Annotated in this window: 62 protein-coding genes and 1 tRNA gene (1 of these 63 only partly in view); 37 read left to right on the top strand and 26 right to left on the bottom strand. The window is 67.9% G+C overall.

The annotated features are described in order from the left end of the window. Window positions 1-853: 853 nt before the first annotated feature. Window positions 854-2,095, bottom strand: coding sequence for a ferritin-like domain-containing protein (locus AC2YHA_RS13015; RefSeq protein WP_233784488.1), 1,242 nt, complete (start codon window positions 2,093-2,095; stop codon window positions 854-856). A 41-nt stretch (window positions 2,096-2,136) separates the two neighbouring features. Then, on the bottom strand, window positions 2,137-2,988 hold the full coding sequence (locus AC2YHA_RS13010) for an SDR family oxidoreductase (protein ID WP_487401917.1): 852 nt from the start codon (window positions 2,986-2,988) through the stop codon (window positions 2,137-2,139). Window positions 2,989-3,280: 292 nt separating this feature from the next. Between AC2YHA_RS13010 and AC2YHA_RS13005 the strand changes: the two genes are divergently transcribed. From AC2YHA_RS13005 to AC2YHA_RS12995, 3 genes are all read left to right on the top strand, one after another. Further along, entirely contained in the window at window positions 3,281-3,664 is a 384-nt protein-coding gene (locus tag AC2YHA_RS13005) for a VOC family protein (RefSeq protein WP_487401916.1), read from the top strand. A 197-nt stretch (window positions 3,665-3,861) separates the two neighbouring features. Next, window positions 3,862-4,800 carry an alpha/beta fold hydrolase gene (locus AC2YHA_RS13000; protein WP_487401915.1) on the top strand — a complete coding sequence of 313 codons (939 nt, stop codon included), beginning with the start codon at window positions 3,862-3,864 and terminating at the stop codon, window positions 4,798-4,800. 365 nt (window positions 4,801-5,165) lie between these two features. Continuing rightward, the gene (locus AC2YHA_RS12995) at window positions 5,166-5,993 is read left to right on the top strand and encodes an MBL fold metallo-hydrolase (protein ID WP_487401914.1); all 828 of its coding nucleotides are present in this window, start codon (window positions 5,166-5,168) and stop codon (window positions 5,991-5,993) included. Window positions 5,994-6,057: 64 nt separating this feature from the next. On the opposite strand, the gene AC2YHA_RS12990 is transcribed toward AC2YHA_RS12995, so the two are convergent. Further along, window positions 6,058-7,029 carry a hypothetical protein gene (locus AC2YHA_RS12990; protein ID WP_487401913.1) on the bottom strand — a complete coding sequence of 324 codons (972 nt, stop codon included), beginning with the start codon at window positions 7,027-7,029 and terminating at the stop codon, window positions 6,058-6,060. 473 nt (window positions 7,030-7,502) lie between these two features. Here AC2YHA_RS12990 and AC2YHA_RS12985 point away from each other — a divergent pair, with 473 nt between their 5' ends. Next, on the top strand, window positions 7,503-8,246 hold the full coding sequence (locus tag AC2YHA_RS12985; protein WP_487401912.1) for an SDR family NAD(P)-dependent oxidoreductase: 744 nt from the start codon (window positions 7,503-7,505) through the stop codon (window positions 8,244-8,246). A gap of 7 nt (window positions 8,247-8,253) precedes the next feature. Here AC2YHA_RS12985 and AC2YHA_RS12980 read toward each other — a convergent pair whose 3' ends face one another. After that, window positions 8,254-8,889 carry a response regulator transcription factor gene (locus AC2YHA_RS12980; protein WP_487401911.1) on the bottom strand — a complete coding sequence of 212 codons (636 nt, stop codon included), beginning with the start codon at window positions 8,887-8,889 and terminating at the stop codon, window positions 8,254-8,256. Continuing rightward, complete coding sequence (locus AC2YHA_RS12975; RefSeq protein WP_487401910.1) at window positions 8,882-11,938, bottom strand: sensor histidine kinase; 3,057 nt, start codon at window positions 11,936-11,938, stop codon at window positions 8,882-8,884. The genes AC2YHA_RS12980 and AC2YHA_RS12975 overlap by 8 nt, the downstream gene beginning before the upstream one ends. Window positions 11,939-12,091: 153 nt before the next feature. On the opposite strand from AC2YHA_RS12975, the gene AC2YHA_RS12970 reads away from it, so the two are divergent. The 4 genes from AC2YHA_RS12970 (at window position 12,092) to AC2YHA_RS12955 (ending at window position 15,359) form a co-directional block, all read left to right on the top strand. After that, the gene (locus AC2YHA_RS12970; RefSeq protein WP_487401909.1) at window positions 12,092-12,466 is read left to right on the top strand and encodes a hypothetical protein; all 375 of its coding nucleotides are present in this window, start codon (window positions 12,092-12,094) and stop codon (window positions 12,464-12,466) included. A 68-nt stretch (window positions 12,467-12,534) separates the two neighbouring features. Further along, window positions 12,535-13,224 carry a response regulator transcription factor gene (locus AC2YHA_RS12965; RefSeq protein ID WP_233784498.1) on the top strand — a complete coding sequence of 230 codons (690 nt, stop codon included), beginning with the start codon at window positions 12,535-12,537 and terminating at the stop codon, window positions 13,222-13,224. A gap of 97 nt (window positions 13,225-13,321) precedes the next feature. After that, window positions 13,322-13,681 (top strand): response regulator transcription factor, encoded by a 360-nt coding sequence (locus AC2YHA_RS12960; RefSeq protein ID WP_233784499.1) that lies wholly within the window; start codon window positions 13,322-13,324, stop codon window positions 13,679-13,681. 1 nt (window position 13,682) lies between these two features. After that, a complete protein-coding gene (locus AC2YHA_RS12955) occupies window positions 13,683-15,359 on the top strand; it encodes a PAS domain-containing sensor histidine kinase (RefSeq protein ID WP_487401908.1) in 1,677 nt (558 codons plus the stop codon). Between the two features lie 37 nt (window positions 15,360-15,396). Here AC2YHA_RS12955 and AC2YHA_RS12950 read toward each other — a convergent pair whose 3' ends face one another. Further along, window positions 15,397-16,218 (bottom strand): alpha/beta fold hydrolase, encoded by an 822-nt coding sequence (locus AC2YHA_RS12950; protein WP_487401907.1) that lies wholly within the window; start codon window positions 16,216-16,218, stop codon window positions 15,397-15,399. Between the two features lie 350 nt (window positions 16,219-16,568). Here AC2YHA_RS12950 and AC2YHA_RS12945 point away from each other — a divergent pair, with 350 nt between their 5' ends. From AC2YHA_RS12945 to AC2YHA_RS12910, 8 genes are all read left to right on the top strand, one after another. Further along, entirely contained in the window at window positions 16,569-17,321 is a 753-nt protein-coding gene (locus AC2YHA_RS12945) for an SDR family oxidoreductase (protein WP_487401906.1), read from the top strand. A gap of 29 nt (window positions 17,322-17,350) precedes the next feature. After that, on the top strand, window positions 17,351-18,112 hold the full coding sequence (locus tag AC2YHA_RS12940) for an SDR family oxidoreductase (protein ID WP_233784503.1): 762 nt from the start codon (window positions 17,351-17,353) through the stop codon (window positions 18,110-18,112). An 8-nt stretch (window positions 18,113-18,120) separates the two neighbouring features. Then, the gene (locus AC2YHA_RS12935) at window positions 18,121-18,564 is read left to right on the top strand and encodes a hypothetical protein (RefSeq protein WP_487401905.1); all 444 of its coding nucleotides are present in this window, start codon (window positions 18,121-18,123) and stop codon (window positions 18,562-18,564) included. A 23-nt stretch (window positions 18,565-18,587) separates the two neighbouring features. Next, the gene (locus tag AC2YHA_RS12930) at window positions 18,588-19,052 is read left to right on the top strand and encodes a carboxymuconolactone decarboxylase family protein (protein ID WP_487401904.1); all 465 of its coding nucleotides are present in this window, start codon (window positions 18,588-18,590) and stop codon (window positions 19,050-19,052) included. 74 nt (window positions 19,053-19,126) lie between these two features. Continuing rightward, a complete protein-coding gene (locus tag AC2YHA_RS12925) occupies window positions 19,127-19,882 on the top strand; it encodes a sensor histidine kinase (RefSeq protein WP_487401903.1) in 756 nt (251 codons plus the stop codon). Then, a complete protein-coding gene (locus tag AC2YHA_RS12920; protein ID WP_487401902.1) occupies window positions 19,879-20,508 on the top strand; it encodes a glutathione binding-like protein in 630 nt (209 codons plus the stop codon). Before AC2YHA_RS12925 ends, AC2YHA_RS12920 begins: the two co-directional genes overlap by 4 nt. Beyond that, window positions 20,505-21,278, top strand: coding sequence for an SDR family oxidoreductase (locus AC2YHA_RS12915; RefSeq protein WP_233784508.1), 774 nt, complete (start codon window positions 20,505-20,507; stop codon window positions 21,276-21,278). Before AC2YHA_RS12920 ends, AC2YHA_RS12915 begins: the two co-directional genes overlap by 4 nt. Window positions 21,279-21,312: 34 nt before the next feature. Then, window positions 21,313-22,095 (top strand): alpha/beta fold hydrolase, encoded by a 783-nt coding sequence (locus tag AC2YHA_RS12910; protein WP_487401901.1) that lies wholly within the window; start codon window positions 21,313-21,315, stop codon window positions 22,093-22,095. A 66-nt stretch (window positions 22,096-22,161) separates the two neighbouring features. Here the strand turns inward: AC2YHA_RS12910 and AC2YHA_RS12905 are convergent. From AC2YHA_RS12905 to dapB, 4 genes are all read right to left on the bottom strand, one after another. Then, window positions 22,162-22,238: transfer RNA gene (locus AC2YHA_RS12905), tRNA-Arg, on the bottom strand. Between the two features lie 51 nt (window positions 22,239-22,289). Next, window positions 22,290-22,664: a hypothetical protein gene (locus AC2YHA_RS12900; protein ID WP_487401900.1), complete on the bottom strand. Its 375-nt coding sequence runs from the start codon at window positions 22,662-22,664 to the stop codon at window positions 22,290-22,292. Next, window positions 22,664-23,344 carry an endonuclease III gene (gene nth / locus AC2YHA_RS12895; protein WP_487401899.1) on the bottom strand — a complete coding sequence of 227 codons (681 nt, stop codon included), beginning with the start codon at window positions 23,342-23,344 and terminating at the stop codon, window positions 22,664-22,666. Before nth ends, AC2YHA_RS12900 begins: the two co-directional genes overlap by 1 nt. Then, window positions 23,341-24,072, bottom strand: a complete 732-nt coding sequence (gene dapB / locus AC2YHA_RS12890) for a 4-hydroxy-tetrahydrodipicolinate reductase (protein ID WP_487401898.1) — start codon at window positions 24,070-24,072, stop codon at window positions 23,341-23,343. The genes nth and dapB overlap by 4 nt, the downstream gene beginning before the upstream one ends. Window positions 24,073-24,267: 195 nt before the next feature. On the opposite strand from dapB, the gene AC2YHA_RS12885 reads away from it, so the two are divergent. From AC2YHA_RS12885 to AC2YHA_RS12875, 3 genes are read left to right on the top strand one after another with little or no spacing between them, the layout of a single operon-like run. Next, a complete protein-coding gene (locus AC2YHA_RS12885) occupies window positions 24,268-24,618 on the top strand; it encodes an ArsR/SmtB family transcription factor (RefSeq protein WP_487401897.1) in 351 nt (116 codons plus the stop codon). Then, a complete protein-coding gene (locus tag AC2YHA_RS12880; RefSeq protein WP_487401896.1) occupies window positions 24,602-25,114 on the top strand; it encodes an SRPBCC family protein in 513 nt (170 codons plus the stop codon). Before AC2YHA_RS12885 ends, AC2YHA_RS12880 begins: the two co-directional genes overlap by 17 nt. A 42-nt stretch (window positions 25,115-25,156) precedes the next feature. Then, window positions 25,157-25,858 carry an NAD-dependent deacylase gene (locus tag AC2YHA_RS12875; RefSeq protein ID WP_487401895.1) on the top strand — a complete coding sequence of 234 codons (702 nt, stop codon included), beginning with the start codon at window positions 25,157-25,159 and terminating at the stop codon, window positions 25,856-25,858. A gap of 132 nt (window positions 25,859-25,990) precedes the next feature. Here the strand turns inward: AC2YHA_RS12875 and AC2YHA_RS12870 are convergent, their stop codons facing one another. From AC2YHA_RS12870 to AC2YHA_RS12860, 3 genes are read right to left on the bottom strand one after another with little or no spacing between them, the layout of a single operon-like run. Continuing rightward, window positions 25,991-26,476 carry a GNAT family N-acetyltransferase gene (locus tag AC2YHA_RS12870; protein ID WP_233784517.1) on the bottom strand — a complete coding sequence of 162 codons (486 nt, stop codon included), beginning with the start codon at window positions 26,474-26,476 and terminating at the stop codon, window positions 25,991-25,993. Next, window positions 26,473-27,339, bottom strand: a complete 867-nt coding sequence (locus tag AC2YHA_RS12865; protein ID WP_487401894.1) for an HpcH/HpaI aldolase/citrate lyase family protein — start codon at window positions 27,337-27,339, stop codon at window positions 26,473-26,475. Before AC2YHA_RS12865 ends, AC2YHA_RS12870 begins: the two co-directional genes overlap by 4 nt. A gap of 44 nt (window positions 27,340-27,383) precedes the next feature. Next, window positions 27,384-28,289, bottom strand: coding sequence for a glycoside hydrolase (locus tag AC2YHA_RS12860; protein WP_487401893.1), 906 nt, complete (start codon window positions 28,287-28,289; stop codon window positions 27,384-27,386). A 113-nt stretch (window positions 28,290-28,402) separates the two neighbouring features. On the opposite strand from AC2YHA_RS12860, the gene gyrB reads away from it, so the two are divergent. The 7 genes from gyrB (at window position 28,403) to AC2YHA_RS12825 (ending at window position 34,779) form a co-directional block, all read left to right on the top strand. After that, complete coding sequence (gene gyrB / locus AC2YHA_RS12855) at window positions 28,403-30,898, top strand: DNA topoisomerase (ATP-hydrolyzing) subunit B (RefSeq protein WP_487401892.1); 2,496 nt, start codon at window positions 28,403-28,405, stop codon at window positions 30,896-30,898. After that, window positions 30,891-31,979: an alpha/beta hydrolase gene (locus AC2YHA_RS12850; protein WP_487401891.1), complete on the top strand. Its 1,089-nt coding sequence runs from the start codon at window positions 30,891-30,893 to the stop codon at window positions 31,977-31,979. The genes gyrB and AC2YHA_RS12850 overlap by 8 nt, the downstream gene beginning before the upstream one ends. Then, a complete protein-coding gene (locus AC2YHA_RS12845) occupies window positions 31,960-32,232 on the top strand; it encodes a GNAT family N-acetyltransferase (RefSeq protein WP_487401890.1) in 273 nt (90 codons plus the stop codon). The genes AC2YHA_RS12850 and AC2YHA_RS12845 overlap by 20 nt, the downstream gene beginning before the upstream one ends. A gap of 49 nt (window positions 32,233-32,281) precedes the next feature. Then, a complete protein-coding gene (locus tag AC2YHA_RS12840; RefSeq protein ID WP_487401889.1) occupies window positions 32,282-33,505 on the top strand; it encodes a multidrug effflux MFS transporter in 1,224 nt (407 codons plus the stop codon). A 64-nt stretch (window positions 33,506-33,569) separates the two neighbouring features. Continuing rightward, complete coding sequence (locus AC2YHA_RS12835; protein ID WP_487401888.1) at window positions 33,570-33,914, top strand: DNA primase; 345 nt, start codon at window positions 33,570-33,572, stop codon at window positions 33,912-33,914. A 143-nt stretch (window positions 33,915-34,057) separates the two neighbouring features. Beyond that, on the top strand, window positions 34,058-34,480 hold the full coding sequence (locus AC2YHA_RS12830; protein WP_487402306.1) for a VOC family protein: 423 nt from the start codon (window positions 34,058-34,060) through the stop codon (window positions 34,478-34,480). Beyond that, window positions 34,477-34,779 (top strand): polyhydroxyalkanoic acid system family protein, encoded by a 303-nt coding sequence (locus AC2YHA_RS12825; RefSeq protein WP_487401887.1) that lies wholly within the window; start codon window positions 34,477-34,479, stop codon window positions 34,777-34,779. Before AC2YHA_RS12830 ends, AC2YHA_RS12825 begins: the two co-directional genes overlap by 4 nt. Before the next feature lie 21 nt (window positions 34,780-34,800). On the opposite strand, the gene AC2YHA_RS12820 is transcribed toward AC2YHA_RS12825, so the two are convergent. Beyond that, window positions 34,801-35,754, bottom strand: coding sequence for an isopenicillin N synthase family dioxygenase (locus tag AC2YHA_RS12820; protein ID WP_487401886.1), 954 nt, complete (start codon window positions 35,752-35,754; stop codon window positions 34,801-34,803). A gap of 60 nt (window positions 35,755-35,814) precedes the next feature. After that, window positions 35,815-36,294: a hypothetical protein gene (locus AC2YHA_RS12815; RefSeq protein ID WP_487401885.1), complete on the bottom strand. Its 480-nt coding sequence runs from the start codon at window positions 36,292-36,294 to the stop codon at window positions 35,815-35,817. A gap of 102 nt (window positions 36,295-36,396) precedes the next feature. Between AC2YHA_RS12815 and ppc the strand changes: the two genes are divergently transcribed. Then, the gene (gene ppc, locus AC2YHA_RS12810; RefSeq protein WP_487401884.1) at window positions 36,397-39,063 is read left to right on the top strand and encodes a phosphoenolpyruvate carboxylase; all 2,667 of its coding nucleotides are present in this window, start codon (window positions 36,397-36,399) and stop codon (window positions 39,061-39,063) included. Here the strand turns inward: ppc and AC2YHA_RS12805 are convergent, their stop codons facing one another. The 3 genes from AC2YHA_RS12805 to AC2YHA_RS12795 are packed head-to-tail and all read right to left on the bottom strand — an operon-like array spanning window position 39,064 to window position 40,624. Further along, complete coding sequence (locus AC2YHA_RS12805; protein ID WP_487401883.1) at window positions 39,064-39,465, bottom strand: acyl-CoA thioesterase; 402 nt, start codon at window positions 39,463-39,465, stop codon at window positions 39,064-39,066. A 39-nt stretch (window positions 39,466-39,504) separates the two neighbouring features. Further along, window positions 39,505-40,158 (bottom strand): hypothetical protein, encoded by a 654-nt coding sequence (locus tag AC2YHA_RS12800; RefSeq protein ID WP_487401882.1) that lies wholly within the window; start codon window positions 40,156-40,158, stop codon window positions 39,505-39,507. 55 nt (window positions 40,159-40,213) lie between these two features. Next, window positions 40,214-40,624, bottom strand: coding sequence for an ExbD/TolR family protein (locus tag AC2YHA_RS12795; protein ID WP_487401881.1), 411 nt, complete (start codon window positions 40,622-40,624; stop codon window positions 40,214-40,216). A 258-nt stretch (window positions 40,625-40,882) separates the two neighbouring features. Here AC2YHA_RS12795 and AC2YHA_RS12790 point away from each other — a divergent pair, with 258 nt between their 5' ends. From AC2YHA_RS12790 to AC2YHA_RS12765, 6 genes are all read left to right on the top strand, one after another. Further along, on the top strand, window positions 40,883-41,218 hold the full coding sequence (locus tag AC2YHA_RS12790; protein ID WP_233784534.1) for an ArsR/SmtB family transcription factor: 336 nt from the start codon (window positions 40,883-40,885) through the stop codon (window positions 41,216-41,218). Beyond that, on the top strand, window positions 41,215-41,583 hold the full coding sequence (locus AC2YHA_RS12785) for a DUF1428 domain-containing protein (RefSeq protein WP_487401880.1): 369 nt from the start codon (window positions 41,215-41,217) through the stop codon (window positions 41,581-41,583). The genes AC2YHA_RS12790 and AC2YHA_RS12785 overlap by 4 nt, the downstream gene beginning before the upstream one ends. A gap of 28 nt (window positions 41,584-41,611) precedes the next feature. Then, a complete protein-coding gene (locus tag AC2YHA_RS12780) occupies window positions 41,612-42,058 on the top strand; it encodes an SRPBCC family protein (RefSeq protein ID WP_487401879.1) in 447 nt (148 codons plus the stop codon). Then, window positions 42,051-42,584 carry an SRPBCC family protein gene (locus AC2YHA_RS12775; RefSeq protein WP_487401878.1) on the top strand — a complete coding sequence of 178 codons (534 nt, stop codon included), beginning with the start codon at window positions 42,051-42,053 and terminating at the stop codon, window positions 42,582-42,584. Before AC2YHA_RS12780 ends, AC2YHA_RS12775 begins: the two co-directional genes overlap by 8 nt. After that, entirely contained in the window at window positions 42,581-42,967 is a 387-nt protein-coding gene (locus AC2YHA_RS12770; protein ID WP_487401877.1) for a VOC family protein, read from the top strand. The genes AC2YHA_RS12775 and AC2YHA_RS12770 overlap by 4 nt, the downstream gene beginning before the upstream one ends. Window positions 42,968-43,040: 73 nt before the next feature. Further along, window positions 43,041-43,670: a LysE family translocator gene (locus tag AC2YHA_RS12765; RefSeq protein WP_487401876.1), complete on the top strand. Its 630-nt coding sequence runs from the start codon at window positions 43,041-43,043 to the stop codon at window positions 43,668-43,670. A 12-nt stretch (window positions 43,671-43,682) separates the two neighbouring features. Here the strand turns inward: AC2YHA_RS12765 and AC2YHA_RS12760 are convergent, their stop codons facing one another. Next, the gene (locus AC2YHA_RS12760) at window positions 43,683-44,879 is read right to left on the bottom strand and encodes an acetyl-CoA C-acyltransferase (protein ID WP_487401875.1); all 1,197 of its coding nucleotides are present in this window, start codon (window positions 44,877-44,879) and stop codon (window positions 43,683-43,685) included. A 97-nt stretch (window positions 44,880-44,976) separates the two neighbouring features. Between AC2YHA_RS12760 and AC2YHA_RS12755 the strand changes: the two genes are divergently transcribed. Then, window positions 44,977-45,339 carry a DUF427 domain-containing protein gene (locus AC2YHA_RS12755; protein WP_487401874.1) on the top strand — a complete coding sequence of 121 codons (363 nt, stop codon included), beginning with the start codon at window positions 44,977-44,979 and terminating at the stop codon, window positions 45,337-45,339. A gap of 357 nt (window positions 45,340-45,696) precedes the next feature. Here the strand turns inward: AC2YHA_RS12755 and AC2YHA_RS12750 are convergent, their stop codons facing one another. Genes AC2YHA_RS12750 through AC2YHA_RS12730 form a run of 5 tightly spaced genes read right to left on the bottom strand, consistent with a single transcriptional unit; the run spans window position 45,697 to window position 49,149 of the window. Continuing rightward, complete coding sequence (locus tag AC2YHA_RS12750; RefSeq protein WP_487401873.1) at window positions 45,697-46,494, bottom strand: crotonase/enoyl-CoA hydratase family protein; 798 nt, start codon at window positions 46,492-46,494, stop codon at window positions 45,697-45,699. A gap of 22 nt (window positions 46,495-46,516) precedes the next feature. Continuing rightward, the gene (locus tag AC2YHA_RS12745; RefSeq protein WP_487401872.1) at window positions 46,517-47,092 is read right to left on the bottom strand and encodes a winged helix-turn-helix domain-containing protein; all 576 of its coding nucleotides are present in this window, start codon (window positions 47,090-47,092) and stop codon (window positions 46,517-46,519) included. 41 nt (window positions 47,093-47,133) lie between these two features. Next, the gene (locus AC2YHA_RS12740; protein ID WP_487402305.1) at window positions 47,134-48,039 is read right to left on the bottom strand and encodes a transposase; all 906 of its coding nucleotides are present in this window, start codon (window positions 48,037-48,039) and stop codon (window positions 47,134-47,136) included. Continuing rightward, on the bottom strand, window positions 48,036-48,977 hold the full coding sequence (locus AC2YHA_RS12735; protein ID WP_487401871.1) for a hypothetical protein: 942 nt from the start codon (window positions 48,975-48,977) through the stop codon (window positions 48,036-48,038). Before AC2YHA_RS12735 ends, AC2YHA_RS12740 begins: the two co-directional genes overlap by 4 nt. 16 nt (window positions 48,978-48,993) lie before the next feature. Next, complete coding sequence (locus AC2YHA_RS12730) at window positions 48,994-49,149, bottom strand: hypothetical protein (RefSeq protein ID WP_233784544.1); 156 nt, start codon at window positions 49,147-49,149, stop codon at window positions 48,994-48,996. Between the two features lie 117 nt (window positions 49,150-49,266). On the opposite strand from AC2YHA_RS12730, the gene AC2YHA_RS12725 reads away from it, so the two are divergent. Continuing rightward, window positions 49,267-49,689 (top strand): PaaI family thioesterase, encoded by a 423-nt coding sequence (locus AC2YHA_RS12725; protein WP_487401870.1) that lies wholly within the window; start codon window positions 49,267-49,269, stop codon window positions 49,687-49,689. Further along, window positions 49,689-50,087 (top strand): PaaI family thioesterase, encoded by a 399-nt coding sequence (locus AC2YHA_RS12720; RefSeq protein WP_487401869.1) that lies wholly within the window; start codon window positions 49,689-49,691, stop codon window positions 50,085-50,087. Before AC2YHA_RS12725 ends, AC2YHA_RS12720 begins: the two co-directional genes overlap by 1 nt. Here the strand turns inward: AC2YHA_RS12720 and AC2YHA_RS12715 are convergent. Both AC2YHA_RS12715 and AC2YHA_RS12710 read right to left on the bottom strand, forming a co-directional pair. After that, window positions 50,065-51,255 (bottom strand): PQQ-dependent sugar dehydrogenase, encoded by a 1,191-nt coding sequence (locus AC2YHA_RS12715; protein ID WP_487401868.1) that lies wholly within the window; start codon window positions 51,253-51,255, stop codon window positions 50,065-50,067. The genes AC2YHA_RS12720 and AC2YHA_RS12715 overlap by 23 nt on opposite strands. Window positions 51,256-51,319: 64 nt before the next feature. Beyond that, entirely contained in the window at window positions 51,320-52,534 is a 1,215-nt protein-coding gene (locus tag AC2YHA_RS12710) for a PQQ-dependent sugar dehydrogenase (protein WP_487401867.1), read from the bottom strand. Between the two features lie 223 nt (window positions 52,535-52,757). Between AC2YHA_RS12710 and rimP the strand changes: the two genes are divergently transcribed. Then, a protein-coding gene (gene rimP / locus AC2YHA_RS12705) for a ribosome maturation protein RimP (RefSeq protein ID WP_487401866.1) crosses the window boundary here: on the top strand, window positions 52,758-52,944 show its beginning. 341 nt of this gene lie beyond the right edge of the window; 187 of the gene's 528 nt are visible here — the first part of the coding sequence; the start codon lies at window positions 52,758-52,760; its stop codon lies beyond the right edge, outside the window.

Here is a 52,944-nt window from a genome sequence, read left to right as displayed (position 1 = left end):
TCTCGACCTGCTAGACGGTCTCGAAATTCAAAGAGCTTCTGCTTGTTGCGGTCTATGCCGACGCTCACTGGCAGCTCGGTTGCAACGCGATTTGGGTCGTTACGATTACATAACTGCCACAGGGCCGAACGGGCAATCTTCAAAAACCGCAGAAAACTGGCGCGCCCGGCGTGAATTTGGTGGGCACTCAAATCATTGGGGAATCTCTGTACCGGTGAACCGCTGACGACCGCTTTGCGCCCTCATTTCGGTCATTCCGCCGGGTCGCCCGCGATCCCGAAACCTGCCGTTCGTTCAGGTGACGATCGACCGTCCGTTATTGGGTGGATTGCCGACGTGCGGCATTTGCGTCTTAGCGAAGTAAGCGGACGCTGCTCCGACTAACCGCTACGCACGATCCTGAAAGCTAAATAGCCCGCCACTGCTAGAACCGCACAGATCAGAGCGATGGCGCCGGGGGTCAAATACATATTCGAAACAGCGGACGATAAGGTCCACCGCGTCGGTGGTGGCGGGTTGGCCGGATCGAACAAAACGGCGTGGGTGCGGATTGGGATGATGAAAAAGATCAGTCCGGCCGTCACGATTACGAGAATCCCGAGCTTCCACCACATACGATCAACCAACTCCGTCCGCTTTCGGGAAGGCTGCACGAAGACGAAAGCGTCCGCAACTGGGGCGTGAGCGAACGCTCGACCGTGGACACCCGGATCTGACGGCCACGCGCCTCATAGCGGTCATTCCGCATCCTCGTGGCTCTGCCCGAAAGCTGACGCTGTTCGCCAGTTGGTCTGTGATCGAGATTGGCCGAAAGCTTGGGTCGCGACACACGCCGTTATCGCTGCTCGATCCTTCATAAGGCACGAAGGCGATCGGCTTGGCTCTGCAGGATCTGCGCAACCCGAACACAATTTGGATCGGCCGGGTCCATCGCCTCGACAGCAGTCAGCAATTGATCGAGGCGCTCGGTATATATCTCGTGCGCGCTAGTCCCTTGGGGAAGCGAGGCAGCCTCGCGCGGTGCCGTGAACGAGATCCCCGCCTTGCATTCGGGATGCGAGGAACCGGCAGGCAAGCGAGCAGCACGCTCGCCCATTGCGCCGATGGCGTGCATCAGCCCGACCGCGCAGGCGACGTAGGTCGCTTTACGGGGATCCGGTCGAGGAACGGCATAAGCTCCGGCAAGAAGGCGGAGTGCCAACGCATAAATAGCGTTCGCTGCGTCGACGGTGGCGACGGCTTCGGCATTCTCCAGCCAGACTTTTCCATCGGGATGGGGAGGCTTGCGCAGAACAGGATTGACCGCGGCAGGATGTGCCGGCGCGAAATCGGGGTTCGCAGCCCTGAGCTGCCGCAGCTCCGATCGTACCGCCAGGAAGCGCGCGAAGTGCGAATTCTCCCGGTGGTCCGGAGCGCCTTCGCCTTCCACCACGATCTCGGTGAGCGCCGCCAGCGCGCTGTCGAGATCGGTGACCGCCCTGGCGCCCTTGAGACGGTTCTCCGCTTCGGTGAGTTGGAGCGCAGGATCCCCGCAGAAGACGGTCTTCTCTCCCAATGCGGCGACAAGCGCCCGCAAGTCCGATTCCACGCGTTGGTAGAAGTCGCCGATCGTGGCGTAGTCGAAACCAGTGGGCGTCAGGCGCAGCGCGGCCGGCGTGCGGGGGCCGGTCACCGGTGCCGCAAATCCTTCACCGTCCGGCTCATCGGACGTGTCGGGCCGCTCAAGATAGATGAAGTGCTGGATTACGTCTTCGCTGAAGGGAGCGAGCTTTACGACGATGTTCGCCGGCAGATAGCCGGCCTCGAGCGGGAAGTTGGTGCGGCCGAACCGCGGCGCTCCGCCCAGTGCCGAGGTGAGATTCCAGACCGCCGCCAAATGGCTCATCTCGTCGACCGCGACACCGAGAATCGTATGACGCCAGCGCGCCACGGCTTCCGCCTCGGACGCGCTCAATCCTTCCGCCTCGCCGGCCTTCAGGCTGAAGGCGGCGTAGAGATAGGTGCACATCAGGTTCTGCTCGAGCTCCGCCGCTTCGTACAGCGCGTGCAGCAATGCCTCCCGTGTGACCGGGAAACTGTCTTTCGGGATCACCATGATTACGCTCTCCGGGGTTTCAGTATGTCCGTCAGGCTTGGCTACTCGCCTGCCGCCGCCTCGATCGGCGCAGCGACCTCATCAGGACGCGAGACCATCAGCGCGTGCGAGGCGCGGCCCACCTCGACGGGGGCACGCCCGTCCCGAGAGGGTAGGTTGGCGATCCACCGGTCGAAATCTATGGCGCCAAGGCGCGCGCCCGCCCCGGGGAGGAGCGTGTCATCGGCAAGCCTGACGCCGAAATAGGGCGCTTCGGGATCGGCAACCACGCGCCGCGGATCGCCATCATGCCTGAGTAAGCGCGCGACCAGCTCGTTGATGCGGAAAACCTCGGGTCCGGCCACTTCGACTATGTCGTCGATCGGTCTTGCGAGCGCCGTCTCGACTACCGTAGCCGCGACCTCTTGTGCCGCGATCGGCTGGAAGTGCGCCAGAGGGAGACGGACCAAATCCCCTTCGGTGGCGGACTGCGCGATACTGCGGAGGAATTCGAAGGACTGCGTAGCGTACAGGAGCGTCCAGGGGATGCCCGAATCCTTGATCAGCCATTCCTGGACCTGCTTCGCGCGGAAATAGCCGCTGTCCTGCAGGCGATCGGTCCCCACCACCGACAGCGCGACATGGTGGCGGACGCCGGCGGTCTTCTCCGCCGCGGCGATGTTCCGCCCTGCGGTCAGGAAGAAGTCCATTGCCGGCTTGTCGTCGAACGAGGGCGAGTTCGAGACGTCGACGACCACGTCCGATCCGTCCAGCGCGCGGTCGAGACCTTCGCCGGTCAGCGTGTTCACACCGGTGTTCGGCGCCGCGGCAAGCGCGTCGTGACCTTGCCCGACGAGCGAGGCGACGATCTTCGATCCGATCAGGCCGGTTCCACCAATGACGACGATCTTCATGCGGGCTGCCCCTTCCTGTCGGCGACAACGAGAAAAATGGCGCGGTTGGGTGGATCGCGGCCATCATCCCGAGGATTGCATGGCGCTCGCCAATCGGCAGGCGGACCACACCCTTGGGCGAGGTCGGGTGCTGCCATTTGGCAGATGCGATCGGAGCATTCGCGCCGCAAAGACGCCACGGCTCGGCGCGAGCGCCGGATCAGCTTGAGGAGCCGGTGTCGAACGGCCGAGTTTAATTTGAAGTGCGCGAGCGATCGTCGCTGGAACTGCCCATCACCTGAAGGATACGGACATGCTCAAGGATCATGCATCGTCGGCGATCGTGCCGTGCGCCGATCTCGCTCGGGCCAAGGACTTCTATGGCAGGATACTTGGCTTGCCGCTGGTCGCCGACCACGGCAACGGCTTCGTCTTCGGAACCGGTGCGACAAAGCTCAACGTCTATTTCAGCGACTATGCAGGCACCAATCAGGCAAATGCCGTCGTCTGGGCGGTCGGCGACGAACTTGAGACAATCGCCGCGGACCTGCGTGCTAAAGGGGTGACGCTGGACGAATATCCCGACGGCTTCGACAGGGTCGTTGACGGAGTTCATGTCAGCGGCGCGTTCAGCGTGATCTGGTTCAAGGATCCCGACGGCAACATCCTGCACCTTACCAGCGGTAACGCCAATTGACGCCGATCGTGTTTTTCTCGTGCAGCCGTTCCGGCAAAGGGACGTGATCCGCACCTCCTTGGCCAGGCGCTGCATCGGGTCCCCAGCGCGTTCCGCCAGGTGGCGACATGCCATTGTGGGGGGCGAGGCACTGCCTTGGAATAGATGCCTTGAGGGCGTCGGCACCGTACGAAACCGGCCTGCCGGAGGAGACGAGCTTGCCCGACCGCCTTTTGATCAAGTTCCCATTCGCTTGCATGGCGGCTGCTTTGCTGGCGGTATCCGCACCCGCTCAGGCACAGGAGCTGCCCTATCCGGCCGAATTCCGCACGGAGGAGATCGACGCGAATGGCGTGACGATCCACGTGCGCGTTGGCGGCAGCGGGCCGGCGATTGTCCTGCTCCACGGCTTTGGCGAAAGTGGCGATATGTGGGCTCCGCTGGCTGCAGGCCTGGCCCGGAATCACACCGTCATCGTGCCTGATCTTCGCGGCATGGGTCGGTCGTCGAAGCCGGCGGGCGGCTTCTCGAAGATGAACCAGGCTACCGACATCGCGGAGGTAATGGACGCGCTGAAAGTCGTGCAATCCGACATCGTTGCACATGATGTTGGCAACATGGTCGCCTTTGCCTTTGCGGAAAAATACCCGGACCGTGTTACCAAGCTCGTAGTGATCGATGCGCCGATCCCCGGGATCGGCTCGTGGGAAGAGATCGTAAAGAGCCCGGCGACCTGGCATTTCCGTTTTGGCGGCCCCGACATGGAGCGGCTCGTGAAGGGGCGCGAGCGCATCTATCTCGATCGCTTCTGGAACGAATTTTCGGCGAACCCAGAGCGTTTTACGGAACGGTCGCGACGCCATTATGCCGCGCTTTATGCGCTCCCCGGTGCGATGCATTCCGTGTTCGAGCAATATCGTGCCTTCGATCAGGATGCGGGCGACAACCGGGCATGGGTGGCCGCTCACGGAAAGCTGGCGATGCCCGTGCTGGCGTTGGGCGCGGAAAAGGGTCTCGGCATGCAAATGGCGGACATCATGCGTGCCGCTGCTTCCGATGTGACCGCCGGACTGATCCCGAACTCCGGTCACTGGGTCATGCAGGAGAACCCTGCCGCAACGGTTCGACTCGTCCAGGCCTTCATCGAGAAGCGCTGAGAAGTTCAAGAACGAGAGCTTCCCCAATAGGCAGCGCCGACATGCCCTGGTTCATGGATTGTCTCCACGATGGAGGTCATGTCCACGATGGCAAACTCGCGCTCAAGCATAGCTTCGATGCGATCTCTTCGTCCGGCTAGTCGACACCCGGCAACGGCGACAGAACCTATACCGGGGCGTGGCCGGCCCTCTCCCTTGGCCCGATCGACCGCATGCGTGCCCAAATATTATCGCCGCGGATGCCGTGTGTAGACGGCAATCAGCAGGAGACGAACATGAGCCTAGACATCGCCTCACGCCCCATGAGGCCCGGCCCCGAAGAACTGGTTCCGTCACGCTACGCGGTGCGGATCGGGGAGATCGACGTGCTGGTGGTCAGCGATGGAGTGCTGCCGCTCCCGACCGAGATGTTGGGATACAATGCCGATCCGGGCGACCGGGCGGCCTGGCTGAACGGCATGTTCCTGCCGCCGGACGCTTTCGACTGGTCGCTGAACGCGGTCGTGGTCCGCAGCGGCGACCAGATCATCCTCGTCGATGCCGGGCTGGGCCTGGATCCGGACCTGAACCTGCCGCGGGCGGGGCAGCTGATCAAGCGACTGGAGGCTGCAGGCATCGATCTCGCGTCCGTGACGGATGTGGTGCTCACCCACATGCATATGGATCATGTTGGCGGACTCCTCGTCGACGGGGTGAAGGATCGGCTGCGTCCGGACCTGCGGATCCATGTGGCGGCCGCCGAGGTCAAGTTCTGGGAGGCGCCCGACTTCACCCATGTCAACATGCCGGCGGGGTTTCCGGATGCGCTGCGGGCGACCGCCAAGCGGTTCGCGCAGGAGTACCGCAGCCAGCTGCGGCTGTTCGATGACGAGCATGAGGTGGCGCCGGGCGTGGTCGTCCATCGCACCGGCGGCCACACGCCCGGACACAGCGTGGTCCGCGTGACGTCCGGCGGCGATCGGTTGACCTTCGCCGGTGACGCCGTGTTCGCGGTCGGGTTCGAGCATCCCGACTGGTACAACGGCTTCGAACACGATCCGGCGGAGGCAGCTCGCGTCCGGATCGATCTTTTGAAGGAGCTGGCAGCGACCGGCGAACAACTGGTGGCCACCCACCTGCCGTTCCCGTCCGTCGGCCGGGTGGCGGTCGACGGCGACGCCTTCCGCTGGGTGCCGGCCTTCTGGGATTATTGATCGCTCGTCTGATCAGGGTCGAACCGGAGGGTGTAGCCCTCCGGTTCGGCCGACAACGCCCGCGTCAAAGGATCGCCGGCGGATCGCTGGCCGGAAAGCTCTCTTCGAGCGCTTCGTCCAGCTCACCGTCGCGATCAGCTTCCAAGTCGCCGTCGATCGTGGATCGGCCGGCGAGCCACAAGGTGAGATTCCTGACATAGCGGCGGATCGAGCGCTGCGCCTCGGGCGATCGCGCCAGGCCGTCGCCCGGCGCCTCGCTGACGAAGCTGGGACAGCCCATCGCCGGGTCCCAGTTGTAGTCGGCAAAGTGGTGGAAGGTCGATTCCGCCACGGCCGGCCCTGCTCCGGCATCAGGCTCGAATGCGACGGCGATGTTGAAGCGCCTGCCGGTCACCTTGCTGACGCCGGTCGCGATCACGCGCGCGGAAGGATCGTCGGACGGGGCTCCGACCGCTCCCTCATGGGGATGGGCGGGAAGATATCGGATCGACCCGCCGGGCGCGGCGGGATCGAGCAGCACCGGGTGCAGCGGGCCGACGGGCGTGATCTCCTGAAAGTCGCCATTCGCGCCGGAATGATAGTTGGGCCAGAGGATGTAGCTGGTCTCGCTGTCGTCGATGACGTGGCGCGCCTCGTCCGGCTCGATGTTCTTGCTGTGGAAGAAATGCGCGTTGCCGACGCCGCCGAGCGTGCAGACCGAGCTTCCCAGGTCCATGTGGTCGCGCGTCACCAGCAGACCGCCGCCGTTCCGGCGGAACCGGCTGATCGCCGCACAATCCTCCGCGTCCAGACCGTCGCCGGTGTCGACCGCGAACAGCCAGAGCTGGTCGAAGTCCGACCGGTCGATCGTCGACAGGACCGGATCGGGGCCGCCCGGAGCCGTGCGATCGCGCGCCGTCACCTCGCACAACGGCGCACCGGATTCATCCGTAAGCCCCGCGAGATAGTCGCGGAGCATCGAGAAGCGGCCGATGTGCCAATCGTCCGCGATCGGCGGAATGGTCGTCTGCAGCAGGATGCGGATCGGGGAAGCCATCGTCTGTTCCTTCTGATCGTGGGCGGCCGTCATCTCTCGAGGAGCCGGACAGGTTGGATGCTCGACTGCCGCTTCGTCGGCCGCAGGGTGAAATCGGAAAAACTCCTGCGTTCATCATCCCTGTCGCGTCCGATTAACACGGCTCCCCAAGCTCCTCCATGACCGAGCCGGAGGTCGGGACACGGAGCAAGCACGCGTCGTCGCGGTTCTTTTGCCCACCGAAGGTCGGCGGCGACCACCTGCGCCCTGGAAGGGCGGAGCCGCTACGAAAGGGACGGAGGGTATCACCGGATCGGCAAGACGGCACTGTGCGATCGATGTGCCTGTCCTGCTCGGCGAGCATAGCGGCCTGAGGCTTCGGTCGCCCGTACCCTGGACCTTCGGTGATGGCGGCCTCGACCGAGGCCCAGGTTATCGAAGCGGTCGGCGACCATAGCTTCCGGGCGGACAGACCTGAAAGGACGACAATGGGAATGCTGGCCGGCAAGACCGCGATGATCACCGGGGGAACGAGCGGGATCGGCCTCGCCATCGCCAAGGCCTTTGCCGTCGAAGGCGCTCAGGTCGTCATCTCGAGCCGCCGCCGCCAGGCGGTGGATGATGCGGTGCAGCTGATCGGGGCCGGCTCGATCGGCTTCGATGGCGACGTCGCGGATCCGAGACATCATGACCGGCTCGCCGATGAGATTGTGCGACGGTTCGGCGGGCTGGACATCTATGTCGCCAATGCCGGGATCAACACGATCCGCCACTCCGCCGAGGTGCCCGAAGCCGAATATGACGCGCAGTTCGCGGTCAACACGCGCGGCGTCTTCGTCGGTGTGCAGAAGATGGTGCCGATCATGCGCGACGGCGGTGCGATCGTGCTGACCGGATCGCTGGCGAGCGAGAAGGTGCTCGACGGTCATGCCGTCTATGCCGGCTCAAAGGCGGCGATCGGCGCCTTTGCCCGCAGCTGGGCACTCGAGCTCAAGGATCGCGGCATCCGGGTCAACGTGCTGAGTCCGGGACCCACCGACACCGAAATCCTCGCCAAGCTCGGGGTCGCTCCCGAACAGCGCGCCGACTTCGAGGCGGGAATGGCCGCCGCGATCCCGCTCGGTCGTCTCGGCCGACCCGAGGAGCTGGCGCAGGCGGCGCTCTTTCTCGCTTCCGATGCCAGCAGCTTCATCACCGGGATCAATCTCCGCGTGGACGGCGGCATGGCCCTGCTGTGATCGCCCATCAAAGCTGGATGATTCCCCGTCGCGCCGCCACCGTCACCGCATGGGTGCGATCGGTGACGTCGAGCTTGGCGAAGATGTTCTTGAGATGCGCCTTCACCGTCTCCTCCGAGAGCGACATGGCGTGCGCGATCTCCTTGTTGGCCTTGCCGATCGCGACCAGGCGCAGCACCGCGATCTCGCGTTCGCTCAGGCTGTCGTCGGCGACATGGAGCGCGATCTCGGCGGCGACCTCGCCATGGACGTGGCGGCGGCCGCGGTGGACGTTGTGGATGGCGTCGAGCATCTCGGTCCTGAGGCTGCTCTTGAGCAGATAGCCGGTCGCCCCCGCCTTGAGCGCGCGCACCGCCTGCACGTCGCCGGCATAGGTGGTGAGGACGAGGATGTGCGCGTCGGGGTAGTCGGACCGGATCGCGACGATCGCATCGACGCCGTTCATGACCGGCATCTGGAGGTCCATCAATGTCACGTCCGGCCGGAGCTCGCGGAAGCGTGCGACGGCCTCGGCGCCGTCGCGCGCCTCGCCGACCACGACCATGTCGGTGCGGTCCTCCAGGATCGACGCGACGCCTTCGCGCAGCACCGGGTGATCGTCGACGACGAGGATGCGGATGGGCGAGGGACCCTTGTCAGCCACGGCTCGGTTCCTTCCTTCTCGGGAAAAGCCGGGAAAACAGCCGGCTCGGCGCATGATCGGCATAGGCGAGGCGGCCGGGCAGCGCGATCGTCACCGCCGATCCCATGCGCCGATAGCTGTGGATCGAGAAGCCGCCGCCGATCCGCTCCGCGCGCTCGCGCATTCCGATCAGGCCGAAATGGCCGGGCTTGTGCCCGTTCTCGAGCACCTCCTCGGCGATCCCGATCCCGTCGTCGCGGATCTCGACGCCGAGCTGATGGGCGCCGAAGCGCACGGTGATGTCGACGCAGCCTGCCCTGGCGTGGCGCGCGACGTTGAACAGCGCCTCGTCCGCGATCCGGCCGAGCTCGATCGAGACGAGCGGGTCGACCCGGCGCGGCTTGCCTTCCACGACGATGCGGATCGTCGGGACGGGGTCGAAATCCACCGCGGCCGCGCGTTGCTTGAGCAGATCGGGCAGGTCTGCCGGCTCGTCGGCACCTCTCAGATCCTGCACGCGGTTGCGCCCGTCGGCGATGACCTCGTCGGCGCGCTTGAGCGCAGCTTCCAGCTGGGCTCTGGAAGCCGTCTCCGCCGGCATCCTGTTGGCCACGGACTGGAACCGCAGGACCAGCCCCTGGATGCCTTGCAGTAGGGTGTCGTGCAGTTCCCGCGCGATGCGCTCGCGTTCGCCCATCCGCTCCTCGAGCCGTGTCCGGATCCGGCTGGCGAGCTGGGCCGTGCGCAGCCGGTAGATCAGCCAAAGCGCCGCCAGGATCAGGAGGCCGCACAACAGGGCGAACCAGCGGGATTGCACGAAGGTCGGCGGAATGACGAACTCGACCGCCGCTCCCTGCTCGGTCCAGGCGCCGTCCTCGTTCGCGGCGATCAGCCGGAAGCGATAGGTGCCCGGCGCGAGATTGGTGTAGAAGGCCTGCCGCCTGCTTCCGGCCTCGATCCAGTCGGCGTCCTGCCCCTCGATCCGATAGCGGACCCGCACCGCGTGCGGGTTCGAGAAGCTCAGCACGGAGAAGTCGATCTGGATGCTCGACCTGCCTGCGGGCAGCGTGACGGCGGTCGGGTCGCGATAGAGCTTGTCGGCGACGAGGGCGCTCACCGCCACCTTGGGCGGTGTGCGGCTGCGGCTGACGTCGTTCGGATCGAGCCACAGCGTTCCGGCCTGGGTGGCGATCCACAGCCGCCCGTCGCCGCCACGCACGATCGAATGGCGGCTGTGCGAATGGGGCCGGCTGCGCAGCCCATCGTCGGGGCCGAAGACCTGCATCGGCGGCGTCCGGTCCGGATTGGAGAAGGTCCGCTCGAGGTCGGCTGACGCGATGCGCACAATCCCTCCCGGACCGGCAAGCCAGAAATGATCGTCCGGCGTCCGGACCATACCGCTCAGGCCGCTGAACAGAGGCAGGCGGCGGGCGGAAATGCTCTGGAATCGACCATCGCGGAGACGGGCGAGCCCGAACCGGCCGGCGACGTACACGGTATCGGGCGGCAACGGGTAGAGTGCCACGTCGTAGGGCTGGTAGCTGCCGAACGGGATCGGCACCGCGCTGCGCATCGATCCGTCGAGGCGGTTCAGGGTGCGATCGTTCCACTGGACGAGGATCCCGCCATGCTCGTCGGCCGTCATCGACTTGGGCAGGAACGCATCGCCGGTCGGTCCGAACATTCGCTCCCAGCGGCCCGCGCCGAACCGGGCCATTCCGCCGAGCGCCGCGGTCACCCAGTAGTTGCCGGCGGCATCGAACGCGCAGTCGTAGATGGTGTCCGACACCGGCACCTTCTGCCCCAGGCGCCGCGTCCGGCCGTCCTGCCAGATCACGACCTCCCTGTCGTCGGTCCCGATCCAGATCGCACCGTCAGGCGCCTCGCACAATGTGCGGGGTTCGACCTTAGTCCTGAAGATCGCCTCGGGACGTTCGCCGGGGCGGACTCGGTACACGGCCGACGCCTCTCCGATATAGACGCTGCCGTCCCTCGCCTGCAGCAGCAGGTCGCCGAACGCCGCGGGCTGACGCAGCTCGGGCTCGGACCGCAGCGTCGCGGGAAAGAACCGGTCCAGGCCGTCCTCGCTGGCGACCCAGACATTGCCTTCCGCGTCCTGGAAGACCTGGGCCGTCGCGTTCGAGGACAGGCCCTCGCGCACCGTGAAACGCTCGACCCGGGAAACGGCCTCGGCCGCCGAGGCGGCGCCGCGGGGATCGGGTGCCGCCACGCGTTGCAGCCCGTCATAATAGGTGGCGATCCACAGGTTGCCCTCGCGGTCGAAGATGGGCCAGCCGCGGATCTTGGCGCTGTCGGTCGCATAGGGATGGCGCAGCGGCGGCGGGCTGCCGCGCCCTCCCGGCCCGGTGATGGGATAGGTGCCGCGGCGCTCGGTCAGCCAGATCCGCTCCTGCGGGTCCAGCGACAGCCGGCCGGTGGCACCCCTCTCGCGCCGCACGAACTCGAAGCGGCGACCGCCCGGCGGCAGCCGCGCCACCGAGCCGGTGAACGAAACCCAGACAGTGCCGTCGTTCGTCACCACCATGCTGAAGGGATTGTCGAGCGGCGCCCCGGCTTCGATCCCGAACGAGGTCCAACGTCCCCCTTGGAAACGCATGAGCGGAAGCCCGATGCGTTCGGTGAGCACCCAGATTGTGCCGTCCCGCGTCTCCTTCATCGCGATGACGCGATGCGGCGCCCGTGGCGCGTCGAGGAATTTCAGCTGACCATTCCGATAGACCGCGAACCGCCCCGAGCGCTCGAAATTGGTCCAGACCTCGCCATTGCGCCGGACCAGTATCGCCGACGGCGGGCCATGCTCGACGAGGTCGATGCCGGTGCTGACCGGCTCGAAGCGGATGCCGTCTAAGCGGAACAGGCCGAGCGCGGTCGCGACCCAAAGATAGCCGCGCCCGTCCTGCGCCAGGGCGAAGACCGGCCGCGGCGCGTCGCTCTCTTCGCTCCAGCGCTGATGGGTATAGTCGGCGATACTGCGTCCCCGAACGCCGGCCGACGCGACGAGCGGCTGCAGCAGCATCGTCGCGACGAGAAGCGCCCTGATCAGCTGCATCGCCGTTCCCGTAATTTCGGTGGGTCCTCCGCCACGCCCTAGCCAATGCGGCCCTTCGCCGGGAGCCCTCAAGGATGCTACCCCCGAATGGGGGATCGGAACATCCCCGGACCGAAGGCTGACCCGACCTGGCGGCGAGACTATCGCGGGGCAGTGCCCAAGCTGATCTTAAGTTATCCGGACGGCGTCACCGGCGCCGCCCTGTTGTTGATGCGGTTGTCCTATGCGCTGATCGCGTTTTCCTGGCTTGCCTGTCCGTGGCCGGTCGCGGCGCTTTGCGTCGTCGTGATCCTGGCCCTTACGACGGGGTTCGGCACACGCGTGGCGGCGGCGCTGCTCGTGCTGGCGCTCATCTCCAGCCTGCTCGGTGCCCGGGGAGAGGCGTTCCTGTTCCTTGCGGCATCGGCCGGCGGCGCCGGTGCGCTCGTCCTGCTGGGTCCCGGCGCCTATTCGATCGACGCGCACCGCTTCGGCCGCCGCGTCATCCGGGTCGACCCGCGCTCCCCGGATCGGGGAGGCTCGGGCTAACCGTTCCGGGGATTCCGCCGCGACGTTCACCATGAGACAGTCAATCGTCTCCAGTCGGAGCACGCCCGATGAACCACGGATCGCAGCTGAATCACATGGAGCGGGAGGCCGCGCCGGATGCCGCGGCAGCGGAGGACCGCCCGCTGGTGCTGATCGTCGACGACGATGCGGCCGTCCGCACCTCGATCGAGGAGCTGATGCTGTCGGTGGGGATCGACGCGGTCGGCTTCGGCTCGACGCGCGAGCTGCTCGCGGCGGACGTGCCGGAGCGGCCGGGCTGCCTGGTGCTCGACGTCCGCATGCCCGGGTCCAGCGGCCTCGATCTCCAGCAGCATCTCGCCGCCAGCGGCAACGCGAAGCCGATCGTCTTCCTCACCGGCTACGGCGACATCCCGATGACGGTGCAGGCGATGAAGGCCGGCGCGATCGATTTCCTGACCAAGCCGGTCCGCGACCAGTCGCTGCTCGACGCCGTGGCCGCTGGGATCGAGCGTGATCTCGCGCAGCGCATCGGCGCGCGGAGGATCGGGCAGTATGCGGACCGCTATGCCACACTGACGCAGCGCGAGCGCCAGGTGTTCCGGCAGGTGGCGCAGGGGCGCCTCAACAAGCAGATCGCCTTCGATCTCGGCATCACCGAGGTCACGGTCAAGCTCCATCGCAGCGGCGTGATGAAGAAGATGGCGGCGACGACGGTCGGCGAGCTCATCCGCGCCTGGGACACGCTGCCCGCCGAGCTGCGCGGGGAGGCGACCTAGACCATGGTATGGTTACAATCCGCTGGATATTCAGCGACATCCGGAGGAGGCCGCGCCGGCCGCGTCGAGAAGGGCCCTCTGCTTGTCCAAAACGTCGGTGATCGCGATCGTGGATGACGACGAAGCCGTGCGCGAGGCGCTGTTCGACTTCCTTCAGGTGGAGGGCCTGGCGGCGTGCACCTTCGATTGCGCGGCCGCCTTTTTCACTGACATGGCCGTCTGGGGCTTCGACTGCGTGATCACCGACGTGCGGATGCCTGAGATCGACGGACCCGAGCTGCAGCGGCGCCTGCGCGCCTATGGCTCGTCGATGCCGGTGATCTTCATCACCTCCTCCACCGAGGAAGCGACGCGCGCGCGTGCGCTGCGAGAGGGCGCGACCGCCTGGTTCACCAAGCCGGTCGACAACGAGGCTCTGCTGCACACGCTGCGGACGGTGCTGCCCCTGGCCCATTGACATGAGGTCCCTGTCCTCCGCCGCGGTATCCGACCCGGACGCGACCGTCATGCCGATGGGCGTGGCCGCGGAGTCCGCGGCGTGCTGGCGGATCGACCTGTCGCAGGTCCGCACGCTCATCGACACGGTCGCCGATGGCGGTGCGTGGATCGACTGGGTGGCAGCGCTGCTGCACGGGGCGCGCATCATAGAGGTCAACGCACGCGCCCTGGAGCTCGTCGGCTCGCCGATCGCGCGCGACATCATCGTCGGACAGCCGGTCGCGAGCTTCTGCCCGCCCGAAAGCTGGCCCATCCTCGCCGAGCTGATCGTCGCGGTCGCGTCGGATCGGCCGGATCATGCCGTCAGGACCAGCCGGGTCAATTCGTTCCTGCTGCGCGATGCGGTGCTGACGGTGTGGGGTGCGGCGGGGGACGCGGCGCCGGACACGCTGTGGATCGCGGTCGACGGCGAGATCGCCGACGACCGCTCCTTCTGGGCGGTGCGGGCGAGCGAGCAGCGCTACCGCAGGCTGATCCACCATCTCCCCGGCGCGCTCCTGCAGGTCGACGCGCGGCCGATGGGCGCGGTCTTCTACCGGCTGCGGTCGGAGGGCGTGACCGACATCGCGTCCTATCTGGACGAGCATCCCGAGCTGGTCGCCACCGCATGCGAGGTCGTGCGGGTGACCGATGGCAACGGCGGCGCCGCGCTGCTGTTCGGCGTCGCCGGCGTCGGGGATCTCGTCGGTTCGGTCGCCTATCTGTTCGCCAACGCCCCCGAGGCCGCGCGAAGGATCGTCGTCGCCCATTTCGAAGGGCGCCGCAGCCATGTCGAGCGGATGAAGCTCAGGACGTTCGATGGCCGCCTGATCGACGTCGAGCTTTCCGTCACCTTTCCGACTCCGCCGGAAAGCCTGGACGTGACCCTGCTCACCCTCGAGGATATCACCGAGCGGCTGCGCACCGAAGCGCAGCTCCGGCAGCTGCAGGCGGACTATAGCCGGACGGCGCGGATTGCGACGCTCGGCGAGATGGCCAGCTCGATCGCGCATGAGGTCAACCAACCGCTGTCCGCCATCGCGATGAACGCGGAAACCTGTCTGCGATGGCTGTCGCGCGACGATCCCAACCTCGCCAAGGTCTCGCAGCTCACCACCCGCATCGCCGACAGCGCGCGCCATGCGAGCGAGATCGTGCAGCGCATCCGGGGGATGGTGGCGCGGCATGTGCCAGAGAGCGTCCCCATCGACCTGAACGGCGTGGTCGAGGAGGCGCTGCTCTTCGTCTGTCACGATATCGAGGCGCGCGCGATCGTCCTTTCGGTGCGCTTCGACATCACCCTGCCGCGCGTGCTGGGGGACCGTGTCCAGCTCCAGCAGGTGATCGTCAACCTGCTCGTCAACAGCCTCCAGGCGCTGGCGCAGAAGAGCGCGGGGGAGGGGCGCATCGCGCTGACCACCGCAACTGGTGCCGACGGCACGATCCGCTTCTCGATCCGCGACAACGGCGCCGGCATCGCCGAGGAGAATCTCGATCGCATCTTCGACGGCTTCTTCACCACCAAGGCGGACGGGATGGGGATCGGCCTTGCCGTCTGCCAGTCGATCATCGCGGCGCATGGCGGCTCGATCTCCGCCTCCAATCATCATGAAGGCGGCGCGCGCTTCGAGTTCACGCTTCCCGCGCTCGAGGCGTGACGCCCGGCGGCCTCGAGAGCGCCGCCGGGCTCGGTGTTCAGCTGCGCAGGAAGGCGAGCAGGTCGGCATTGAACCGGTCCGCGTGCGTCGCGGTCAGGCCATGCGGCAGGCCGGGGTAGAAAATCGTCTGCGCCCCCATGATGAGCTTGGCGGATTTGTGGGCGGAGTCCTTGATCGGCACGATCTGGTCGTCGTCGCCATGGACCACGAGCGTCGGCACGTCGAACTTCCTGAGGTCCTCGGTGAAGTCGGTCTCCGAGAAGGCCTTGATGCAGTCATGGGCATTCTTGAGGCCGACCTGCATGCTGATCAGCCAGAACTCGTCGAGAAGGCTCTGCGGCACGTCGGCGCCCGGCCGGTTGGCGCCGTAGAAGGGGATCGCGAAGTCCTTGTAGAACTGCGAGCGGTTGCGGAGGATGTCGCGGCGCAGACCATCGAACACCTCGATCGGCAGGCCCTCGGGATTGGCGTCGCCGCGCACCATGATCGGCGGCACCGCGCCGAGCAGCACGGCCTTGGCGACGCGGCCGGTGCCGTGACGGCCGATGTAGCGGGCGACCTCGCCGCCGCCGGTCGAATGACCGACCATCGTGATATCGCGCAGGTCGAGCGCCTCGATCAGCGCGGCGAGATCGTCGGCATAGCCGTCCATGTCGTTGCGCGTGGCGGTCTGCGCCGAACGCCCATGCCCGCGCCGGTCGTGCGCGATGGTGCGGAAGCCGTTCTCGGCCAGGAACTGCATCTGGATGCCCCAGGCGTCGGAGTTCAGCGGCCAGCCATGCGAGAAGGTCACGACCGGGCCCTCGCCCCAGTCCTTGTAATAGATCTCGTGTCCGTCCTTGGTGGTGATCGTCGGCATGGAAAACCTCCTTTGATGAGCGCCGCGCGACCTGCCGCGTCCGGCGCCCGTTCGGGGTAGGGTGAGGTATCCTCGCGATCGATCGGACCCAGGGGAGGGGAGTCCTCTCCCTGGGGTGTGGTCATGACCGCCGGAGGATGGGGCGGTCGGCGCATCCGGCACGAGTCCGGTGCCTATGCGCGGTCCCGCGGGCGGCGCGGCGTATCGGACCTGCACCTTGGGCGAGGGTCTCCTGCCGAATGGCGAGCCCCATGCATTCCTCGGCACGATAGAGGCGAGGGACCCGATCCGCGATCTTCCTCCCGTTCCTGAAGGCGCCATGCCGGCGCCGCTCACGGGGAGGTGAGGTCATGAGGATCGTGGTGGTCGGCGGCACCGGCCTGGTCGGATCGAAGCTCGTCGAGCAACTGAAGCAAGCGGGCCACGAGGCGGTCGTCGCTGCGCGCTCGACAGGTGTCGACACGGTCACCGGAGAAGGGCTGGCCAGGGCTCTCGACGGCGCCGAGGTGGTCGTGGACGTCTCCAATCCCGGCTATGCCGATCCCGCGGCGATGCTGCGGTTCTTCGAGGCGTCGGGCGCCCATCTGCTCGCCGCCGAACGCCAGGCGCGGGTCCGGCATCACGTCATCTTCTCCGCGATCGGCTCCGACCGGGTGAGCAGCGGCTATTTCGTCGCGAAGAACGCGCAGGAGGCGTTGGTCGCCGACGCGGGCATCCCGTTCACCATCGTCCGGTCGGCGCCGCTCTTCGAGTATGTCTTCAACATCGTCGACGCTGGCCGCGAGGACGATGCCGTCCGGCTGCCGCCGGTGCGGATTCAGCCGATCGCCGCGGACGATGCGGTCGCGGCACTGATGCGCGTCGCGCTGGGGCCTCCGGAGAATGCCATCGTCGAGGTTGCCGGCCCGGACAGCTACCTGCTCTCGACCCTCGCGGAGCAGATCCTGACCGCCGACGAGGACTATCGCCCGGTGCTGGTGGACGAGGGTGCGCCCTTCTTCGGCGCGCGGCTGGACGACGCATCTCTCACAGCGGGCGCCGGTGCGCGGATCGCCGGGACCGGATTCGAGGATTGGCTTCGGCGATCGCTGGCGCCGGCCTGACGCCCTTCAACGACAGAAAGGAATAACGCATGAAGATCGTGGTGATTGGCGGCACCGGCCTGATCGGGTCGAAGGTGGTCGCGTCACTGGCCCGAGACGGCCACGACGCGTTCGCCGCCGCGCCGAACACGGGGGTGGACACCCTCACCGGCCAAGGCCTCGACCGTGCGCTGGACGGTGCCGAGGTGGTGGTCGACGTCTCGAACTCGCCCTCGTTCGACGACCAGCCGGCGATGGACTTCTTCCAGACGACGGGCCGCAACATCGCCAATGCGGAGAAGGCGGCGGGCGTCCGTCATCACGTCGCGCTGTCGGTCGTCGGCACCGAGCGGCTGCAGGACAGCGGCTATTTCCGCGCCAAGCTCGCGCAGGAGCAGCTGATCAAAGGATCGTCGATCCCCTACACGCTCCTCCACGCCACCCAGTTCTTCGAGTTCCTGCGCGGGATCGCCGCGTCCGCGACCGAGGGTGACACCGTCCGTCTGTCTCCCGCGCGCTTCCAGCCGATGGCGGCGCAGGATGTCGCCGCGGCGGTCGCCGAGGCAGCGCTCGCGTCACCCGCGAACGGCACGATCGAGGTGGCGGGCCCGGAGGCCTTCCGCATCGACGAGTTGGTTGCCCGCGTGCTCGACCACGACAAGGACCCGCGGCGCGTGATCGCCGATCCGGAGGCGCCCTATTTCGGCGTCCGGCTGGACGACGCCTCGCTGATGCCGGGACCGGGCGCGCGCCTCGGCGCCACCAGCTTCGACTGGTGGATCGCCAACGTGCCTCCGCCGGCGAAGAAGTGAGGCGCGCGATGCTGAAACAGATCTGCATCTCGCTGGCCGCGATCATGGGCCTCGCCGCCGTCGCGAACGGCAGCTTCATGCTGCTGTCGCCCGACGGCTGGTATTTCGCGGTGCCGGGCGTCACCACCACCGGCCCGTTCAACCAGCACTTCATCCGCGACATCGGCATCATCTTCCTGTTCCTGGGCGCGGCGTTCCTGATCGGAGCCTTCCGACCCGGCTACCGGATCGTCCTGTGGAGCGCGGCGACGCTGTGGCTGGCCTGCCACGCGCTGTTCCATTTCTGGGAGGTCGCGGCGGGCATCTGCGGGCCATCGGCGCTGGCGCGCGACTTTCCCGCCGTAACGCTCCCCGCGCTCATCGGGGCGGCGCTGGTCCTCTGGACTCTGGGCGACCGCCGCGCCGGACGGGCGACCCCCTCGACCTCACCCTTCCACCCCGCGGAGCGCTGACGCTCCCGTTCAAGGAGAAGACCATGACCCCCCGCTTGAACATCTTCCAGGCCGCTCCCGAAGGGGCGAAGGCGATGATGGCCGTCGAGGCGGCGATCGGAAAGAGCGGCATCGAGCACGGCCTGCTCGAGCTGGTGCGGCTGCGCGCCTCGCAGATCAACGGCTGCGCCTTCTGCATCCACATGCACGTCAAGGACGCGCTCGAGAACGGCGAGAGCGAGATCCGCCTCCACATGCTCGACGGCTGGCGCGAGTCCCCGCTGTACACCGACCGTGAGCGCGCCGCGCTCAACTGGACCGAGGTGCTGACCCGGGTCGGCAAGACCCATGCGCCGGACGCCGACTATGCATTGCTGCAGAGCCAGTTCGACGAGACCGAGATCGCCAATCTCACGCTGCTGATCGGCGCGATCAACCTGTGGAACCGGGTGCAGATCGGCCTGCGCGCCGTGCATCCGGTCGAGGCGTCGGCGGCCGCGGCCGCCTGACCGATGGTGGCTGCGAGGTGTGGCGACCAGCTCCCTCCGCGCGCCTCGCAGCCCCTTTTGAAGGGAAGATGCCCGTGAAGCTCTTTCAGGCCTCCGGCCCCGTCGATGCCGAGATTCTTCCCCCGATCGACGAACGGGGCGAGCTTTCGACCATCGCGGCGGCCAGCGTTGTCCACGATCTGGGCAACCTGATCCAGATCGCGTCTTCGGCGATCAACATCATCGCCCGGACGCCGGACATGCCCGCCGTCCACGCCGGGCCGATGCTCGATCGGGCGAGGTCCTGCCTGGAGCATGCGGGGTCCCTCGTCCGCCAGAATCTCGGCCGTCTCCGCGACCGCGAAGCGGGCGACGAACGCACCGGGCTCGCCGCCTGCCTCTCCGACGTCGCGGCGCTGGTCGAGGCCATGGGCGAGCCGGGCCTGATCCTCGACATCGGCGCCGAGCCGGGCGTGCCCGACGCGCGATGCGACTCCCTCGGATTGCGCAGGGCGCTGCTGAACCTGGTCCTCAACGCGCGCGATGCGATGGGCGGCAAAGGGGTCGTCCTCGTCCGCGCGCAGGTGATCGCACCGGGCGGCGTCGAGCTTCGCGTCACCGACCATGGCATCGGCATGTCGCGCGACACCATCGCGCGCGTCTTCGATCCCCGCTTCACAACCAAGAAGGACGGGCTTGGCGGCATCGGCCTGCCGATGGTCGAGCGCTTCGTCCGCGCCGCCGGCGGCAGCGTTTCGATCGACAGCACGCCGGGGATCGGCACCACGGTCACGCTGCGGTTGCCGGCCATCGCCCAACCCAAACCCCATGTCGAGGAGTCACGTCGATGAAGCTCTATTACGCGCCGGGCGCTTGCAGCCTGTCCGGCAGGATATCGCTCCACGAAGCCGGGCTCGACGCCGATTTCGAGCGGGTCGACATCAAGACCAAGATCACCGAGCGAGGCTATGACTACACCGCGATCAATCCCAAAGGCTATGTACCCATGCTGGTGCTCGACGACGGCAATGCCGTGACCGAGAACATCGCCGTCCTGACGCTCATCGCCGATCGCGCGCCCGACCTGGAGCCCGGCGGCCCGCTCGGGCGGACTCGGCTGATCGAGATGCTGTCGTGGATCTCGACCGAGCTGCATGTGGCGTTCACGCCGCTTTGGAGCAGCGACGACGAGGCCGAGAAGGCGCGGGCGGCCGAGGTGATCGCGAAACGTCTGGACCTCATCTCCGACCACATCAACGAGCTCTATCTGTTCGGCCCGCGCTTCACCGTGGCGGATGCCTATCTGTTCGTGATGCTGCGCTGGGCGCAGGCGTTCGGCGTGCGCATGTCGCCCGATCTGGTCGGCTATTTCGAGCGGGTCGCGGAGCGCGAGACCGTCCGCCGCGCCCTCGCCGAGGAAGGGCTGCCCGATGCCCGCCCCGCCAGCCAGATCGCGTCTCCGGAGCTGTCGTCATGAAGATCGTGGTGATCGGCGGCAGCGGCCGCATCGGCGAGCGGCTGGTCCGCAACCTGCGCCAGGAGGATTTCCGCGTGTTCGAGGCGTCGCCGACCTTCGGCGTCGACACCGTGACCCGCGTCGGGCTGGCCGAGGCGCTGGCCGATGCCGAGGTCGTCGTCGACGTCTCGAACTCGCCGTCGCTCGACGGCGAGGCAGCTCTGCGGTTCTTCGAGACTTCGGGGCGCAACCTTCTGGCGGCGGGACGGGCGGCGGGCGTGCGGCATCACGTCGTGCTCTCGATCGTGGGCGTCGACGGCCTGCTCTCCAGCGACTACTTCCGCGCGAAGAAGATCCAGGAAGAGCTGGTCCGCGACTCCGGGATCCCGTTCACGATCGTCCGCTCGACCCAGTTCTTCGAGTTCATCGCCGACGTCGTACAGGACGGCACCGCCCGCGAGATTCCGATTTCGCCGGCACTGGTGCAGCCGATCGCGGGCGAGGACGTCGCCGATACGCTGGCGGACGCCGTGTTCAGCGATCCGTTCAATGCCGCCGTCGAGGTCGCCGGGCCGGAACGGTTCCGCATGGACGAAGTCGCGACCGAGATCGCGACCGCATATGAGGACGGCCGCCGGATCGTGGCCGACGTTCACGCCCGCTACTTCGGCGCCGAGCTTGCGGAACGATCGCTGCTTCCCGGGGCGGGTGCCCATATCGCCTCGCTGAGGTTCGACGACTGGCTGCGCGACAGCCTGCAGCCGGCTTGGGCCGCAAAGGCGGCGAACTGAGAAGGATCATTCCCTACAGGAAATGGAGGACATAATGCGCATTCCCATCGCTGCCCTGCTGACCGCCGCGCTCGTCTTGTCCGGGAGCGCAGCCGCGCAGGACGGAACTCGCACGGCCAAGCCGACGATCGTGCTGGTGCACGGCGCGTTCGCGGAATCGTCGAGCTGGGGTCCGGTCATCACCAGACTTGAGAAGGACGGTTATCGCGTCATCGCGGCCGCCAATCCGCTGCGTAGCGTCGCCAGCGACGCCGTCGCCGTCTCGGCCGTCGTCAAGTCGGTGGCCGGACCGGTCGTGCTGGTCGGCCATTCCTACGGCGGGCCGGTCATCACCGAAGCCGCCAACGGCAACGCCAACGTCAAGGCGCTGGTCTATGTCGCCGGTTTCGCGCCCGAAGTCGGCGAATCGAGCGCGACGCTCTCCGCGAAATTCCCCGGAAGCACGCTGGGAAGCGCCCTAATGCCCGTTCCGCTGCCCGATGGAGGACAGGACCTCTACATCCGGACCGACAAGTTCCGCGCGCAATTCGCTGCCGACGTGCCGGCCGCACAGGCCGCGGTCATGGCAGCGACCCAGCGCCCGATAACCCAATCCGCGCTCGCGGAACCCTCCCGCACCGCCTCATGGAAGTCTTTGCCGTCCTACATGATCTACGGCTCCGCCGATTTTAACATCCCTCCCGCGGTGATGAAGTTCATGGCCGAGCGTGCACACGCGCGGAAGACCATCGTCGTGGAGGGCGCTTCGCACGCACTGATGATCTCGCGTCCTGACGAGGTCACCTCATTGATCAAGGAGGCGGCAGGGGAAGATTGAGGCGCAATGTCCGCATTTTCGCTGACGCGTGCTCGCAGCGGACGTACCGCTAAAACCGCAAAAAACTGGCGCACCCGACAGGATTCGAACCTGTGGCCTCTGCCTTCGGAGGGCAGCGCTCTATCCAGCTGAGCTACGGGTGCCGGCGGAGGCTCACCTAGCAGGCGCCCGCGGGGTACGCCAGCCCCTCGCGTTCAGCGGGTCGCCTTGACCAGCTCGACGGGCTGAAACTGGCCGAGCCCGCAGCTTGCTCCGCGCGTGATGCCGGGGCCGGTGAGGACGGTGATGATGTCCGTCGAGCAGAGCTGTGAGGTCGACACCCGGTAGCTGAAGCGCCGCTCGAAGCCGAGCTGCGGGCAAGCGCCGTCGAGCGTGGTGCGGTAGATCTTGTTGCTCCGGGTCACGAAGTCGATCACCTCGTCGCTCTGGACGCGGCTCTCGCGGATGTCGTTCACCCGAATGCAGTCGACCGGCTTACCGATGGGCTTGGCCGCGGGGACCGGCTTGTCGCGGCCGAGCGCGGGGCCGGCGATGGCAAGGATGGCGAGCGCGAACACGGCGCTTCTCATCACGGCTCTCCTTTAGCCGCGGCGGATGATGTCTTGCGGGCCGCCGGCGGCGGGGTCTTGGGCTGGTAGGGGCAGAGGTCGGCGACGATGCAGCGCCAGCACTCGGGCACCCTAGCCTTGCACGTGTATCGGCCGTGCAGGATTAACCAGTGATGAGCGTGGATGCGGAAGGGCTGCGGCACGGTCTTCTCGAGCTTGTGCTCGACCGCGAGCGGGTCCTTGCCGGGCGCGAGGCGGGTGCGGTTGCAGACGCGGAAGATGTGGGTATCGACCGCGAACGTCTCCTGTCCGAACGCCGAGTTCAGCACCACGTTGGCGGTCTTGCGCCCGACGCCGGGCAGCTTCTCGAGCGCCTCACGATCGGCGGGAACCTTACCGTCATGATCGCGGATCAGCGCCTCGCTGAGCGCGATCACGTTCTTCGCCTTGGTGTTGTAGAAGTTGATCGTGCGAATGCGCTCGCGCAGCGTGTCGACGCCGAGTGCGGCCATCTTCTCCGGCGTGTCGGCCTCGGCGAACAGCCGCCGCGTCGCTTTATTGACGCCGGCGTCGGTCATCTGTGCCGACAGCACCACTGCCACCAGCAAGGTGAAGGGATTGGTGTATTCGAGTTCGGTCTCCGGGTGCGGATTGTCGGCGGCAAGGCGCGCGAAGAACTCGACGACGTCCGCCTTGTTCAAAGCCCGAGCACCTCGGCCATGGTGTAGCGGCCCGCAGGCTGCCTCGCGAGCCACAGCGCGGCGGCGATCGCGCCGCGAGCGAAGATCGCCCGGCTGTCGGCACGGTGGACGAGCTCGATCCGCTCGCCCTCCCCGGCGAAGACGACGCTGTGGTCGCCGATCACCGAACCGCCGCGAAGGGAGGCGAAGCCGATCGTACCCTCGCTTCGTGCGCCCGTGATGCCGGAGCGGTCGTAGACCGCCGCCTCGGCGAGCGTAGTGCCACGTCCTTCCGCCGCCGCGGCGCCGAGCAGCAGCCCGGTGCCGGACGGCGCATCGACCTTGTGGCGGTGATGCATCTCGGCGATCTCGATGTCCCAGTCGGCCGCACCGAGCCGTGCCGCCGCGTCGCGCACCAGCCGGGCGAGCAGGGTGACGCCGAGCGAGGTGTTGCCGGTCTGCAGCACCGCGATCTCCCGCGCCGCCTCGTCGATCGCGGCGTGGTGCGTCTCGGTGAGGCCGGTGGTGCCGATCACGATCGGCTTGCCGGCGGCGCGGGCGGCGGCGAGATGCGCCTCCACCGCGCGGGCACTGGAGAAGTCGACCAGCACGTCCGCCGCCTCGGCGACCAGCGCCGGATCGTCGGTGGCGTCGGCGCCGCCGGCATGGCGCGCACCCATCCCGGCGAGCTCCGCAGCGATCGCCTGGCCCATGCGGCCGAGGCTGCCGTAGATGCCGATCGCGGTCACTGTACGCCTCTCCCTCTCGGTGAAAGTTGACCAGAAAAATTGACTAGATTGACTCACCCGATGATCGCGCCCGGCCCGGCGGGACGCGACCCGCATGGCCTGCGCATAGCCCCGCCTCTGGCACAGCTCGACCCGTGTAGGACAGCGGAATTTGTGATTGACGGTCCGATAACCTGTTAGTTATATAACCTATCTATGATAGAAACAGACGCGCTCGACCGTCGTTTCGCCGCGCTCGCCGATCCCACCCGACGCGCGATCCTGTCGCGGCTGGCGTTGGGCGAGGCGACCGTGGCGGAGCTCAGCCGCCCCTTCGTGATCAGCCAGCCGGCGATCTCGAAGCATCTCAAGGTGCTCGAGGAGGCGGGGCTGATCGCGACCGGTCAGGCGGCGCAGGCGCGCCCCCGCCGGCTCAACGCCGAGGCGCTGGCCGAGACCGTCGCCTGGGCCGATGGCGTGCGCCGGATGTGGGAGGAACGGCTCGACCGGCTCGACGCGCTCCTCAGGAGCCAGATGAAGGGAGACGACCATGCTGACCGTGACTAGCCCGGCGCCCGAAGCCGATAGCGACTTCGTCCTCGTCCGGCGGTTCGCCGCGCCGCGCGAGCTGGTATGGCGCGCCTGGACCGACCCGGCGATGCTCGCCCGGTGGATGGGTCCGGCGGGCTGCGCGGCGACGGTCGAGCATCACGACCTCCGCACCGGCGGCCATACGCTGATCCGGATGGAGATGGGCGAGATGACCCTGCGCGCGCGGCTCGGCTGGCGCGACGTCGAGCCGCCGGCGCTGCTCGCCTACGAGCATTCGGCGGGCGATGCCGACGGCAATGTAGTGCGGATGCCGTTCGACGGCGATTGGCCGCTCAGGCTGATGACGGTGGTCGAGTTCCACGACGAGGACGAGGCGACCCGGCTCGAGCTGCGCTGGTGGCCGATCGACGCCAGCGACGCGGAGACGGCCTATTTCGCCGGCCAGCATGATTCGATGCAGCAGGGCTGGGGCGGCAGCTTCGACAAGCTCGACGGCGTGCTCGCCCGCTGAAGCCGGTGGCGGGCGCAGCAGCGAGGCGCTAAGCCCGTCGTCGTGTCCGAGCTTCGCAACATCGTCGTGCTCACCGGCGCCGGCATCTCGGCGGAGAGCGGCATCGCCACCTTCCGGGGGCCGGGCGGGCTGTGGGAAGGGCATCGCGTCGAGGACGTGTGCACGCCGGAGGCACTGGCGCGCGATCCGGCGCTGGTACATCGTTTCTATGACCTGAGGCGTGAGGCGCTGGAGCGGGTCCAGCCCAATGCTGCGCACGAGGCTTTGGCACGGCTCGATGCCGAGTGGCCGGGCGAGCTGCTGATCGTCACGCAGAACGTCGACGACCTCCACGAGCGCGCCGGCGCCAGGCGGCTGCTCCACATGCACGGCGAGCTCAATTCGGCGCTGTGCGCGGCCTGCGGCGAGCGGCAGGCCTGGCGCGGATCGCTGCCGCCGGGCACGGATTGCGACGCCTGCGGGCGGCCGGCGCTGCGGCCCGACATCGTCTTCTTTGGCGAGATGCCCTATGAGATGGAGGCGATCGACCGCGCGCTCGCCCGCGCCGACCTGTTCGTGTCGATCGGCACCTCCGGCGCCGTCTACCCCGCGGCCGGTTTTGTCCGGACGGCGCGCTATCACGGTGCCGACACGCTGGAGCTCAACCTCGAGCCGTCCGAAGGCAGCGTCTACTTCGCGGAGAGCCGGATGGGACCGGCGGGCGTGCTGGTGCCGACGTGGGTGGATGAGGTGCTGGCGGATTAGCGTTCCGCCCGGTTCGGGCCGAAAACAATATCGGTGCTCCTGCGAAGGCAGGAGCCTTGGCCGCAAGCGCCTACCCATGATCCAGGGCTCCTGCCTTCGCAGGAGCACGGTCTCCCAACAAGGAGGGCGGTGCTAGGCGGCCGCGTCCAGCGTCAGCGCCATGAACAGCGAGCACGGCGTCGGCTCGTAATAGGCGGGGATCCGGCGGAAGCCCATCGCCTCGTACATGGCGATCGCCGCGGTCATCGACGGCAGAGTGTCCAGCCGGAGCTCACGATAGCCGCGCTCGCGCGCTGCGCCGATCGCCGCCTCCGCCAGCGCGCGGCCGAGCCCGAGGCCGCGCGCGGCGGGGACGAGATAGAGGCGCTTCATCTCGCAGACGCCCTCCTCCGCCAGCGGCCGGACGCCGACGCAGCCGAGCGGTTCACCCCCGGCGTTGCGGGCGAGCAGCAGCGCTCCGCGCGGCGGCGCATAGCTGCCCGGCAGGCCGGTGAGCTCGGCGGCGAAGTTCTGGTAACCCAAGTCGACCGGCAAGGATGCCGCATAATCCTCGAACAGCCTTGCGACCGTTCGCAAGTCGTTGTCGCCGACCGCCGGTTCGATGCGGAAGCCGGTCACGACCGCGCCACCGCCTCCTCACCTGCCCGCGCCAGCACGCGCTCGGCCTGGAGCAGATGCGGCCGGTCGATCATCCTGCCGTCAAGGCTGAGCACGCCGGCGCCGGGATGCTCGGCGAACGCCTCCACCACGACGCGGGCGTGGGCGACCGCCTCGGCCGAGGGAGTGAAGGCAGCGTTGATCACCGGCACCTGCATCGGATGCAGCGCCATCATGCCGATGAAGCCGTCGCGCGCACCGCGGGCGGCATAGGCGGCGAGACCGTCGAGGTCACGAAACGCCGGATAGACCGTCTCGATCGGCGCCACCCCGGCGGCCGCGGCACCGAACAGGGTGAAGGCACGCGCCACCTCATAAGGCGGCGTGTAGCGGCCGTCCGCCTCGCGGCTGGTCTCGGCGCCGATCGCGGCGGGCAGGTCCTCCGCGCCCCAGGTGAGCCCGGCGAGCCGCGCCGCCTGTGCGCCATAGGTGCCGAGCTGGAAGATCGCATTGGCGGTCTCGGTCGCGATCGGCAGGATCAGCGCGGTCTCGTTGCCGCGCCGCTCGAGCCGCGCGGCGAGATCGGCGACCGAGATCGCGCCCTCCGCCTTGGGCAGCACGATGCCGTCGGGGCTGAGCCGCGCCACCGCATCGAGGTCGAGGTCCGCCATCAGCGTGTCGAGCGGGTTGATGCGGACATAGGCCGGCACCGCGCGCGGTTCGCCGAGATAGGCCGCCACCGCCTCGCGCGCGGCGGTTTTGGATTCGAGCGCGACCGAATCCTCCAGGTCGAGGATCAGCGCATCGGCACCCGACGCGGCAGCCTTGGCGAAGCGCTCGGGCCGGTCGCCCGGCACGAACAGAAGCGAGCGGAGGCGGGTCATGGCGACCGGATTAGGAGCCTTGGCCGGCCGGGTCCACCCGCCCGTCAGCACACCTCCGCCGTGTTCATCGGCAGCGGCCCCGGCGGCACGCGGGCGGCGCTTTCGTAGAAGGGATCGGCGCCGAGGCGATGGCGGTCGCCATAGGCGACGCGCAGCGCCTCGGCGAGCGGCGGATCATAGGCGGCGAGGTCGGCGTCGGACAGGATACGGCGGCCGTCGAAGATCGCGATCTTGTTGGAATTGAACCAGAACTGGCTGCCCTCCGCCCAATATTCGTCGAGGCTGGTCGAGGCATATTCGTCCTTCCAGCGCCCGGCCTTCAGCGCCGCGGCATAGGCGGTCTGGACACGGCCATAGAGCGCCGGATCGCGCTCGCGGATCGCCATCAGCACGTCGTGGGCGAATTCGTGGACGAAGATCGTCTCGCCGTAATAGCGCGAGCTCCGGAGGCCGAGCAGATCCTCGGTCGCGGCGCTGGTGAAGCGGCCGGCCATGCCGCGGGCGCGGGCATTCCAATATTGCGCGTCGGTGAGCCGGCCGATGCGCTCGTCGTAATGCTTGCGTTCGCAGCGGGTGAGGCGCGGATCGTTGCGTGCGGGTCGGGTCCAGTGGCGCTGCTCGGGCAGGTCGAGCGTGCCCTCGTCCTCCGCCATCACCGCGACGCGGAAGCCGTCGGCGGCGAGCTGCGCGGCGAGGTCGGGGCGGTGCGCGAGCATCTCGGCGATGATGTCGCGCGCGATCGCCAGCGCACGATCGGGGACCTTGGCGGAAGCGATCACCGGAATGCCGCCGGCGTCGAGATATTTGGCGTAGAAAGGATCGGCGCGAAGCGTTGCCGGGGGTGCCCCGACGCTCGGTGCGATTCCGTCGTTCCCATGCGCCGACACACCCATGGTCCAGGCGGCGGCAAGCAGGAACGCGGCGTGGAGCGATGCCTTCCGGAAGGCCATTGCTTTCGGCTGCCTTTCGCCCGGAACCGAGTCAAGCATCGCTCGTGGCGCGACGGGTTTCGCGCCCTTCCATTTTGCTTCCGTTTCGCGGGGGCGATGCCTATATCCTAGGCATGGCAGATACCCCCCCGCAGAACGAATACGGCGCCGAATCCATCAAGGTGCTGAAGGGCCTCGACGCCGTGCGCAAGCGTCCCGGCATGTACATCGGCGACACCGACGACGGTTCGGGCCTCCACCACATGGTGTTCGAGGTCAGCGACAATGCGATCGACGAGGCGCTCGCCGGCCATTGCGACCGCATCTCGATCACGCTCAATCCCGACGGCTCGGTCTCGGTCGAGGACAACGGCCGCGGCATCCCGACCGGCATCCATCCGGAGGAGGGCGTCTCCGCCGCCGAGGTCATCATGACCCAGCTCCACGCGGGCGGGAAGTTCGAGAACACGTCCGATTCCAACGCCTACAAGGTATCGGGCGGCCTGCACGGCGTCGGCGTGTCGGTGGTCAACGCGCTGTCGGAATGGCTCGATCTCACCATCTGGCGCGACGGCGAGGAGCATTACATGCGCTTCGCCCATGGCGATGCGGTGGCGCCGCTCAAGGTGATCGGTCCGGCGAATGGCAAGAAAGGGACGCGCGTCACTTTCCTCGCCAGCCCGGCGACCTTCAAGATCACCGAATACGACTTCGAGAAGCTGGAGCACCGCTATCGCGAGCTCGCGTTCCTGAACTCCGGCGTGCGCCTGTTCCTCAAGGACGCGCGGCACGAGGAGCCGAAGGAGGTCGAGCTCTATTACGAGGGCGGCATCGCCGCGTTCGTGAAGTGGCTCGACCGCAACAAGCAGCCGCTGATGCCTGATCCGGTGGCGATCTCGGGTACGCGCGACGACGTCACCATCGACGTCGCGCTGGAATGGAACGACAGCTATTACGAGAACGTCCTCTGCTTCACCAACAACATCCCGCAGCGGGACGGCGGCACCCATCTGGCGGCGTTCCGCGCGGCGCTGACGCGCACGCTCAACGCCTATGCCGACAAGTCGGGGGCGCTCAAGAAGGAGAAAGTCTCCCTCACCGGCGACGACATGCGCGAGGGGCTGACCGCGATCGTCTCGGTCAAGCTGCCCGATCCCAAGTTCAGCTCGCAGACCAAGGACAAGCTGGTGTCGTCCGAGGTACGCCAGCCGCTCGAGAGCCTGATGGCCGACAAGCTCGCCGAATGGCTGGAGGAGAATCCGCAGCACGCGCGGATGATCGTGCAGAAGGTGATCGACGCGGCGGCGGCGCGTGAGGCGGCCCGCAAGGCGCGCGAGCTCACCCGGCGCAAGGGTGTGATGGACATCGCCTCGCTGCCCGGCAAGCTCGCCGACTGCCAGGAGCGCGATCCCGCCAAGTCCGAGCTGTTCCTGGTCGAGGGCGATTCGGCCGGCGGCTCAGCCAAGCAGGGCCGCGACCGGCATTTCCAGGCGATCCTGCCCTTGCGCGGCAAGATCCTGAACGTCGAGCGCGCGCGGTTCGACCGGATGCTGTCGTCGAAGGAGATCGGCACGCTGATCCAGGCGATGGGCACCGGCATCGGCCGCGACGACTTCAACCTGGAGAAGCTCAGGTATCACAAGATCGTGATCATGACGGACGCCGATGTCGACGGCGCCCATATCCGCACGCTGCTGCTGACCTTCTTCTATCGGCAGATGCCGGAGATCATCCAGGCCGGGCACCTCTACATCGCCCAGCCGCCGCTCTACAAAGCGACGCGCGGGCGGTCGGAGGTGTACCTCAAGGACGATGCCGCGCTCGACGACTATCTGGTCGAGGCGGGCGTCGGCGCGAGCATCCTGCAGACGCCGGGCGGCGACCGCACCGGGGCGGACCTGCGCGACCTCGTCGACCATGCGCGGCGGATGCGGACGCTGATGCGCTTCGTGCCGCGCCGCTACGATGCCGGCATCATCGAGGCGCTGGCGATGGGGGGGGCGCTCGATCCCGAGGCGTCGCGCGAAGTGCGGGCCGAGCGGCTCGCGGCGGTAGCCCAGCGGCTGGACCTCACCGACGAGGACGCGCGCTGGACCGCGCGGCTGACCGAGGACGGCGGCTTCCACTTCGAGCGGCTGTGGCGCGGCGTCACCGATCATCACATCATTGAGGCGGCGTTCCTCGCCTCCGCCGAGGGCCGCAAGCTCCATACGCTCGCGGCGGAAGCGATCGAGAGCTACGCCGGCCTGTCCAAGCTGGCCCCGCTCAAGGGCGCGCAGCAGGCGGCCGTCGAGGAAGCGCCGGCGACGGGTGAGGACGGCGAGGAGGAACCCGTCACCGCGGGCAAGGGCGAGAGCCTGATCGCGCGGCCGTCGCAGCTGCTGGAGGCGATCCTGGCGGCGGGCCGCAAGGGGCTGTCGATCCAGCGCTACAAGGGCCTCGGCGAGATGAACGCCGAGCAGCTGTGGGAAACGACGCTCGATCCGCAGAACCGCTCGATGCTGCTGGTCGCGGTCGACCAGGCCGATGTCGCCGACGAGATCTTCACCCGATTGATGGGCGACGTGGTCGAGCCGCGGCGCGACTTCATCCAGGAGAATGCGCTGTCCGTCGCCAATCTCGATGTCTAATGCTGGGCGGCGGGTCTGGCCGGCGGTAGCGGCGCTGCTGCTGCCGCTAGCCGGGCCCGCGGCGGCGCAGACCAACACGCTGCTGCCGCCGGCCGTGCAGGTCCCCTCGTTCGTGCTGCCGCCGTCGAACCAGCTCTCGCCCGAGGCACGGGCCGTGCTGCTGCGGATGAAGGCCGCGACCGCGCCCAAGGCGCTCGAGGGCGACATCGCCAAGCAACGTGCCTTCTACCAGAAGTACAATGACGACCGGCTCGCCGAGATGCGCCGCCGTTTCCAGACGCGCGAAACCCGCGCGACGATGGGCGGGATCGGCGTCGACGTGGTCGAGCCGGCGGCGGGGATCGCGCCGAAGAACGCGCGGCGGGTGCTGATCAACGTCCATGGCGGCGCCTTCATGTGGGGCGCGGGCAGCGGCGCGCTGGTCGAGGCGATCCCGATCGCCGCGACGATGCGGGTGAAGGTGGTCACCGTCGACTACCGCCTCGCGCCCGAACACCGCTATCCGGCAGCGTCGGAGGACGTGACGGCAGTCTATCGCGAGCTGTTGAAGCACTACCGGGCCGAGAACATCGGCATCTACGGCTGTTCGGCGGGCGGGATCATCACCGCGCAGGCGACAGCATGGATTGCCAGACAAGGCCTGCCGCGGCCGGGTGCGATCGGCACCTTCTGCGGCACCGGCGCGCCGTTCAGTGGCGATAGCCCGTATATCGCCGATCCGATCACCGGCGGCGATCCGCTCAAGGCGCCCGAACTGCCGCCGGTGCTGCCGCTGTCCTATATGGAAGGCGTGCCGGCGAGCGACCCGCTCGCCTATCCCCTCCAGTCCGATGCCGAGATCAAGGCGATGCCGCCGACCCTGCTGCTGGCGGGCGGACGGGATTTCGCGGTGAGCGCACTGACGCTCGCCCACCGCAAGCTGGCCGCGGCAGGGGTCGAGAGCGAACTCCATCTCTTCGACGGCCTGCCCCATGCCTTCTTCGTCTGGCCCGACATGCCCGAATCGATCGAGGCCTATCGGCTGATCGCCAGCTTCTTCGACCGCCATCTCGGAGCCCGCCATGTCCGACGTCACCGATAACCGCGACGCCAACCGCTACGAACTGGTCGAGGACGGGCACAAGGCAGTGGCGGCCTACAAGCTGGCGGGCGACACGATCACCTTTACCCACACGGTGGTGCCGCAGGAGCTGCAGGGGCGCGGCGTCGCCAGCCGGCTGATCAAGGCCGCGCTCGACGACGTCCGCGCGCGCGGACTGAAGGTGGTGGCGCAATGCCCGTTCGTCGCCGCCTATATCGAACGGCATCCGGAGGAGCGCGACCTGCTCGCCTGAACCGGAAGGGGTGACCTGCCGCCCCGTCTCTGCCATGGGGCGGCGGATCATGGAGCAGCCGCATCACATCAGCGCGAATCGCGCGCCGATCGCGTTCGTCGAATTCGTCGTGCTGATTGCGGCGATGATGGCGACGGGCGCGATCGGCATCGACACGATGCTGCCGGCGCTGCCGACCATCGGCCATGATCTCGGCGCGGCGCAGCGCGACCTGCCGCTGATCATCGTCATGTTCTCCGCCGGCTTCGGCGTGGCGCAGCTCGTCCACGGGCCGCTGTCCGACCGGTTCGGACGGCGCCCGGTGCTGCTCGGATCGCTCGGGCTCTACGTCGTCATGAACCTGCTCTGCGCGGTGGCGGGGAGCCTGGAGCTGCTGCTGATCGCGCGGGTATGCGGCGGGCTCGCCATCGCGGCGACCCGCGTGGTGACGGTGGCGCTGATCCGCGACTGTTTCGTCGGGCGCGCGATGGCGAGGGTCAGCAGCCTGGCGGTGATGACCTTCATGATCTTCCCGATCATCGCGCCGAGCATCGGCCAGCTCATCCTGACGATGGGATCGTGGCGGCTGATCTTCCACGTCATCGCCGGAACGAGCCTGATCGTCGCGATCTGGTTCGCGTTGAGGATGCCGGAGACGCTCGCGCCCGAGCATCGCGTACCGCTCGAATGGAAGCGGCTCGTCGCCAACTGGCGGCTGACGCTGAGCGACCGCCAGTCGGTCGGCTATGCCGGCGCGGTGATCGGCCTGCAGGGCGCGCTGTTCGGCTATATCACCAGCATCCAGCCGATCGTGGCGGAAGTGTTCGGCGAGCCCGATCGGCTCGGCCTCGTGTTCGCGGGCTGCGCGGTGGTGATGGCGTGCGGCAACCTGCTCAACTCGCGCATCGTGATGTGGCTGGGCATGCGGCGCATCTCGCACGGCGCGATGCTGCTGCTGATCGTCGTCGCCTCGACCAGCCTGGCGATCGAGGCGCTCGGGTGGGAGACGCTGTGGCTGTTCGTCGTGCTCCAGTCGATTACCATGGCCTGCTTCGGCCTGGCGGCATCGAACTGCTCGGCAATGGCGATGGCCAACATGGGCGATATCGCCGGTACCGCGTCAAGCCTGCAGGGCTTCGTGGTGACCACCGGCGGCGCGATCATCGGCGGACTGATCGGCCGCGCCTTCGACGGGACGACGACGCCGCTGCACCTCGGCTTCCTCACCGCCGGCATCGTCGCGCTCGCACTGGCCGCGATCGTCGAGCGCGGAAGGCTGTTCCAGCCAAGCTGAGCTGTCCCGACGGGAACCGTCAGGCTATAATCGCCGTTCGCACGGACAGAAACGGAGGTGCGCAATGGGCGGTCATCAGGTTCCGGAGCAGGGCCCCAACGACGACGGCTATGACGAGGACGGCTACGACGAGAGCCAGCGCGCGGAGATCCTCGAGGCGACGCGCGACGGGCCGAGCGACGGCACCATCCTGACCGACCTCGCGCCGGACCTGGGGGAGGATCCGCTCGACGATGGCGATACCGACGATCTCGAGATGGAGGCGACCGACCTCGCCGAGGAGGATGAGGATATTCTCCAGGATGAGGAGGACATGGCGGAGGATTCGCTCCAGGAGGACTTCGAGAGCGACGCCGAGGACCTGGACGAAGAGCTCGACGACGGCGACGATACCGCGCTTCGTCCTTGATTCGATCGACGTCGGGCGCAGCATCCCGCGCCATGGCCAGCGATCCGCGCATCGACGCCTATGGTCTACACCTGCTGCCCGGAGGTCAAGGAATTGGGTACGCCGGCCTGGCGGCGATCCGACCGAGGCGCTATGCACGGGCAGTGCCCACCTTGCGCCCATTCCACCTCGCCTTTCCGGTTCACGACATCGCCGAGGCCCGGCGCTTCTACGGCGGCATCCTCGGCTGTCCTGAAGGGCGGTCGGCCGAGCATTGGATCGACTTCGACCTCTACGGGCACCAGATCGTCGCGCATCTCGACCCGGCTGCGAAACCGGTGATGGTGGAGAATCCGGTCGATGGTCACGACGTGCCGGTGCCGCATTTCGGCGTGGTGCTGACGATGGCGGATTGGCAGGCGCTTGCCGAGCGGGTGAGGGCTGCGGGGATCGCCTTCGGCATCGCACCGCACATCCGCTTCAAGGGTCAGCCGGGCGAGCAGGCGACGATGTTCTTCCGCGATCCCAGCGGCAATGCGCTCGAATTCAAGGCCTTCGCCGACGACGCGATGCTGTTCGCGACATGACCGAGCCGATCGCGATCGACATTCCGCACAAGCTGGGCCGCGACGGCGCGCGAACGCGGATCGAGCAGGGGACGGGACGGCTCGCCGAGTTCATTCCCGGCGGCATGATCACCGAGCAGCGCTGTGAGGAGGACACGCTGCACCTCGCGGTCGAGGCGCTCGGCCAGCGCGTCGTCAGCCGGATCGCGGTCGAGGAGGCGAGAGTCCACGCCGAGTTCGACCTGCCGCCGATGCTGGCGCTGTTCGCAGAGAAGATCCGCGCCAAGCTGACGAGGGACGTGCCCAAGCTGCTCGAATGAGCGGGGGGAAGCCGTTTCCCGTTAGGTCTTGATCAGCCCGATCTCGACCAGCCGCTCGTGCAGATAGTCGTGCGCGGTGATCGGCTCGGGATAGCGGTTGGGATTGTCCGGGGTGATCGTCGACGGCAGCGTCTTGATCAGGAAATCGGGCGCGGGGTGCAGGAAGAAGGGCATCGAATAGCGCGAGAAGCCGCGCCGCTCCGGCGCCGGGTTGACGACGCGGTGCGTGGTCGAGGGCAGCACGTGGTTGGTGAGCCGCTGGAGCATGTCGCCGACATTGACCACCATCGCCCCCTCGGGCGGCCGCACCGGCAGCCACTGGCCGTCCTTGTCGAGCAGCTCGAGCCCCGCTTCCTCGGCGCCGAGCAGCAGGGTGATGAGGTTGATGTCCTCATGCGCGCCCGCCCGCACCTCCGGCGCGTCGGCCGGCACCGGCGGATAGTGGAGCAGGCGCAGCACCGAATTGCCGTCCCTAACCGCGGGATCGAACCAGTGCGGCTCGAGCTTGAGATGGCGCGCGATCGCCGACAGCAGCCGGTCGCCCGCCGCGTCGAGCGCCGCGAACAGGTCGAGGAAGGTCTCGCGGAAGCCCTCCGGCCGGTCGGGCCAGATGTTGGGCGCCATGTCCTTCTCGAAACGGTGCCCGGGCGGCAGCTGGCGGCCGACGTGCCAGAATTCCTTGAGGTCGACATGGGTCGCACCCTTGGCGATCTCGGTCTTGAACGGGGTATAGCCGCGCGCCCCACCGCCGCCGGGAACGAAATAGCCGCGCTTCTCCTCCTCGGGCAGGTCGAAGAACGCCTTGGTCATCGCCCAGGCGCGCTCGACCACCCCCTGCGGCACGCCGTGGTTGGAGACCATCGCGAAGCCGAAGCGCTCGAACGAGCCGCCGAGCTCGGCGGCGAAGGCGTCGGGATCGGCGTCCTGGTCGGCGAGGTTGACCAGCGGCACCTGGGCGAGCGGGGTATCGAGCATCGGCTGACGTCCTGATGGAAGCGGAAATGCCGCCATCATAGGCCGTCGCACGGAGCCCGACTAGCTTTCGAGGGTGATCACGCTCTCCGCGCCGGCCCCTGCCGCCTTGGTGATGAGCCTGAACGGTTTCCCTTCGTCGGTGGTGCCGGACAGATTGTCGCCGGCGGCGGTCAGCTTGAAGCCCTTGGCGGCGAGCCTGCCCTGGAACCAGTCGCGCACCGCCGATGGCGCGATCGGACTGGTGAAGCTTATCCGCACCCGGTCGTCGTTGCCCTTGTTGCCCTCGACGTTGATCCCGCCGATCTTCGAACCCGGCGGCAGGTGCACGCCGTTGATGTCGAAATCGTCGGCGTCGAGCTGGATCTTCGGCAGCTTGATCGCGCCCTTGAAGCCGGGTGCGTTCACCGAGACCGTGCCGTCTTTCCCCGCCGATGCGTTGAAGCCGGCATCGGGATCGTTGACGTTCAGCGTGATCTCGGTGCCCTTACCGCTGCCGCACGCGGCGAGGGCAAGCGGCAGCACGATCGAAGCAAGGCGCATGGCATGGCCTCCTGTATTATCTATCTAATACACTAAGCATTTGTTCGGTTGCGGTCAACCACAGTCCGGGCCTATCGCCGCGCTGCAACATCAGGTGACACGATGGCGACTCTCCCCCCGATCACCAACAATCCCGACGTCCGCTTCCTCGGACGCCTGCTCGGCGACGTGATCCGCGCCTATGGCGGCGAGGAACTGTTCAAGCGCACCGAATATATCCGCGCGACCTCGGTCGACCGCGCGCGGGGCGTCGCCGGAGCGGATGCGATCGACCCGGGGCTGGAGCGGCTGACGCTCGACGAGACGCTCGATTTCGTGCGCGGCTTCATGCTGTTCTCGATGCTCGCCAACCTGGCCGAGGACCGGCAGGGTGTCGCCGCCGAGGAAGGCGCCGATCTTGCCCATGCGTTGGCGAAGCTCGAGCAGGATGGCGTCGATCGCAAGGCGGTGATGGCGTTGCTCGACGGCGCGCTGATCGCGCCGGTGCTGACCGCACATCCGACCGAAGTGCGCCGCAAGTCGATGATCGACCACCGCAACCGCATCGCCGAGCTGATGACGCTCCGCGATGGCGGAATTGCCGAGACCGAGGATGGCGACAAGATCGACGAGGCGATCCTGCGCCAGATCGCGCTCCTGTGGCAGACGCGCGTGCTGCGGCGCGAGCGGCTCTATGTCGCCGATGAGGTCGAGACCGCGCTCTCCTACCTGCGCGACGTATTCCTGCCGGCGCTGCCCGCGCTCTATGCGCGCTGGGACCGGGCGATGGGCCAGCGCGTGCCGAGCTTCCTCAAGCCCGGCAGCTGGATCGGCGGCGACCGCGACGGCAATCCCTTCGTCACCGCCGATTCGCTGCGACTGGCGCTGCGCAGGGCGGCCGAGACGGTGCTCAGCCATTATCTCGACGCCGTCAACGCGCTCGGCGCCGAGCTGTCGATCTCCAGCGACCACGCGGCCATTCCCGATGAGGTGACACAGCTCGCCGAAGCCAGTGGCGACAACGCGGCGAGCCGCGAGGACGAGCCCTACCGTCGCGCGCTCTCCGGCATCTACGCCCGCCTCGCCGCCACCTACGAGAAGCTGATCGGCCGCCCGGCACCGCGCCCGCACCCGCTCGTCGGCGAACCCTATGCCGACCCGGGCGAGCTGCGCCGCGACCTGGTCGCGATCGCGCACGGCCTCGGCAGCGGGCCGCTCGCCAGCGAAGGCGCGCTGGGGCGGCTGATCCGTTCGGTCGAGACCTTCGGCTTCCATCTCGCCACGCTCGACATGCGCCAGAACAGCGCCGTCCACGAGCGCGTCGTCGCCGAACTGCTCAAGGCAGCCGGCGTCGCGGAGGATTACGCGAGCCTGCCCGAGGAGGAGCGCGTCGCCCTGCTCCGCCGTGAGCTCACGAGCCCGCGCCCGCTCACCAGCCCCTATGCGACCTATTCGAAGGAAACGGCGTCGGAGCTGGCGATCGTCCATGCCGCCGCCGAGGCGCATGCCACCTACGGGCGCGGCTGCATCGTCAATTATGTGATCTCGATGGCCACCTCGGTCTCGGACCTGCTGGAGGTGCACCTGCTGCTCAAGGAAGCCGGCCTCTATGTCCCCGGCGATCCGCCCGAGGGCCACATCATGGCAGTGCCGCTGTTCGAGACCGTCGCCGATCTGGAACGCGCGCCGGGGATCATGGCCGAATGGTTGGCGCTCCCCGAGGTCGCCGCGATCGCCCATGCCCGCGGCATGCAGGAAGTGATGATCGGCTACTCCGACTCGAACAAGGACGGCGGCTATCTCACCTCGACCTGGCAGCTCTCCAAGGGCTCGTCGGCGCTGAAACCGGTGTTCGAGGAGGCGGGCATCGCGATGCAGCTGTTCCACGGCCGCGGTGGTGCAGTCGGGCGCGGCGGCGGCTCGGCCTTCCAGGCGATCCAGGCGCAGCCGCCGGGCACGGTGCAGGGCCGCATCCGCATCACCGAGCAGGGCGAGGTGATCGCGGCGAAATACGGCACCCGCGCCTCGGCGATGACCAATCTGGAGGCGATGGCATCGGCGACGCTGCTCGCCAGCCTCGCTCCGGCCGAGCTGCCGGCCAAGGACGCCGAGCGCTTCCATGCGGCAATGGACCGGCTTTCCGACGCCGCGTTCAAGGCCTATCGCGGCCTCGTCTACGAGACGGAGGGCTTCCGCACCTTCTTCCGCCAGATGACGCCGATCGCCGAGATCTCCGGCCTCAAGATCGGCTCGCGCCCGGCCAGCCGCAAGAAATCCGACGCGATCGAGGACCTGCGCGCGATTCCCTGGGTGTTCTCCTGGAGCCAGGCGCGGGTGATGCTGCCTGGCTGGTATGGCGTCGGCGAGGCGATCGCGGCGTTCGAGGACAAGGGCCTGCTCCGCGAGATGGCGGGCGCCTGGCCCCTGTTCCAGTCGACGCTCGCCAACATGGAGCAGGTGCTCGCCAAGTCCGATATGGGCATCGCCAAGCGCTATGCCGCGCTGGTGGAGGACAAGGATTTGGGCGAAGCGATCTTCGGCCGCATCCGCGAGGGCTGGGAAACCACCCACGACGGCCTCCTCCAGGTCACCCGCCAGACCCGGCTGCTCGAGAAGAACCCCGGCCTCGAGACCTCGATCCGCCTGCGCCTGCCGTACATCGAGCCGCTCAACCTGCTCCAGATCGAGCTGCTGAAGCGCCACCGCGCCGGTGAGGACGATCCGCGCGTCGGCGAGGGCATCCTGCTGTCGATCAACGCGATCGCGACGGCGCTGCGGAACTCGGGCTGATCACCCGGCGCGGTCGAGGAACGGCGCCGCCACCTCTGCCGGCACGCGGATCAGCCGGCCGCTCGCGCGGTCGATGATCGCCCAGGTGGTCTTCGCCTCGACCTTCACCTTGTCGTCTGCGCCGACGAAGCGGACGTAGCGGTCGAATCGCGCCCCGCGCGGCGGCTCCGGCACCCAGGTCTCGGCGGTGACGGTCTCGCCGGCCGCAACGTTGCCGCGATAGTCGATCTCATGCCGCGTCACGACCCAGACATAGGCTTCCGCATGTTCGGCCGGCGCGACCGCATTCCAGTGCGCTACGGCGATGTCCTGGATCCAACGCACCCACACCGCATTGTTGACATGGCCGAGCTCGTCGATGTCCTGGGCGGTCGCGGTGATCGTAAGCGTGAAGCGCGCCATGGCCGCTTCCTAAAGAAGCGCCGCGGCCGCCGCCAGCCGTCAACGTGGGCTGGGGTGCGGCTTGAGGTCGATGCTGCGGATGCGCCAGCTGCGCTGCTCCGCCGTCGCACCGTCGATGTCGCCGGCGCGATGCAGCGTCACGTCGCCGCGCAGATGGAAGGGCTCGCCTGATTTGAGCCGGCCATAGGCCTGTACCGGCACGGTCACATAGCGCTGGCCGGCACCGGCATCGATCCGCCCCGGCGCGCCAATCTCGGCATGATACTCCGCGTACTTGGCGAAGCCATCCGCGAACGCCTTGCCGCCCATGCCCGCGGATTGCGGCTCCCACAGCGCATAGGCGCGATCGTAGCGGCCTTGCTCGACCAGAGCGTAATAGCTCTGGACGACCTGCGCCGCACCCTGTGCGCTCTCGGCGGTGAACGGCGCCTCGGACACCGGCGTGCGGTCGTCGGGCAGTCCGCCCGGCTGGCCCGGCGGGATCGGCGCGACCGGCGGAAGCGCGGCGGTGTTGACCGCAGCATCCGCCGGTTCGGCCTCCGCGGCATTGCCGGCGGTGAAGGCGCTCTCGTCAGCCGGAACGTCGGTGATATTGGCCGGCTCGGCGGTCGCGACCTCATTCGCCGAGCCCGCCGGCTGGCCGTTGCACCCGGCCAGCACCAGGCATCCGGCGGCGATCAGGTGAATACGCATGGCTGCTCCTCGCTGGGCCTGGGCCCGTGAACGCGAGGACGTAGCCTCGCGTTCCTCACTCCGCCAGCGGCTTGTCGCCGACGAAGCCCAGCCGCCGGATATTGGCGCGCTTCACCTCCGCCAGTACGTGGTCGAAGCGCTCGTAGCGCGCCTCGGGATCGGTGCGCATGTGGAGCACCGGCTCCCTGCTACCGGCCGTCAGCGCTGCCAGCAGCGGTTTCAACTCGGCGTCGGCGATGGCGCGCCCGTCCCAGCTCAGCGCCCCCGACCGCGCGATCTCCAGCCGGTGCGGCTGCTCGGGTGTCCCCGTGCTCGGGCCCGGCTGCGGCAGGTCGATCGGTACCTTGTGCGTCATCGTCGGGATGGTGAGGATCAGCATCACCAGCAGCACCAGCATGACGTCGATCATCGGCGTGATGTTGATGTCGGAAAAGGGCTCGGTCTCGCGCTTCGCTATGGCAGCCATGGCACCCTCCTGGTTGTTATGATGTAACGTCACTCAAAGTGTGTGTGGTGTCAACCGCCGACAGATTGGCGGCGCATCGGCGGAATGCTCGCAGTGTCTTGCCGGTCGTCATCGCCTTGCGGTCCAGAGGCCGAAGGTCGCATGTTCCTTGAACGCTGCCATGTTGGCGAGCGGCCGTCCCCGACAGCTGAAGGCCGGATCGGGGCAATATTCAACCGATCGGTTGACAATTGCCGTCGCCGGCACATATTGAACCATATGGTTGAACAACGACTTGACACCACCTTCGCCGCGCTTGCCGATCCCACCCGGCGGGGAATGCTGGCGCGGTTGGCCGAGGGCGAGCGCTCGATCGGCGAGCTCGCACAGCCCTTCGCGATGAGCTTCGCCGGCGCCTCCAAGCACGTCCGCGCGCTGGAGAAGGCGGGGCTGGTCGAGCGCCGCAAGGCGGGACGGCAGATGCTCTGCCGCCTGCGCGCCGAGCCACTGCGCGAGGCCGAGGCGTGGCTGAGGCAATGGGAGAAGGTGTGGACCACCAGCCTCGACAGACTCGAGGCGCTGCTGCGCGGCGACAAGGGAGAGGAACGGTCATGAGCTATGTCGACGGCTTCGTGCTCGCGGTGCCGAGCGAGAATCGCGAGCGATTCCGCGCAATGGCGGCCCGAGTCGCCAGAATCTTCACCGAGCACGGCGCCCTGCGCGTCGTCGAATGCTGGGGCGACGACGTACCCGACGGCAAGGTCACGGACTTGAAGCGCGCGGTGCAGGCCAAGCCGGGCGAGACAGTCGTCTTCTCCTGGGTCGAATGGCCGTCGAAGGAGGCGCGCGATGCCGGCAACGGAAAGATCGCCGCCGATCCGCGCCTTGTGCCCGACCCGGCCGATGCGGACATCATGGACCCCAAGCGCATGATTTTCGGCGGCTTCATGCCGATCGTCGACGAAGGGGGCGGGCGGTGAGTATCGGGTCCCACGGGGAGCCCAAAGCATGACCGCCCCGATCGTCCTCACCGTCACGCGCGAGATCGCGGCATCGCCCGAGCGGGTGTTCGACGCCTGGCTCGATCCTGTGCTCGCCGGACAGTTCCTGTTCCGCACCGACGAGGGCGAGCTGGTGACCTGCGAGATAGACGCCCGCGTGGGCGGCCGAGCCACCATCGTCGAGCGCCGCGGCGGCGTCGACGCGCATCATCGCCTGAAGTTCGAGGAGATCGATCGGCCGCGCCGGTTGGTGATGCTGTTCTCGGCCGATCCGGCCGCGGAGGGCGAATGGACCCGCGTCACGATCACGCTCGCGCCGAGCGGCGTCGGATCGACGCTGACGCTCACCCACGAAATGGCCCCGCAATGGGCCGAGTACGAGGACCGGACCCGGCAGGGCTGGACGATGATCCTCGGCAATCTCGCCCGCATCCTGGAGAGGCACCATGGCTGACAGCGACATCATCACTGCCGCGGAACTGCGCTTCGAACGGTTGCTCGACGCACCGGTCGAGACCGTCTGGCAATATATCGTCGATCCCGAGCTTCGGGCGCGATGGTTCATGGGCGGTGGGATCGAGCCGCGCGTCGGCGGCCGGATCGAGATGGTGTTCGATCACGACCGCCTCTCCGACGACGAAGTGGCGATGCCCGAGCGCTATGCCGGCAACCGCGGCAAGCGCTGGCACGAGATGATCACCGCGATCGCGCCGCCGGAGATGATCGCCTTCAGCTGGTCCGGCGGCGAGGCCGGCACGGTGACGATTACGCTGGCCGACGGGGGCGACGGCAGGACGCGGCTGAAGCTGCACCACACGGGCCTGCGCGGTCCGGCCGACGCCAGGAACTTCGGCGGCGGCTGGATGTCGCATCTCGACGTGCTCGAGGCGCGCATCGCCGGGCGAAGCGTGCCGGACTTCTGGGCGCTTCATGCGCGGTCGGAGGCGCAGGCCGCCGAGCTGCTGGGAGATGCCGGATGAGCATCGCCGCGCATCCCTTCCTGATGTTCCAGGGCGAGGCGGCGGCCGCGCTGGCGCTGTACGAAGCGTCGATCCCCGGAGCGCGCGTCGAAACACCTGCAGACGGCGCCGACTCCGGAGGCCAGGCCGCGGTCGCGACGCTGGTCGTCGGCGACCTCGCGGTCCGGATCTTCGACAGCCCGGTGAAGCACGCCTTCACCTTCACCCCCTCCTTTTCGCTGTTCCTCGATTTCAGCGAAGAGAATGCACTGCGCGCCGTCGCCGATGCGCTCGGCGAGGGCGGACAGGTGCTGATGCCGCTCGACAGCTATGATTTCGGCCCGTTGTTCACCTGGCTCGTCGATCGTTTCGGCGTGTCGTGGCAGCTCAACCTGCTCCGCTGACCCTCCAGTCTGCCGCAAAGCTGCCGCGATCGAACGCTAGCGGCGGCCGCGGCGGTTTTCCGGAGACGCGGCGATGACGCTTCACACATGGTGGCTATTCGTAGGAGCGGTCGTCCTGCTGTCGGGCACGCCGGGACCCAACATGCTCCACATCCTGTCGCGCAGCGTGGAGCTGGGGATGACGCGCAGCATCGCGGCGATGGCCGGCTGCCTGCTGGCGCTCGTGACCGTCCTTGCCGCGTCCGCCGCGGGGCTCACGACGCTCCTGCTCGCCGTACCCGGCGCGTTCGAGGTGCTGCGTTATGCCGGCGTCGCCTATCTGATCTATCTCGGTATCAGAGCCTGGCGTAGCGAGGTGACGCCGATCGACGTGAGCAAGGGCGATCTGCCCGCGACCGTTTCGACGAGGGCGCTGTTCCGCGGAGGCTTCGCCATCTGCATCAGCAACCCCAAGCTGCTCCTGTTCGCCGCGGCCTTCCTGCCTCAGTTCGTCAATCCGGCGCTGCCGCAGGCACCCCAGTTCGCGATCCTCGTCGTGACCTTCGCTGCGATCGAGTGCTTCTGGTACGCCGTCTATGCGCTCGGCGGACGCTCGCTGTCCCATTATCTCGGCCGTCCCGCGATCAAGCGGGCGTTCAACCGCCTGACGGGGGTGATCTTCGTCGGCTTCGGCCTGGCCTTGCTGAAGGTGAAACCGTCCTGATCGCTGCGCCGATCACGGAATCTCGAACAGCCCCGCCGCGCCCATGCCCCCGGCAGTGCACATAGAGACGACGACGTACCTCACCCCGCGCTTGCGTCCCTCGATCAGCGCGTGGCCGACGAGCCGCGATCCGGTCATGCCGAATGGATGTCCGATCGCGATCGCGCCGCCGTTGACGTTGAGCCGGTCCGGATCGATGCCGAGCGTGTCGCGGCAGTAGAGGCACTGCGACGCGAACGCCTCGTTGATCTCCCAGAGCCCGATGTCCTCGATCCCGAGGCCGGCGCGCTTCAAGAGCTTGGGAATCGCGAACACGGGGCCGATCCCCATTTCGTCCGGCTCGCAGCCGGCGACCTGAAAGCCGCGGTAGATGCCGAGGATGGCCTTGCCCTCCGCCTCCGCCGCCTTGCGCTCCATCAGCAGCTGCGCCGATGCGCCGTCGGAAAGCTGACTGGCGTTGCCGGCGGTGACGTGCCGCCCTTCCTTGATCACCAGCCCGTCCTTGAACACGGTGCGCAGCCCCGCCAGGACCTCGGCGGTGGTGCCGTCGCGGATGCCCTCGTCCTGCGTCACCGTCACCGGTTCGGTGCCGATGAGATTGCCGTCCTTGTCGTAATTGGCCTTTTCCACCGTGATCGGCGCGATCTCCTCGGCGAAGGCGCCGTTCCGGAGCCCGGCGAAGGCGCGCTGCTGGCTCATCGCGCCGAATGCATCCTGCGCCTCGCGGCTGATGCCATAGCGTTCGGCGACTACTTCAGCGGTCTCGATCATGGTCATGTATGCGAGCGGCTTCCTCGCCAGCACCGACTCGTTCAGTACGCGCGCCGGCGCCTGCATCGCCGTGAGCGAGATCGATTCCATTCCGCCGGCGAGCGCGACATCGATCTCGTCGCAGACGATGCCGCGCGCCGCCAGCGCGATCGCAGTGAGGCCGGAGCCGCATTTGCGATCGAGCGTGAATGCCGGCACCTCGGTCGGCAGCCCCGCCGCGAACACGCACATGCGGGCAAGGTTGGCGCCCTGCGTACCCCACTCGTTGCCCGCGCCGAAGAAGACGTCGTCGATCCGCGCGGGATCGATGCCGGCACGCTCGACCGCGGCGTTCATCACATGGGCGCCCAGCACCGGCGCTTCGGTCATGTTGAAATAGCCGCGATTGGCTTTGCCGATTCCGGTTCGGGCGGTCGAGACGATCACGGCTTCACGCATGACGCCAGCTCTCCTAGATTTTCGTATTTTCGGTATGGACTAGCATGTGCAGCGCACAGGCACCATCTCATCGGTGCAGTCAAGCAGGAGACGGCAGATGCCCGAGAAGCTCGAGCCCGGCCCCGACCATCCGATCACAATCACGCCCGCCGAGCGCCGCGTAGTGGTGAAGGCGGGAGGGCGCACCATCGCCGACACCACCAGGGCGCTGAAGCTTGAGGAGGCCGATTACCCGCCGGTCTATTACGTGCCGCGCGCCGATGCCGATATGAGCGCGCTGGCCCGCACCGATCACGGCACCCATTGCCCCTATAAGGGCGAGGCCAGCTATTTCTCAGTACCGGGCGAGCGTGGCGCCAATGCTGTGTGGAGCTATGAGGAGCCGCACGAGGCAGTCGCGGCGATCAAGGACCACCTTGCCTTCTATTCCAACCGTGTCGATTCGATCGAGGTGGGCTAGCGTTCCAGACTAACAGGTCTGAGCGGCTGAAATCGTCCAATAGCCGAAGACCATACGATCGCTGGCACTCTTCATCTGCGAGGCGTATGATTAGCCTGTGCGGAGGGGTAGTTCTCGATTCTGGCTTATTGCCGCAGCGGTGTTCTGTGGCTTGATGTTCGCCATGAACTACCGCCAAGCTACTACGTTGCTCGTAGTTTCGACCATCGTGGGAGTGGTCGCTTCAACCGGATTCTTAGCCTTCTATGTATTACGGGCTCGGTTCGGCCGGCAGCGCTAGGCTTGGCTCCAGCTGTCCCACCTGGGAACGGAAGCTAACCACCAATACCAGCCGCTCAGACTTTCCAAGTCCATGCGCTAATCGGCAAAGTCCGGCGCCCGCTTCTCAATATTGGCGCGCACAGCCTCGATCTGGTTGGGTGAGCGCAGCAGCGCCGCCTGTTCGGCGCTCTCGGTCGAGAGAATGGTGGCGGCATCGGCCTCGACGGCTAGGTTGGCGAGCCGCTTGGCGGCGCGGATCGCGTCCGGATTGCGGCCGGCGATGGCGGCGGCGAGCGCCAGCGCCTCGGCCACCGGATCATCCGCCGTACGCATCGCGAAGCCGTGGCCGACTGCTGCCGCGCCGCTGAACTCCGCAGCGGTATAGGTCAGTTCGCGCAGCACGTCGTCGCGTACTCGCCCGCGCCATAGCGCGAAGCCGGCCATGTCGGGGACGATGCCCCATTTCATCTCCATCACCGACAGCCGCGCCTCGGGGTGGATCAGCACCACATCGGCCCCGCTCGCGATCTGGAGACCGCCGCCGAAGGCGATACCGTGGACCGCGGCGATCACCGGCACCGGCAGCGTGCGCCATCCCCAGGCGACCTGCTGCACGCGATTGGCGGCGCCGTGGCTGCGCGTCGCGAGGTCGATGCCGGAGCCGCCGGCGGCCATGCTCGCCATGTCGAGCCCGGCGCAGAAGGCGCGCCCCTCGCCCGACAGCACCACCGCGCGCAGACCCGGCTCGCCCGCGAGCCGGTCGATCGCGGCGATGATCGCGTCGAACATGGCGGGATCGAGCGCATTGAGCTTGTCGGCGCGGGTCAGGCGGACGTCGGCGACGCCGCCGGCGATGGCGATCGAGACACGTTCGGTCGAGACATGGGCGGTCATGGCCGCGACTATCGCGCGGGCCTCAGGTCGCGGCAAGTCGGTAGCCGACCCCCTTCTCGGTCTGGAGCATCGGCGCCGCGAAACCGCGGTCGAGCTTGGCCCTCAGCCGCGACATATGCACCGCGACGACATTGGTGCCGGGATCGAAGCGCAAGCCCCACACCGCCTCCAGCAGCGCCTGGCGCGGCACCGCCTCGCCGGCGTGCTGGGCGAGGTGGAGCAGCAGCGCATATTCGCGCGGGAAGAGGCCGATCGCGCGGCCGGCGCGCGTCACCTTGCGCGCGACCCGGTCGATCAGCAGCTCGCCGACGCCGATCGGGGCCGCGGCGAACCGCAGCCGGGCGGCGATGCGCGCGGCGATCTCGTCAACGGGGGCACCGGCAAGCACGGCATCGTCGGCACCGGCATCGAGCGCGGACGAGACCTGATCGAGCGTCTCCACCATCAGGATCAACGGACCATGGTTGCGTGCCTCGACCAGCGCCTCCGACGTGAAGCCGGCCGCGCGAGCGAAGGTCGCGATTCCCCCGGCCGCGACACGAATACCGCGTGCCGCAAGCGCCGGCGCCAGTCCGGGTACGTCGCATTCGATGCGCACGCTGCCCCCCATATCAGCAACTTAGCCGGAATTAGATCCATTCATGCGGTAAGCTCCTCCGGATCGGATGCAATCCGGTCGAGCCGCAAGCGGGCATGGGCTGCTACATAGCGGTCGGGATCATCCGCCGCTCGCTCGAGTGCGGGCAGCGCTGCCGGTCCATCCGCCGACAGCAGCGCGTCGAGCGCAGTGACGCGCATCCGCTCGCAGGGGTGGCGCCGCGCATAGTCGCGCGCGAGACCCAGCCCCGCCTCTCCGCCGAGATGCGCGGCGATCGCGAGTAATCCCTCGGCCGGGGTGACGTTGAGCCCCTGGGCAATGGTGCCGCGATCAAGGTCGAAGCGATATTGCTCGATCCACGGCTGTCCGGGGGCATAGCCGAGAATGTTGAGCGAGACCGAAAAGGCATCGGGCGGCAGCTGGCGATGGACGTCGCGCCGCGCGCGGTAGAGCATCAGCTTGCCCTGTTCGAGCCGCGAACGCTCGACGAAGCGCAGCCCAGCCGGCTCCCCCGGCACGCCGATCACGGCATCGGCATCGCGCTCATAATAATCGCTCCAATAGCCGGGACCCTGATAACCGTAGGTCAGGAACGAGAAATTATGATCGTGCGGCATGTCGTAGAGGAAGGCGGCCGCGCCGCTCGCACGCACTGCGGCGTCCTCCAATGCCGGCCAGAAATTGGCGCGGATCAGATAACGGCCGGTGGGCGGCTTCAACAGGAAGGACTGGGCGCCATAGCCGTTGCTCGCCGCCTGGCCGGCGCAGCGCATCTCCAGTTCGGCGATTGCGAGGTCGGCGAGGAAATCCGGATTGCGTCCCAACCGCGCGAGCAGCGGCCCTACATCGGCGAAACTGTCTTCGTCGCGCGGATCGAAGGGGTGCGCCTCCAACGCCTCGACCAGCTCGCCGAGCCCGATCGCCTCGCCCCGGCCGGCGTCGATCATGCGGGGCACGGCACCGCTTCCATTCGGGCGCGAATCGCCGCGAGCGTCGACCCCGCCGCCTCCCGCACCTCGCTATTGGGATCGCCCGCCGCCATCTCGGCGAGCCGCGGCAGCGCGGCGCGGGCGTCGAGCGCCAGCCATTCGCGCATCGCCGACCAGCGGACGTGGAAGGCACGGTCGCGCGTCGCCGCTTCGAACACATGGCCGGCATCGGTACGGCCCTGCGTGCGCAGCAAGGTCAGCAGCATCGCCCCGCGCGAGGCATAATCGTCGAGCGTCGAGGCACGCAGCAGCCGTCCGTCGATGATCGCATATTCGCGGACCAGCGCCGTTTCGGGCGGCCGGATCATGACGCTGAGCGTCACCACGTCACTCTTGGCGCCGACCGCGACATGGCCGTCGGTCGCCCCGTCCTGGACGACCACGTCGCCGTCGGCGAGCACGAACGGCATGATCTCCACGGCCGGCGGAGCCGTTGCGGACGAGAAGTCGGCGCCGGCCGCCTCCACCCGCCAGCGCCGCAGCATCACGCCGCCCGCGTGGACGTAGCGGGTGACGGCGACATGCCCGGGCACCACCACGCTGCGCGGCAGAGCGGCTGCGAGTCCCCGCGCCGACAGCACCGCCGCGCTCACCCGTACCCCGGGCGAATCGAACAGCACCGCGCCGATCCGCGCCGGATCGCGGCTCACCTTGAACGGCGGATCGAACAGCGGGTCCGCCGCCAATGCATCGACCAGCGGTGCGAGCAGCGCCTCGACCCAATGCATGTCCAACAGCAGCGCCGTCGCGCGCTGGCGAAGCTCGGTGGCGGGGGCATCGAGCGTCTCCGCCAGCATCCGCACCGGAGCCGAGGCGCGCCAGCCCGCGTTGATCTCGGCTGAGCGCGCCCGTGCCGCCGACCAGCGCCCCGCCGGGATGTCGGTCGAACCGCTCATCCTCGGACCCTTCCGCTCAGCCGGGATCCATTTCATAGACCAGCGCGGCGACCCCGACGATCGTCTCGAACAATTGATCGCCCGAATATTCGGCGATCACCGCCGCGCCGTTGATCGCCACAAACGTCGCCAGGTCGGCGATGTCCGCGATGTTGATCGTGAACAGATCCATCGTCCTTCCCCCTCTTGCCGCCGGCCCGTGCCGGCGCTGGGAAGGCTAGGTCGGGTGCCCCACGGACGCTTAGTTACAAGTTTGTAAAGTGGCGGCGGCCGCGATAGGGCGGGGCCAATGAGCCTGCCCTTCCACCCGCGCATGTTCTTCGAGGGACGCGTGCAGGGGCACGGCCATGCGGTGGGCATCCGCTATCGCGATCACGGGGACGACTGGGCGGAGCTCGAGCTACCCTATGATCCGCGGCTGATCGGCGAGCCGGCGACGGGCGTGATCGCCTCCGGCCCGATCCTGACCTTGATGGACATGGCGACCAGCGTCGCGGCGTGGCTGAAGCGCGGGCGCTTCGTCCCCCATGCGACGCTCGACCTGCGCATCGACTATCTGCGCGCAGCCCGTCCGGGAGAAACGGTCGTGGGGCGCGGCGAATGCTATCGCGTGACCCGCTCGATCGCGTTCGTGCGCGGCCATGCCCATGACGGCGACCCGGCCGATCCGCTCGCGCATGTCGCCGGCACCTTCATGCTGACGGAGGGCTGATGCGGCTGCCGCCCTATGCCGATCTCCTCGGCCTCTCGATCGAAGCCGGCGAAGGCTCGCCCGTCCTGGTGATGCCGTTCGATGAGGCTCGACTGTCCGGGCGCCCCGGCTTCCTCCATGGCGGCGCGATCGGCGGGCTGCTCGAGATGGCGGCGATCGTCGCGCTGCATCATGCCCTTGGCGACGACGGCACGCGGATCAAGCCGGTCAATCTCACCGTCGATTACATGCGCGGCGGCCGCGCCAAGGCGACGCGCGCGCAAGGCCTCATCCGCCGTCTCGGCACCCGAATCGCCAATGTCGACGCGACCGCCTGGCAGGATGATTCCGACAAGCCGATCGCCGCCGCGCGCCAGACCTTCCTGCTGGTGCGGCCTAGCTCCCCGGCGTCAGCTTGAGCAGCCGCCCGGTCGGTGCGTCCTCCAGCACCCAGATCGTACCGTCCGGCCCCTGCTCCACCTCGCGGATGCGGTTGCCGAGCGGGATGCGCTGCATCTCGGTGCCGGCGGTGCCGCTGATCCGGACGCGCACGAGGCCCTGGCTGCTAAGCCCACCGAGGATCACGTCTCCATGCCAGTCCGCGAACAGATTGCCCGAGTAGAAGATCAGGCCCGCCGGTGAGATCACCGGGTTCCACGAGATTGCGGGCGCGGCATAGCCGTCGCCGGGCGCATGGTCGGGGATCGGCGTGCCGTCGTAGTTGCTGCCGTTCGAGACGTTGGGCCAGCCATAGTTCTTGCCCGGCTCGATCAGATTGAGCTCGTCGCCGCCCTTGGGGCCCATCTCATGTTCCCACAATCGCTCCGATGCATCGAAGGCGAGGCCGTAGGGATTGCGATGGCCGAGCGTCCAGATCTCCGGCCGCGCGCCGGTCGTGCTCGCGAAGGGATTGCCTGCCGCCACGCTGCCATCCGGGTTGAGCCGCACGATCTTGCCGAGCGTGCCGCCCATGTCCTGCGCCGGGCTACCCTGCTGTCGCTCGCCGGTCGCGACGAACAGGTAGCGGCCGTCGGGCGAGAAGGCGAGCCGCGCGCCCAGCTGCCCGCCGGTGGTGGTCGGCACCGCGCGCCAGATCACGCTGAGCCCATCGAGCCTGGGTGTGCCGTCGAGGTTCAGCGTCGCGCGCGCCACCGCCAGCCGCTGCCCGCCTGACGCGCTCTCGGCGTAGCTGAGGTAGATGCGGCGGTTGTTGGCGTAATCAGGATCGAGGATCACGTCCTGGAAGCCGAGCTGGCCGCCGTAATAGACCGCCGGCACGCCGCTGACCTCGGTCTTGGCGCCGCCCTGCGTCGCGAGCTGCAGCCGGCCCGGCTTCTCGGTCACCAGCATCCGGCCGTCGGGCAGGAACACCATCGCCCAGGGCGCGTCGAACGTCGCCACCACCTGCCGGTTCACCGAGGTGATCGGCGAGGGTGAAGGGCTCGGCGTCGGAGACGGGCTTGGGGATGGCGTGGGTGTCGGAGTCGCAGTCGGCGTCGGGCTTGGCATCGGCGAACCGCCGCCGCTATCGCCGCCATCGCATCCGGCGAGCGCCGCCAGTATCAGCACGGTCGTCCAGCGTTTCATGGCCTGGTCCTCTCCAGTCCTCGCCCGCGAACTCCCCCAACGATGCTCTGCGCCTGCCCTCGACCTACGGCGGCGTCAGGCGCATCAGCTTGCCGCCGGCGCCCCTGCCGCCGTCCTCGAGCAGCCAGATCGCGCCGTCCGGGCCCTGCGCCACGTCGCGGATGCGCGTGCCCATGTCCCACTGATCGGCCTTGGACGGCGCGTCGCCCAGCGTCACGCGGATCAGCGCCTCCCCAGACAGCGCGGCGATGAAGCCCGATCCCTGCCATTTCGGGAACAGCTTACCCGAATAGATCATGAAGCCGCCCGGCGAGATCGACGGATTCCAGAACAGCTTGGGCGGCTCGAAACCGTCGCCGGGGGCGTGATCGGGGATCGGCGTGCCGTCGTAATTGTCGCCGTTCGACACCTTGGGCCAGCCATAGTTCTTGCCGCGCTCGATCAGGTTGACCTCGTCGCCACCCTTCGGTCCCATCTCGGTCTCCCAGAGGCGTCCCTGGGCATCGAAGGCAAGCCCGTAGGGATTGCGATGGCCGCTGGTCCAGGTCTCCGCCGGGATGCGATTGGGGCCGGGGAAGGTGTAGGTGCGCTTCGGCGCGGAGGCGGCTGCGCCCGTATTCGCGGGCGGGTCGAAAATCTGCACGCTCTGCGCCCCGGTCCTGCCGGCGCCGGGGTTGTCCGGCGCGGGCTGGCCGTCGAGCGTCAGGTGGATGATCTTGCCCAGCGCCTGGTTCGGATCCTGCGCCGGATCGAAGCGCTGGCGCTCGCCGGACGACAGGAACAGCGACTTGCCGTTGGGGGCGAAGGCGATGACCGCGCCGAACTGGCCGCCCTGGCCGTCCGATCCCGCGCGCCAGATCACCCTGGGCGATCCGAGCGAGGCGGTGCCGCTGACCTCGTCGAGCGTCGCGCGGGTCAGCGCGAGGCTGCTGTCCTCGCCGTCGCCGCGCGGTTCGGAGTAGCTGAGATAGATGGCGCGGCTTCGCGCGAAATCGGGCGCGACCGCGACGTCGAGCAGGCCGCCCTGGCCGCCGGCGCGGACCGCCGGCACGCCGGTCACGTCGATCACGCGGCCGTTCGCGTCGCGCAGCTTGAGCTTGCCCGCTTTCTCGGTCACCAGCATCCGTCCGTCGGGCAGGAACGCCATGGCGAACGGCTCGTCGAACTCGCCCACGGTCTCGACCTTGAACGGCTTGCCATCGGGTGCCGTCTTCTGGGCGCCGCCGGAATCGGAGCAGCTGGAGACCATGGCGATCAGGGCAAGCGAAGCAAGACGCATGGATATTCTCTCCCGGGGGATGCGCGGGAAACGTGCCATTCCGGCGAGGGTTGCGCCAGCGAAATGGTGCTCGGGCGACCGCAAGCAGGCGCCCCTTGCCTGAAACGGGGGGCGGCGCTATATCGCCCGTGCTTTCTCGACATCGTGAAAACCTTGGCGAGGCCGGGCGGCGACGCTCGGCAGCGGGCAGACGCGTTTTGAATTTTCGACTTTCGGAGAACGGATGGCGGACATCGCCGCATTGACCGCGCTGATCGAGCCCGAGGCGAAGGCCCTGGGGCTGGCGCTCGTGCGCGTGAAGATGTTCGGCGGCAAGAGCGATCCGACGCTGCAGGTGATGGCCGAGCGTCCCGACACGCGCCAGCTCACCATCGACGACTGCGCCGAGCTCTCGCGCCGCATCTCGGACC

It is taken from the genome of Sphingomonas sp. SRI_018, assembly GCF_057586275.1.
This window is presented reverse-complemented; position numbering and strand designations above follow the sequence as displayed.

What these genes read in the sequence shown, in the direction of transcription:
- AC2YHA_RS12880 (WP_487401896.1), top strand. Translation starts at nt 24,602, where the DNA reads ATGCTGACCGTGACTAGCCCGGCGCCCGAAGCCGATAGCGACTTCGTC.
- AC2YHA_RS12920 (WP_487401902.1), top strand. Translation starts at nt 19,879, where the DNA reads ATGAAGCTCTATTACGCGCCGGGCGCTTGCAGCCTGTCCGGCAGGATA.
- AC2YHA_RS12820 (WP_487401886.1), bottom strand. Translation starts at nt 35,754, where the DNA reads ATGCTCGATACCCCGCTCGCCCAGGTGCCGCTGGTCAACCTCGCCGAC.
- AC2YHA_RS12775 (WP_487401878.1), top strand. Translation starts at nt 42,051, where the DNA reads ATGGCTGACAGCGACATCATCACTGCCGCGGAACTGCGCTTCGAACGG.
- AC2YHA_RS12975 (WP_487401910.1), bottom strand. Translation starts at nt 11,938, where the DNA reads ATGCAGCTGATCAGGGCGCTTCTCGTCGCGACGATGCTGCTGCAGCCG.
- AC2YHA_RS12760 (WP_487401875.1), bottom strand. Translation starts at nt 44,879, where the DNA reads ATGCGTGAAGCCGTGATCGTCTCGACCGCCCGAACCGGAATCGGCAAA.
- AC2YHA_RS12885 (WP_487401897.1), top strand. Translation starts at nt 24,268, where the DNA reads ATGATAGAAACAGACGCGCTCGACCGTCGTTTCGCCGCGCTCGCCGAT.
- AC2YHA_RS12720 (WP_487401869.1), top strand. Translation starts at nt 49,689, where the DNA reads ATGCGGCTGCCGCCCTATGCCGATCTCCTCGGCCTCTCGATCGAAGCC.
- AC2YHA_RS12840 (WP_487401889.1), top strand. Translation starts at nt 32,282, where the DNA reads ATGGAGCAGCCGCATCACATCAGCGCGAATCGCGCGCCGATCGCGTTC.
- AC2YHA_RS12825 (WP_487401887.1), top strand. Translation starts at nt 34,477, where the DNA reads ATGACCGAGCCGATCGCGATCGACATTCCGCACAAGCTGGGCCGCGAC.
- AC2YHA_RS12900 (WP_487401900.1), bottom strand. Translation starts at nt 22,664, where the DNA reads ATGAGAAGCGCCGTGTTCGCGCTCGCCATCCTTGCCATCGCCGGCCCC.
- AC2YHA_RS12750 (WP_487401873.1), bottom strand. Translation starts at nt 46,494, where the DNA reads ATGACCGCCCATGTCTCGACCGAACGTGTCTCGATCGCCATCGCCGGC.
- AC2YHA_RS12990 (WP_487401913.1), bottom strand. Translation starts at nt 7,029, where the DNA reads ATGGCTTCCCCGATCCGCATCCTGCTGCAGACGACCATTCCGCCGATC.
- AC2YHA_RS12955 (WP_487401908.1), top strand. Translation starts at nt 13,683, where the DNA reads ATGAGGTCCCTGTCCTCCGCCGCGGTATCCGACCCGGACGCGACCGTC.
- AC2YHA_RS12910 (WP_487401901.1), top strand. Translation starts at nt 21,313, where the DNA reads ATGCGCATTCCCATCGCTGCCCTGCTGACCGCCGCGCTCGTCTTGTCC.
- AC2YHA_RS12860 (WP_487401893.1), bottom strand. Translation starts at nt 28,289, where the DNA reads ATGGCCTTCCGGAAGGCATCGCTCCACGCCGCGTTCCTGCTTGCCGCC.
- AC2YHA_RS12715 (WP_487401868.1), bottom strand. Translation starts at nt 51,255, where the DNA reads ATGAAACGCTGGACGACCGTGCTGATACTGGCGGCGCTCGCCGGATGC.
- AC2YHA_RS12835 (WP_487401888.1), top strand. Translation starts at nt 33,570, where the DNA reads ATGGGCGGTCATCAGGTTCCGGAGCAGGGCCCCAACGACGACGGCTAT.
- AC2YHA_RS12985 (WP_487401912.1), top strand. Translation starts at nt 7,503, where the DNA reads ATGCTGGCCGGCAAGACCGCGATGATCACCGGGGGAACGAGCGGGATC.
- AC2YHA_RS12805 (WP_487401883.1), bottom strand. Translation starts at nt 39,465, where the DNA reads ATGGCGCGCTTCACGCTTACGATCACCGCGACCGCCCAGGACATCGAC.
- AC2YHA_RS12850 (WP_487401891.1), top strand. Translation starts at nt 30,891, where the DNA reads ATGTCTAATGCTGGGCGGCGGGTCTGGCCGGCGGTAGCGGCGCTGCTG.
- AC2YHA_RS12770 (WP_487401877.1), top strand. Translation starts at nt 42,581, where the DNA reads ATGAGCATCGCCGCGCATCCCTTCCTGATGTTCCAGGGCGAGGCGGCG.
- gyrB (WP_487401892.1), top strand. Translation starts at nt 28,403, where the DNA reads ATGGCAGATACCCCCCCGCAGAACGAATACGGCGCCGAATCCATCAAG.
- AC2YHA_RS12735 (WP_487401871.1), bottom strand. Translation starts at nt 48,977, where the DNA reads ATGAGCGGTTCGACCGACATCCCGGCGGGGCGCTGGTCGGCGGCACGG.
- AC2YHA_RS13010 (WP_487401917.1), bottom strand. Translation starts at nt 2,988, where the DNA reads ATGAAGATCGTCGTCATTGGTGGAACCGGCCTGATCGGATCGAAGATC.
- AC2YHA_RS12945 (WP_487401906.1), top strand. Translation starts at nt 16,569, where the DNA reads ATGAGGATCGTGGTGGTCGGCGGCACCGGCCTGGTCGGATCGAAGCTC.
- AC2YHA_RS12795 (WP_487401881.1), bottom strand. Translation starts at nt 40,624, where the DNA reads ATGGCTGCCATAGCGAAGCGCGAGACCGAGCCCTTTTCCGACATCAAC.
- AC2YHA_RS13015 (WP_233784488.1), bottom strand. Translation starts at nt 2,095, where the DNA reads ATGGTGATCCCGAAAGACAGTTTCCCGGTCACACGGGAGGCATTGCTG.
- AC2YHA_RS12800 (WP_487401882.1), bottom strand. Translation starts at nt 40,158, where the DNA reads ATGCGTATTCACCTGATCGCCGCCGGATGCCTGGTGCTGGCCGGGTGC.
- AC2YHA_RS12790 (WP_233784534.1), top strand. Translation starts at nt 40,883, where the DNA reads ATGGTTGAACAACGACTTGACACCACCTTCGCCGCGCTTGCCGATCCC.
- AC2YHA_RS12740 (WP_487402305.1), bottom strand. Translation starts at nt 48,039, where the DNA reads ATGATCGACGCCGGCCGGGGCGAGGCGATCGGGCTCGGCGAGCTGGTC.
- AC2YHA_RS12935 (WP_487401905.1), top strand. Translation starts at nt 18,121, where the DNA reads ATGCTGAAACAGATCTGCATCTCGCTGGCCGCGATCATGGGCCTCGCC.
- AC2YHA_RS12755 (WP_487401874.1), top strand. Translation starts at nt 44,977, where the DNA reads ATGCCCGAGAAGCTCGAGCCCGGCCCCGACCATCCGATCACAATCACG.
- AC2YHA_RS12930 (WP_487401904.1), top strand. Translation starts at nt 18,588, where the DNA reads ATGACCCCCCGCTTGAACATCTTCCAGGCCGCTCCCGAAGGGGCGAAG.
- AC2YHA_RS12710 (WP_487401867.1), bottom strand. Translation starts at nt 52,534, where the DNA reads ATGCGTCTTGCTTCGCTTGCCCTGATCGCCATGGTCTCCAGCTGCTCC.
- AC2YHA_RS13005 (WP_487401916.1), top strand. Translation starts at nt 3,281, where the DNA reads ATGCTCAAGGATCATGCATCGTCGGCGATCGTGCCGTGCGCCGATCTC.
- AC2YHA_RS12940 (WP_233784503.1), top strand. Translation starts at nt 17,351, where the DNA reads ATGAAGATCGTGGTGATTGGCGGCACCGGCCTGATCGGGTCGAAGGTG.
- AC2YHA_RS12950 (WP_487401907.1), bottom strand. Translation starts at nt 16,218, where the DNA reads ATGCCGACGATCACCACCAAGGACGGACACGAGATCTATTACAAGGAC.
- AC2YHA_RS12915 (WP_233784508.1), top strand. Translation starts at nt 20,505, where the DNA reads ATGAAGATCGTGGTGATCGGCGGCAGCGGCCGCATCGGCGAGCGGCTG.
- AC2YHA_RS12730 (WP_233784544.1), bottom strand. Translation starts at nt 49,149, where the DNA reads ATGGATCTGTTCACGATCAACATCGCGGACATCGCCGACCTGGCGACG.
- AC2YHA_RS12780 (WP_487401879.1), top strand. Translation starts at nt 41,612, where the DNA reads ATGACCGCCCCGATCGTCCTCACCGTCACGCGCGAGATCGCGGCATCG.
- AC2YHA_RS12965 (WP_233784498.1), top strand. Translation starts at nt 12,535, where the DNA reads ATGAACCACGGATCGCAGCTGAATCACATGGAGCGGGAGGCCGCGCCG.
- AC2YHA_RS12765 (WP_487401876.1), top strand. Translation starts at nt 43,041, where the DNA reads ATGACGCTTCACACATGGTGGCTATTCGTAGGAGCGGTCGTCCTGCTG.
- AC2YHA_RS12725 (WP_487401870.1), top strand. Translation starts at nt 49,267, where the DNA reads ATGAGCCTGCCCTTCCACCCGCGCATGTTCTTCGAGGGACGCGTGCAG.
- AC2YHA_RS12865 (WP_487401894.1), bottom strand. Translation starts at nt 27,339, where the DNA reads ATGACCCGCCTCCGCTCGCTTCTGTTCGTGCCGGGCGACCGGCCCGAG.
- AC2YHA_RS12845 (WP_487401890.1), top strand. Translation starts at nt 31,960, where the DNA reads ATGTCCGACGTCACCGATAACCGCGACGCCAACCGCTACGAACTGGTC.
- AC2YHA_RS12815 (WP_487401885.1), bottom strand. Translation starts at nt 36,294, where the DNA reads ATGCGCCTTGCTTCGATCGTGCTGCCGCTTGCCCTCGCCGCGTGCGGC.
- AC2YHA_RS12785 (WP_487401880.1), top strand. Translation starts at nt 41,215, where the DNA reads ATGAGCTATGTCGACGGCTTCGTGCTCGCGGTGCCGAGCGAGAATCGC.
- ppc (WP_487401884.1), top strand. Translation starts at nt 36,397, where the DNA reads ATGGCGACTCTCCCCCCGATCACCAACAATCCCGACGTCCGCTTCCTC.